The sequence below is a fragment of the Streptosporangium canum genome (assembly GCF_900113865.1).
GTDB classification, from domain to species: Bacteria; Actinomycetota; Actinomycetes; order Streptosporangiales; family Streptosporangiaceae; genus Streptosporangium; species Streptosporangium canum.
In genome coordinates this window covers 1-56,964 of sequence record NZ_FOQY01000043.1, presented here as the reverse complement: position 1 = coordinate 56,964, position 56,964 = coordinate 1, and the positions used below count along the sequence as shown (strand labels likewise).

52 protein-coding genes (1 of these 52 only partly in view) are annotated in these 56,964 nt (G+C 70.0%); 18 read left to right on the top strand and 34 right to left on the bottom strand.

The window, feature by feature from the left end:
* The 5 genes from BM085_RS37955 to BM085_RS37940 all read right to left on the bottom strand — a co-directional run.
* A protein-coding gene (locus BM085_RS37955; RefSeq protein ID WP_093891619.1) for an alpha/beta fold hydrolase crosses the window boundary here: on the bottom strand, positions 1-268 show its beginning. 476 nt of this gene lie to the left of the window's left edge; the window shows 268 of its 744 coding nt (coding positions 1-268); its start codon is at positions 266-268; the stop codon falls past the left edge of the window.
* A gap of 184 nt (positions 269-452) precedes the next feature.
* On the bottom strand, positions 453-1,385 hold the full coding sequence (locus BM085_RS37950) for an SMP-30/gluconolactonase/LRE family protein (protein WP_093891605.1): 933 nt from the start codon (positions 1,383-1,385) through the stop codon (positions 453-455).
* A gap of 101 nt (positions 1,386-1,486) precedes the next feature.
* On the bottom strand, positions 1,487-2,371 hold the full coding sequence (locus BM085_RS37945; protein ID WP_093891604.1) for an SDR family oxidoreductase: 885 nt from the start codon (positions 2,369-2,371) through the stop codon (positions 1,487-1,489).
* Positions 2,372-2,373: 2 nt separating this feature from the next.
* The gene (locus tag BM085_RS44970) at positions 2,374-2,544 is read right to left on the bottom strand and encodes a hypothetical protein (RefSeq protein WP_177245476.1); all 171 of its coding nucleotides are present in this window, start codon (positions 2,542-2,544) and stop codon (positions 2,374-2,376) included.
* 17 nt (positions 2,545-2,561) lie between these two features.
* Positions 2,562-3,824 (bottom strand): MFS transporter, encoded by a 1,263-nt coding sequence (locus BM085_RS37940; protein WP_093891603.1) that lies wholly within the window; start codon positions 3,822-3,824, stop codon positions 2,562-2,564.
* Positions 3,825-3,903: 79 nt separating this feature from the next.
* Between BM085_RS37940 and BM085_RS37935 the strand changes: the two genes are divergently transcribed.
* The gene (locus tag BM085_RS37935; protein ID WP_093891602.1) at positions 3,904-4,803 is read left to right on the top strand and encodes a LysR family transcriptional regulator; all 900 of its coding nucleotides are present in this window, start codon (positions 3,904-3,906) and stop codon (positions 4,801-4,803) included.
* A 211-nt stretch (positions 4,804-5,014) separates the two neighbouring features.
* Here the strand turns inward: BM085_RS37935 and BM085_RS37930 are convergent, their stop codons facing one another.
* From BM085_RS37930 to BM085_RS37915, 4 genes are all read right to left on the bottom strand, one after another.
* Complete coding sequence (locus tag BM085_RS37930) at positions 5,015-5,293, bottom strand: hypothetical protein (RefSeq protein ID WP_093891618.1); 279 nt, start codon at positions 5,291-5,293, stop codon at positions 5,015-5,017.
* Positions 5,294-5,344: 51 nt separating this feature from the next.
* Complete coding sequence (locus BM085_RS37925; protein ID WP_093891617.1) at positions 5,345-5,905, bottom strand: RNA polymerase sigma factor; 561 nt, start codon at positions 5,903-5,905, stop codon at positions 5,345-5,347.
* Between the two features lie 351 nt (positions 5,906-6,256).
* Positions 6,257-6,955: a winged helix DNA-binding domain-containing protein gene (locus BM085_RS37920; RefSeq protein WP_245789930.1), complete on the bottom strand. Its 699-nt coding sequence runs from the start codon at positions 6,953-6,955 to the stop codon at positions 6,257-6,259.
* Entirely contained in the window at positions 6,952-7,935 is a 984-nt protein-coding gene (locus BM085_RS37915) for an MDR family NADP-dependent oxidoreductase (RefSeq protein ID WP_093891601.1), read from the bottom strand. The genes BM085_RS37920 and BM085_RS37915 overlap by 4 nt, the downstream gene beginning before the upstream one ends.
* A gap of 94 nt (positions 7,936-8,029) precedes the next feature.
* On the opposite strand from BM085_RS37915, the gene BM085_RS37910 reads away from it, so the two are divergent.
* A complete protein-coding gene (locus BM085_RS37910; protein WP_245789929.1) occupies positions 8,030-9,043 on the top strand; it encodes a helix-turn-helix transcriptional regulator in 1,014 nt (337 codons plus the stop codon).
* A gap of 12 nt (positions 9,044-9,055) precedes the next feature.
* Here BM085_RS37910 and BM085_RS37905 read toward each other — a convergent pair whose 3' ends face one another.
* The 4 genes from BM085_RS37905 to BM085_RS37890 form a co-directional block, all read right to left on the bottom strand.
* Positions 9,056-12,127: a S8 family serine peptidase gene (locus BM085_RS37905; protein WP_177245475.1), complete on the bottom strand. Its 3,072-nt coding sequence runs from the start codon at positions 12,125-12,127 to the stop codon at positions 9,056-9,058.
* Positions 12,128-12,497: 370 nt separating this feature from the next.
* Positions 12,498-13,346 carry a CU044_5270 family protein gene (locus BM085_RS37900; RefSeq protein ID WP_093891599.1) on the bottom strand — a complete coding sequence of 283 codons (849 nt, stop codon included), beginning with the start codon at positions 13,344-13,346 and terminating at the stop codon, positions 12,498-12,500.
* Positions 13,339-13,911, bottom strand: a complete 573-nt coding sequence (locus tag BM085_RS37895; protein WP_093891598.1) for an RNA polymerase sigma factor — start codon at positions 13,909-13,911, stop codon at positions 13,339-13,341. The genes BM085_RS37900 and BM085_RS37895 overlap by 8 nt, the downstream gene beginning before the upstream one ends.
* Before the next feature lie 454 nt (positions 13,912-14,365).
* Positions 14,366-14,644, bottom strand: a complete 279-nt coding sequence (locus BM085_RS37890) for a MerR family transcriptional regulator (protein WP_093891597.1) — start codon at positions 14,642-14,644, stop codon at positions 14,366-14,368.
* A gap of 93 nt (positions 14,645-14,737) precedes the next feature.
* Between BM085_RS37890 and BM085_RS37885 the strand changes: the two genes are divergently transcribed.
* Positions 14,738-15,787 (top strand): aldo/keto reductase, encoded by a 1,050-nt coding sequence (locus BM085_RS37885; protein ID WP_093891616.1) that lies wholly within the window; start codon positions 14,738-14,740, stop codon positions 15,785-15,787.
* Positions 15,788-15,927: 140 nt separating this feature from the next.
* Positions 15,928-16,794, top strand: a complete 867-nt coding sequence (locus BM085_RS37880) for a GNAT family N-acetyltransferase (RefSeq protein WP_093891596.1) — start codon at positions 15,928-15,930, stop codon at positions 16,792-16,794.
* Between the two features lie 299 nt (positions 16,795-17,093).
* Here the strand turns inward: BM085_RS37880 and BM085_RS37870 are convergent, their stop codons facing one another.
* Both BM085_RS37870 and BM085_RS37860 read right to left on the bottom strand, forming a co-directional pair.
* Positions 17,094-18,074 (bottom strand): zinc-binding dehydrogenase, encoded by a 981-nt coding sequence (locus BM085_RS37870; protein ID WP_093891595.1) that lies wholly within the window; start codon positions 18,072-18,074, stop codon positions 17,094-17,096.
* Between the two features lie 225 nt (positions 18,075-18,299).
* Complete coding sequence (locus tag BM085_RS37860; RefSeq protein ID WP_245789928.1) at positions 18,300-19,340, bottom strand: hypothetical protein; 1,041 nt, start codon at positions 19,338-19,340, stop codon at positions 18,300-18,302.
* 282 nt (positions 19,341-19,622) lie between these two features.
* Here BM085_RS37860 and BM085_RS37855 point away from each other — a divergent pair, with 282 nt between their 5' ends.
* Complete coding sequence (locus BM085_RS37855) at positions 19,623-21,206, top strand: carboxylesterase/lipase family protein (RefSeq protein ID WP_093891594.1); 1,584 nt, start codon at positions 19,623-19,625, stop codon at positions 21,204-21,206.
* Positions 21,207-21,301: 95 nt separating this feature from the next.
* On the opposite strand, the gene BM085_RS37850 is transcribed toward BM085_RS37855, so the two are convergent.
* Together BM085_RS37850 and BM085_RS37845 are read right to left on the bottom strand one after the other, a co-directional pair.
* Entirely contained in the window at positions 21,302-21,688 is a 387-nt protein-coding gene (locus tag BM085_RS37850) for a VOC family protein (protein WP_093891593.1), read from the bottom strand.
* Positions 21,689-21,693: 5 nt separating this feature from the next.
* A complete protein-coding gene (locus tag BM085_RS37845) occupies positions 21,694-22,056 on the bottom strand; it encodes a DUF1801 domain-containing protein (RefSeq protein ID WP_093891592.1) in 363 nt (120 codons plus the stop codon).
* A 178-nt stretch (positions 22,057-22,234) separates the two neighbouring features.
* Here BM085_RS37845 and BM085_RS37840 point away from each other — a divergent pair, with 178 nt between their 5' ends.
* Positions 22,235-23,140 carry a LysR family transcriptional regulator gene (locus BM085_RS37840; protein WP_093891591.1) on the top strand — a complete coding sequence of 302 codons (906 nt, stop codon included), beginning with the start codon at positions 22,235-22,237 and terminating at the stop codon, positions 23,138-23,140.
* Between the two features lie 154 nt (positions 23,141-23,294).
* Here the strand turns inward: BM085_RS37840 and mltG are convergent, their stop codons facing one another.
* The 3 genes from mltG to BM085_RS37820 all read right to left on the bottom strand — a co-directional run bounded on the left by mltG (position 23,295) and on the right by BM085_RS37820 (position 25,675).
* A complete protein-coding gene (gene mltG, locus BM085_RS37835; protein WP_093891590.1) occupies positions 23,295-24,257 on the bottom strand; it encodes an endolytic transglycosylase MltG in 963 nt (320 codons plus the stop codon).
* Positions 24,254-24,766: a SigE family RNA polymerase sigma factor gene (locus BM085_RS37830; RefSeq protein ID WP_093891589.1), complete on the bottom strand. Its 513-nt coding sequence runs from the start codon at positions 24,764-24,766 to the stop codon at positions 24,254-24,256. Before BM085_RS37830 ends, mltG begins: the two co-directional genes overlap by 4 nt.
* 339 nt (positions 24,767-25,105) lie before the next feature.
* Complete coding sequence (locus BM085_RS37820) at positions 25,106-25,675, bottom strand: dihydrofolate reductase family protein (RefSeq protein ID WP_093891587.1); 570 nt, start codon at positions 25,673-25,675, stop codon at positions 25,106-25,108.
* Positions 25,676-26,429: 754 nt separating this feature from the next.
* Here BM085_RS37820 and BM085_RS37815 point away from each other — a divergent pair.
* Together BM085_RS37815 and BM085_RS37810 are read left to right on the top strand one after the other, a co-directional pair.
* Positions 26,430-26,708, top strand: a complete 279-nt coding sequence (locus BM085_RS37815; protein WP_093891586.1) for a hypothetical protein — start codon at positions 26,430-26,432, stop codon at positions 26,706-26,708.
* Positions 26,709-26,899: 191 nt separating this feature from the next.
* A complete protein-coding gene (locus BM085_RS37810; protein WP_093891585.1) occupies positions 26,900-29,953 on the top strand; it encodes an AfsR/SARP family transcriptional regulator in 3,054 nt (1,017 codons plus the stop codon).
* Here BM085_RS37810 and BM085_RS44965 read toward each other — a convergent pair.
* Positions 29,911-30,084 (bottom strand): SRPBCC family protein, encoded by a 174-nt coding sequence (locus BM085_RS44965; RefSeq protein ID WP_177245474.1) that lies wholly within the window; start codon positions 30,082-30,084, stop codon positions 29,911-29,913. The genes BM085_RS37810 and BM085_RS44965 overlap by 43 nt on opposite strands.
* An 84-nt stretch (positions 30,085-30,168) precedes the next feature.
* Between BM085_RS44965 and BM085_RS37800 the strand changes: the two genes are divergently transcribed.
* Together BM085_RS37800 and BM085_RS37795 are read left to right on the top strand one after the other, a co-directional pair.
* On the top strand, positions 30,169-32,160 hold the full coding sequence (locus BM085_RS37800) for a PQQ-binding-like beta-propeller repeat protein (protein ID WP_093891583.1): 1,992 nt from the start codon (positions 30,169-30,171) through the stop codon (positions 32,158-32,160).
* 220 nt (positions 32,161-32,380) lie between these two features.
* On the top strand, positions 32,381-33,610 hold the full coding sequence (locus BM085_RS37795) for a lipase family protein (protein WP_093891582.1): 1,230 nt from the start codon (positions 32,381-32,383) through the stop codon (positions 33,608-33,610).
* Positions 33,611-33,688: 78 nt separating this feature from the next.
* On the opposite strand, the gene BM085_RS37790 is transcribed toward BM085_RS37795, so the two are convergent.
* Positions 33,689-34,189: a DinB family protein gene (locus BM085_RS37790; protein ID WP_093891581.1), complete on the bottom strand. Its 501-nt coding sequence runs from the start codon at positions 34,187-34,189 to the stop codon at positions 33,689-33,691.
* A gap of 98 nt (positions 34,190-34,287) precedes the next feature.
* Entirely contained in the window at positions 34,288-34,587 is a 300-nt protein-coding gene (locus tag BM085_RS45545) for a thioredoxin domain-containing protein (RefSeq protein ID WP_218158938.1), read from the bottom strand.
* A gap of 122 nt (positions 34,588-34,709) precedes the next feature.
* On the opposite strand from BM085_RS45545, the gene BM085_RS37780 reads away from it, so the two are divergent.
* The gene (locus tag BM085_RS37780) at positions 34,710-36,173 is read left to right on the top strand and encodes a multicopper oxidase family protein (protein WP_093891580.1); all 1,464 of its coding nucleotides are present in this window, start codon (positions 34,710-34,712) and stop codon (positions 36,171-36,173) included.
* Between the two features lie 311 nt (positions 36,174-36,484).
* Here the strand turns inward: BM085_RS37780 and BM085_RS37775 are convergent, their stop codons facing one another.
* Positions 36,485-38,683 (bottom strand): molybdopterin-dependent oxidoreductase, encoded by a 2,199-nt coding sequence (locus tag BM085_RS37775; RefSeq protein ID WP_093891579.1) that lies wholly within the window; start codon positions 38,681-38,683, stop codon positions 36,485-36,487.
* A 184-nt stretch (positions 38,684-38,867) separates the two neighbouring features.
* On the opposite strand from BM085_RS37775, the gene BM085_RS37770 reads away from it, so the two are divergent.
* A complete protein-coding gene (locus tag BM085_RS37770; protein ID WP_093891614.1) occupies positions 38,868-39,251 on the top strand; it encodes a VOC family protein in 384 nt (127 codons plus the stop codon).
* Between the two features lie 219 nt (positions 39,252-39,470).
* Here the strand turns inward: BM085_RS37770 and BM085_RS43825 are convergent, their stop codons facing one another.
* Positions 39,471-40,031: a hypothetical protein gene (locus BM085_RS43825; protein WP_143121255.1), complete on the bottom strand. Its 561-nt coding sequence runs from the start codon at positions 40,029-40,031 to the stop codon at positions 39,471-39,473.
* A 786-nt stretch (positions 40,032-40,817) separates the two neighbouring features.
* Between BM085_RS43825 and BM085_RS37760 the strand changes: the two genes are divergently transcribed.
* Both BM085_RS37760 and BM085_RS37755 read left to right on the top strand, forming a co-directional pair.
* Positions 40,818-44,423, top strand: a complete 3,606-nt coding sequence (locus tag BM085_RS37760; RefSeq protein WP_093891577.1) for a galactose-binding domain-containing protein — start codon at positions 40,818-40,820, stop codon at positions 44,421-44,423.
* 244 nt (positions 44,424-44,667) lie between these two features.
* Positions 44,668-45,033 (top strand): STAS domain-containing protein, encoded by a 366-nt coding sequence (locus tag BM085_RS37755; protein ID WP_093891576.1) that lies wholly within the window; start codon positions 44,668-44,670, stop codon positions 45,031-45,033.
* A 15-nt stretch (positions 45,034-45,048) separates the two neighbouring features.
* Here the strand turns inward: BM085_RS37755 and BM085_RS37750 are convergent, their stop codons facing one another.
* The 5 genes from BM085_RS37750 to BM085_RS37735 all read right to left on the bottom strand — a co-directional run bounded on the left by BM085_RS37750 (position 45,049) and on the right by BM085_RS37735 (position 51,301).
* Positions 45,049-46,002 (bottom strand): sensor histidine kinase, encoded by a 954-nt coding sequence (locus BM085_RS37750; protein WP_093891575.1) that lies wholly within the window; start codon positions 46,000-46,002, stop codon positions 45,049-45,051.
* Positions 45,999-46,850: an MEDS domain-containing protein gene (locus tag BM085_RS37745; protein WP_218158937.1), complete on the bottom strand. Its 852-nt coding sequence runs from the start codon at positions 46,848-46,850 to the stop codon at positions 45,999-46,001. Before BM085_RS37745 ends, BM085_RS37750 begins: the two co-directional genes overlap by 4 nt.
* 277 nt (positions 46,851-47,127) lie before the next feature.
* On the bottom strand, positions 47,128-47,481 hold the full coding sequence (locus BM085_RS37740) for a hypothetical protein (RefSeq protein ID WP_093891574.1): 354 nt from the start codon (positions 47,479-47,481) through the stop codon (positions 47,128-47,130).
* Between the two features lie 36 nt (positions 47,482-47,517).
* A complete protein-coding gene (locus tag BM085_RS44960) occupies positions 47,518-47,685 on the bottom strand; it encodes a hypothetical protein (RefSeq protein WP_177245473.1) in 168 nt (55 codons plus the stop codon).
* Positions 47,686-47,737: 52 nt separating this feature from the next.
* Entirely contained in the window at positions 47,738-51,301 is a 3,564-nt protein-coding gene (locus tag BM085_RS37735; protein ID WP_093891573.1) for a protein kinase domain-containing protein, read from the bottom strand.
* A gap of 154 nt (positions 51,302-51,455) precedes the next feature.
* Here BM085_RS37735 and BM085_RS37730 point away from each other — a divergent pair, with 154 nt between their 5' ends.
* The 4 genes from BM085_RS37730 to BM085_RS37715 are packed head-to-tail and all read left to right on the top strand — an operon-like array spanning position 51,456 to position 54,531.
* Positions 51,456-52,160 (top strand): hypothetical protein, encoded by a 705-nt coding sequence (locus BM085_RS37730; RefSeq protein WP_031169729.1) that lies wholly within the window; start codon positions 51,456-51,458, stop codon positions 52,158-52,160.
* A gap of 51 nt (positions 52,161-52,211) precedes the next feature.
* Positions 52,212-52,880 carry a thymidylate synthase gene (locus tag BM085_RS37725; protein WP_177245472.1) on the top strand — a complete coding sequence of 223 codons (669 nt, stop codon included), beginning with the start codon at positions 52,212-52,214 and terminating at the stop codon, positions 52,878-52,880.
* Positions 52,840-53,445 (top strand): HAD-IA family hydrolase, encoded by a 606-nt coding sequence (locus tag BM085_RS37720; RefSeq protein ID WP_177245471.1) that lies wholly within the window; start codon positions 52,840-52,842, stop codon positions 53,443-53,445. Before BM085_RS37725 ends, BM085_RS37720 begins: the two co-directional genes overlap by 41 nt.
* Positions 53,446-53,499: 54 nt before the next feature.
* The gene (locus BM085_RS37715) at positions 53,500-54,531 is read left to right on the top strand and encodes a PLP-dependent cysteine synthase family protein (protein WP_093891569.1); all 1,032 of its coding nucleotides are present in this window, start codon (positions 53,500-53,502) and stop codon (positions 54,529-54,531) included.
* Positions 54,532-54,561: 30 nt separating this feature from the next.
* On the opposite strand, the gene BM085_RS37710 is transcribed toward BM085_RS37715, so the two are convergent.
* The 4 genes from BM085_RS37710 to BM085_RS37695 all read right to left on the bottom strand — a co-directional run.
* Positions 54,562-55,659, bottom strand: a complete 1,098-nt coding sequence (locus BM085_RS37710; RefSeq protein ID WP_245789927.1) for an IS630 family transposase — start codon at positions 55,657-55,659, stop codon at positions 54,562-54,564.
* 289 nt (positions 55,660-55,948) lie between these two features.
* The gene (locus BM085_RS46520) at positions 55,949-56,143 is read right to left on the bottom strand and encodes a hypothetical protein (RefSeq protein WP_245789926.1); all 195 of its coding nucleotides are present in this window, start codon (positions 56,141-56,143) and stop codon (positions 55,949-55,951) included.
* Positions 56,140-56,346: a hypothetical protein gene (locus tag BM085_RS37700; RefSeq protein ID WP_218158936.1), complete on the bottom strand. Its 207-nt coding sequence runs from the start codon at positions 56,344-56,346 to the stop codon at positions 56,140-56,142. The genes BM085_RS46520 and BM085_RS37700 overlap by 4 nt, the downstream gene beginning before the upstream one ends.
* Before the next feature lie 93 nt (positions 56,347-56,439).
* Positions 56,440-56,964 (bottom strand): RNA-guided endonuclease InsQ/TnpB family protein (locus BM085_RS37695; RefSeq protein ID WP_143121254.1); only part of this gene is annotated, 525 nt, incomplete at its 5' end.

The window sequence follows — 56,964 nt, the reverse complement described above, 5'->3', positions numbered from 1 at the left end:
GGGCAAGCTGTGCGCCGAGCGAAAAACCCGCCACGGTGACGTCCGTGCCGGCGGGGAGCTGCCCGAGGTAGGCGGCGAGCTCGGCGACGACCGCCGCGCTCGTCGTGAAGGCCATGTCATGGCTATGGCCGTGACCGGGTAGATCAGGCACAAGAACGCGATAGCGCGGTCCGAAGTGGTCGATCTGCGCATCCCACATCCAGCCGGCGACGCCGCCGCCGTGGATGAGCAGCAGGACAGGACCGGCGGCATTACCGGTTTCCCTCATGTACAAGGCAGGTGCCCTCCTCTGGGATCGAGGTTGTCGGAGACAACAACGTTGTACACCGGCACGATCGATTCCCTTGAATGACTGGAATTGCCATTCCAGTCATTCAGGAGGGTGGAGAGTGCGTCTCTCGCCGGCCACACCGGTCAGCCGGGCGAGGGTTTCGGCGTAGCCGACGCGGGAGTCAGGGGCGGGGGATGGCGACTGCAGTGTACGGGGTGGTGGGGGTCGGGCTGGTGTCGAAGCGGGCGTTGGGGAGGTACAGCCGGGAGCCGAAGGCCGCCACGGTCGCCGGTACGTCGAACCGGGGGTCACTCACCCGCCGCACGACGCGGCCGTCGGTCCCGGCCTCGTTCAGCCGCAGGACGGCCACGGCGTTGAACCGGTTCTGCACCGCGTACAACGTCCGGCCGCGCAGCAACAGGCCGTCGCCTTCCCGCAGCGACTCGCCGTGCAGGTTCACCCGGCGGGTCGCACCGGACCAGTCGACGCGGAACAGCCCGCCGGTGTTCGACTGCACGACGATCAGGCCCCGGCCGTCCGGAGTCGGCGTGATCCCGTTGGCGTTGAAGCCGTCGCCGTACACCAGGTCCCCGGTGAGCGGGATCCGCTGCGCGGCGGTGGGCAGCCGTCCGTCACGTAGCGGCAGCTTGTAGAGCACCGGGTTGGTGGAGTCGGTGAACCACGCGGCACCCTGGGTGAGGATGACGTCGTTGACGAACGCCGGGCCGGTGGCCAGCCGGTAGGTGGCCAGCACCCGGCCGGTTCGGGAGTCGACGACACGCGCGTCGCCGCCCGTGCCGCCCGCCACGAACAGCCGTCCGCGCTCGTCGATCTTCATTCCGAGGGACGGCGTGCCGGGCCCGCGGCTGATGATCGCGCCGCGTCCGGTGCGCAGGTCGGCGCGGTAGATGGAGCCGTCGGCCATGGAGCCGATGAAGGCGAACGGGCCGGGGCCGATGGCGATGCCCTCGGGCTGGAAGCCGTCAGGCAATGAGATGGCTGTCGGAGATATCCCGGCCCGCCGGTCCGATGCCGCTCCGGCGGAACCGCCTATGGTGATGGCCAGTGTGAGGGCGGCGAGAAGCGCCCCAAGGCCCCTGATCGATCGCATCATCTGATGCCCTCCTAGCTTGTGCGGGCTCTATCGAGTGCCCCGGCTTCTTGGTGGGGTTGCGGCCGACAACGGCATGCGGAAGTTCGTTGAAGCGGGGCGCTTCAGTCGTCCTCGGCCGGGGTGAACGCCGCGGCGTGGTCGCGGACGAAGCCGGCGAGGTCGCGCGGGGGGCGGCCGAGAAGGTCGGCGACCGTACCGGTGGTGAAATCTCCCCAGCCGGAGACGTACGCCCGCGCGTACTCCTCGAGCATGTCGACGATCCATGCCGGAACACCGTAGCCGAGCAGTGTCTCGCGCTTGGCGTCGTCGCTGACCGGCAGGTATGTGATGGGCCTGCCGAGCGCGAGCCCCATTTCGGCGGCGACCTCGTCAACTGTCAGCGAGCGCGGGCCGGTGAGGGTGTAGGTCCGGCCGTGGTGGCGATCCGGGTCGTCGAGGAGCACGCGGGCGGCGCAGTCGGCGATGTCGCGCACGTCGATCATGCCGATCCGCGCCGAGGCCATGTTCAGCGAGAACGTGCCGGTGGCGGCGATGTCGCCCGCCTCGTTCAGCAGGTTCTGCATGAACCAGTGGGGACGCAGGATCGTCCAGCGCATGCCGCACTGTTCGGTCTCCCGGTCCGACAGCGCGTGCAACCTGCCGCTGCGGTTCGGCGCGTCGTGTGCCGCGCCGACGACGGACAGGCGCACGACGCGCTCCACGCCGGCCTGACGTGCGGCCCACACGGCGTTCATGTTGTGCTCCGGAGCGCGCGGGCCGTTCGGGGTGAGCAGCCACACGTCCTGCACGCCCTCGAAGGCGGGCGGCAGCGACCGGGCGTCATCGAGGTCGCCGACGAAGACCTCGGCGCCCTGCCCGCGCGGGCCGTCCGCTCTGGACTCGTCGCGGACGAGAGCACGGAGGTCCACCTCGGCCCCTTCCAGCGCGGTCATCAGTGCGCTGGACACGGTCCCGGTGGCTCCGGTGATCAGCACGGTGCGCGGCACGTTCATTCTCCTTTGGCGGTGGCCATGGCCGTGGCCGCGGCGGGGGCGGGGGCGGGGGCGGGGGTACGGACCAGGTCGCGGACGACGTCGGCCGTCGGCTGCGCACGGGCGAGCGCCTCGGGTACCACGCGGCTCCCCATGTTTCCGGCCGCTCCGAACACGGTGACGTGCATGGTTTCAGCTCCTTGGATCAGTTGGCCGAGGTGGCCGGTGTCGCGTCATGGCCTTGTTGAACTGAGGTCTTCGCCGGCTTTCCTGCCGTCCGGCCGACAGTGACGCGCTCCAGGACCCAGAGCACGACGGTCCCGGCCGAGAAGGTGGCGCCCAAGACGCACACGCCGGTCCAGCCGCTGTGCACCCAGACCACCGCAGCCAGCGCGGACCCCACCGCGCCGCCGACGAAAAGGCAGGTCATGAAGGCGGAGTTGATCCGGTTGCGGGCCTCGGGCCGCAGCGCGTAGAGGACGTTCTGGCTGCTGTTGAGCACCGCCTGATGCGCCAGGTCCAGCACGATCACGCCGACGAGCAGCCAGACCAGCGTGCTCGCCCCCGCCGTGATCGCCGTCCAGGACGCCACCAGCAGGACCGTCCCGGCGCCGGTCACGGCCTGCACATACCCGCGGTCGGCCAGCCGCCCCGCCACCGTGGCGGTCAGCGCACCCACGGCGCCGACCAGCCCGAAGAGTCCGATGGCCGACTCCGACCAGCCGTAGGGCGAGCCCGCCAGCAGCAAGGTCAGCGCCGTCCACAGCACGCTGAACGAGGCGAGGCTCAACGCGGCGATGCCCGCCCGCCACCGCAACAACGGCTCGTACCGGAACATCGCCACCGTCGAACGCAGCAGACCCAGATAGGACCGGCCTCCGCCGTCCCCGCCGAGCCGGGGCAGGAAGATACGCAGCAGCACGGCCATCAGCGCCATCAAGACCGCGGCCACCCAGTAGACCGTCCGCCACCCGCCCAGCTCCGACAACGCCCCGGACGCGGTGCGCGCCAGCAACAGGCCGAGCATCAGCCCGGTCATCACCGTGCCGACCACCCGGCCACGCTCGGCCGGGGCCGCCAGCGTCGCCGCGAACGGCACCACGACCTGGGCTCCCACCGAGGTCAGCGCGGTCAGGGCCGTACTGACCAGGAGCACCGTGCCGTTGGAGGCGGTCGCCGACACCAGCAGAAACACGGCGGTCACCGCGTAGAGCGACACGGCAAGCCGCCGCCGCTCCAGCAGGTCGCCGAGCGGCACCAGCAGGATCAGCCCCAATGCGTACCCGGCCTGTGCGGCGGTCACCAACAGTGCCGCCGACGACGGCCCGATCCCCATCTCCCGGCCGATCAGGTCAAGCAACGGCTGCGCGAAGTAGTTGCCCGCGACCGCCAACCCGGTCGCCACCGACATGAGCAGAAGCAGCCCGCGCGACAGGCCACCGTCCGAATGGGAAACCGTTGTCGTCATGCGCCCAGCCTCGGAGATAGGGCATCAATGAGTCCAACACATGTTTGTCATCGGATCGATCGTGCATCACGATTAATCCATGGAACTGCAGCAGATGCGCTATGTCGTCGCTGTCGCGGAGACGAGCAACTTCACCCGGGCCGCCGAGCAGTGCCTGGTCGTCCAGTCCGCCCTGAGCCACCAGATCGCCAAGCTGGAACGTGAGCTGGGCGCCAAGTTGTTCAGCCGCACCAGCCGCCGCGTCCGTCTGACCCCCGCCGGTGAGGCGTTCCTGCCCGCGGCCCGCCAGGCTCTCGACGCCGCCGAACGGGCCCGCGCCGAGGTGGCGGCCGCCGCCGGTGAGATCCGCGGCCGGCTGGCCATCGGCGCCATCCCCACCGTCACGGCGGTCGACCTGCCGGCCACGCTGAAACGGTTCCACCTGCGGCATCGGCAGGTGCGGATCAGTCTCCGCTCCGGCGCGAGCGAGGAGCTGATCGAACGGGTGCGGCAGGGCACCCTGGACGCCGCCTTCCTGGGGCTTCCCCCGACCGCGCGTCCTCAGGGCGTCCGCGGTCGCGAACTGGCGCGCGGTGACCTGGTCGCCGTAGTGGCGCCCGACCATCCGCTGGCGGACGAGGAACGCGTGGATCTGCACCAGCTGTCGGACGAACCGTTCGTCGACTTCCCTCCGGGCACCGCCGCCCGGGCCCAGTCGGACGAGGCGTTCGCAGCGGCCGGAGTCCGGCGCGAGGTCGCCTTCGAAGTGACGACCGTGGACTTCATAACTCGCCTGATCCGACAGGGCCTGGGCATTGGGATGCTGCCCGCCGCCTTCGTGGCCGAACTTCCCGATCTGCCCGTTCTCCAGCTCCGCGACGCTCCTGCGCGCATGGAGTACCTCATCTGGAGTCGCTTCCCTCCATCCCCTGTCGCCGCGGCGTTCCTGTCCGCCCTCGGCGTCTCGGCGGCGGAGTCCTCAGAATCGCCGGGTCCGTGACTTCAGGTGTCCGGCGGGACAACCACCGGTCGACCTCGGTCTCGTGCCGCAGGTCGCGATCACGCGGCCAGACACCATGAAGATCGTTCTCTGGACGCAGCCGACCACCGGCATCGCCGAGCAGGCGGGGCGGGTGGTCTCGCGCTGGGACCGGCGCAGCAGGGCCTCGGTGGAGGCGCCGCCCTGCCGGCCCGCCAGGCTGCGCCGGCCTTCAGACGCCGCTTCGGGGGCGGTCGGCGACCTTCAGCTCGCAAACGCCATCCGAGCACGAACGCCGTAGCCGCCCCCTTGAGATCGTCTGCACCAGCCCGATCGCCCAGCAGGTCGGACATCCGCGGAAAGCGAACACCCCGACGGCGGCGAGCAGCAAGCTGACCGGCCCGACCACCGGGATGAGCGCGACCGAGCAGATCAGCGCCCCGAAACCGACCGCGCCGCGCACCAGGTGCCGGGGCAGCGACGAACTCGCGAAGCCCTGTTCATCAGTCATCGACATCTCCAGGAGCCCGAATCCGACAACAACGAGATCTCACCTGACCGGTCAGACAGCGGCATCGAGATCCCCCGGCGCTGGATCGGACAACGTGCGTTGTACCGCCGTCCGGGCGCGATGCAACCGCGACTTCATCGCCGCGGTGCTGAGCCCCAGCCGGTCGGCGACCGTCCGCCCGCTGAGTCCTTGTACGTCCCGCATGATCAGCACCTGCCGCTGATCGGCAGGCAGCGCGGCGATCGCATCCGCCACGCGCGCGGCCTCCAGACGCTCGAACACCTCGTCCTCGGCCGACGGCACCACGGTGGTCTCGGTGAACGGCGGCAGAGAGCGCTTCATGAAACGCGCCCGCCGGATGCACTCATTGCGAATGATCCGGAACATCCACGAAACGAGCGCACCCGTGGCACGCAAGGTTCCGATCTTGCGATAGAGGACGATGAGCGCTTCCTGCGCAGCGTCCTCAGCGTCCTCAGGTGTGGCGCACAACGACCGCGCGAACCGCTGCACGTGCGGGTGGGCATCCGACACCAGCGCCGCGATCGACTGGACGTCGCCGCCGCGTGCGGCGGCGACCAGGTGCTCGTCCGACCATGTCGTCTCAGCCACGTCCACGCCTCCTTCGGCGGAGCACGACGACACTACACGTGCAGATGAGCACGGCACCGACGGCGACAGCGATACCTACGACCACGACAACCTCCACGTCCGCGTCACCGGCGGGATCGCCGGGACACGTATATGAGGCACTGACGTCGTCAAAGGATTCGCCTCACCGACGAGAAAGCCGGACAGGTCGGAGTGACGTCGATCACCAGCACGGATCGATGTCGTCGCATGCCGCATCCGAGACGGACACGGCAGAACTTCAGCGAGATCACGGACGCGGGACGAGTAGCTCCGCGCTTCCCGGCGATCAGCTCACGTTCCTCATCCAGGATCGTCCCGTGCTCGACCAGCTCATCGATGCGAACCGGGGCGTGTCAGCCCGGACCATGCCTGTACGTCCATGGTCCCGGCCGGGCCGAACGCTGCCAGATAGCGGCGGATCAGGTCCTTGGCGGTCACCGGGGCCATGGGCCGGCCGAGCCAGGTCTCGGCGGGCGTGACGGAGACGGCCGACCGGGTGCCCCAGGAGCCCCATGTGCCGGTGGCCGGGCTGTGGACGAGGGGGGCTCTGAGCTCAACCTCTCCGGCGAGGATGCGCCCGTCGCGGCCCGGGTGGCGTTCGGCCAGCCGTCGGGCCAGCTCCTTCCGCGGTGTCATCGCGCCCGCCAGCAGCTCAAGCCCGGTGGCGACCAGCGAGGCGGTGTCCAGGCCCGCGCTGTTGCGGGCGAAGTACGCCGAGCGGGCGGTGCGGTCGAGCACGGGCTGCAGCAGCGGCCGCAGCCGGCGGAAGTCGTCGGCCGCGGCGAGGTGCTGGGTGCTGCGGAGCAAGCCGGAGCGGACCACCTTCCGATCCTGCAGCAGTGTGGTGAGCTGGGAGTGGGTGAAGCCGTGGATCCTGCTCCACAGCCCGACGTAGGGCCAGTTGGGCTCTTGCGCCTGCAGCGCGACCAGGCGCCCGATCGCCTCCAGCGGGGTGTGATCGGTGCGGGCCAGCAGGAACTGGCGGCCCAGCAGGGCCCGGTTCAGGGCCCTGTTCGAGAGGGCTGTCACGACAGCCGCACCGAGACATTGCCCCGGTAGGCCCCCTGGAGCAGGGACAGGAACGCCTGCGGCACGTCCTCGATCCCGCCCTTGACGACCGTCTGCGGGTAGACGAAGCGGCCCTCGCCCAGCCAGGTGCTGAAGTGCTCCCGCCAGGCGGCGATCTGGTCGGGGGTGTGGTAGCAGGAGAACGGCAGCAGCTCGACGCCCCGGGCCTGGGCCGCGGCGTGATCGGGCTTGGGGAAGCGCTCCGCCGCACCGCCGAGCTGGCTGGACAGCGAACCGCACAGCGCGAAGCGGGCTCCGGGCCTGGCCGTCTGCAGCGCGGCCTGATACTGCTCGCCGCCCACGACGTCGAAGAACACCGAAATGCCCTCGGGCGCGAGCTCTCGGAGCCGGTCGGCCGCCGAGCCGTCGTGATAGTCGAACGCGGCATCGTAGCCGAGCTCATTGACCAGATAGTCGACCTTGGCCGGGCTGCCGGCGCTGCCGATCACCCGCGCCGCGCCCAGGCATTTGGCGATCTGCCCGGCCAGCGAGCCGACCCCGCCCGCCGCGCCGGAGACGAACACCACGTCGCCCTCGCCGACGCCCGCCACGTCGGCCATCCCGTAGTAGGCGGTCGGCCCCTGACCGAGGTAGTAGCCGGGGTCCGCGATGGGATCAAGCTTGATGTACTGGGCGGCTGGGCCCGCCGAGTACTCGCTCCAGCCGGTCATCGACTGGACCAGGTCGCCAACCGCGAGCTCGGGGCTGTCGGACCGGATGACGGTGCCGATGGCGGCCACGCCCACCCGCCGGCCCGGCTGCCAGGCCGGTACCGGGATGGTGCAGTCCGCGCGCATCAACTCCAGGTAGGTCGCGGCGAGCCCTACCTGGTCGGTTCGGACCAGAACCTCGCCGTCCACCTCGGTCGTGGCGACGGTGAAGTCGTCGAGTGCCGGTGCGCCGGCGATCTGCGCGGCCAGCTGGATCTCACGGGTGATCATTTTTTGGTCCTCAGGTGGTCGGTACGGCCTGCGACATCGACTCTAAAGAGGCTTCCGGTCACTTTTTGACCGGAAGTCGGGCGAGGATGGCGATATGGCGAACACCAGCTCACGGACCCTCAGACTGCTCTCGCTGCTGCAGACCCACCGCCACTGGCCCGGCCTGGAACTGGCCGAGCGGCTCGGAGTCTCCGAGCGGACGCTGCGCCGCGACGTCGACCGGCTGCGCGAGCTCGGCTACCCGGTCGGCGCCGCCCGGGGCACCGACGGCGGCTACCAGCTCGCGCCCGGTGCCGTCCTGCCGCCGCTGCTGCTGGACGACGAGGAGGCGGTGGCCCTCGCGGTGGGCATCGGCGACGCGGCACAGAGCGGGATCGCCGGGATGCAGGAGGCGTCGCTGCGCGCGCTCACCAAGGTGGTACGGATCCTGCCGCCCCGGCTGCGGGCCAGGGTGGACGCCCTGCGGGCGATGACCCTCTCCGTCGCCGCGTCCGGGCCGGTCGTCGCGGCGGGGGTGCTCACCACGGTCGCCCAGGCCTGCCGGGACCAGGAGCGGCTGCGGTTCGGCTACACGGCCAGAGGCTCCGCACCCACCGACCGCGAGGTCGAGCCGCACCGCGTCGTCGCACTCGGCGGCCGATGGTACCTGGTCGCCTACGACCTGTCCCGGCACGACTGGCGCAGTTTCCGCCTCGACAGGTTGATCGAGCCGGCCGCGACCGGCGCGCGCTTCCGGCCGCGTCCGCTCCCGGCCGAGGACGCCGCGGCCTTCGTCCAGGCAGCGAGCGACGCCCCGGCCCCGTACCGGGTCGAGGCGCTCGTCCACGCCCCCGCGCCCCGGGTACGGCAGGCGGTCGGTCAGTGGGGCACCATCGAACCGCTCGACCACGACACCTGCCGGCTCACCATGACTTCGACCTCCCTCGATTGGCCGACCCAGGCGCTGGGCAACGTGGGCGCCGAGTTCGAGGTGCTGGGGCCGCCGGAGTTCGCCACGCATGTCCAGGAGTGGGGCGCCCGCTTCCTCCGGGCCTGCCGAGCCGCTCCGTCTCGGACGGTAATGCCCCCGGGTTCGGTCCGGAAGGAAACCGAACCCGGGGGCGCGTAACGTGGTCGCCGGTCAGCCGACGGCGTAGGCGCGAATGATCGTCTGGGTCAGGCCGGTGCCCGCCGTGTCGGTCGCCACCGCGCGGAGGGAGACGAATCCGGGCGTGCGCGGGTTCGGCAGCGCGGCGGTCCAGCCCGAGCCGGTGCGGACGATCGGGATACGGCGCCACTTCGCCCCGTCGTCGATGGACATCTCCACCTGGACCGACTCGGTCACCGCCCCGGTGGAACCGGGGTTGCGCTCGATCCACAGAGGCAGGCGGGTCACGCTGCCCGGCTTGGCGCGATTCGACTCATCCAGGCCGGCGGGGCTGTAACGGACCGCCGTCAGCGGCAGTGGCCGCTCCTTCGCCGTGGTCGCGGACCGGAACCTCCATACGGACTCCACGCCGGTGGAGAGTGTCGAGTGCGGAACCTGCCTGCGCATCGACGCGGTCAGCGTGTAGGCGCCGGGCTCGGCGGGAAGGTCGGCGTGGAGCTCGCACCCTTCCCTCTGGTAGACCTCGCAGTCGGCGATGTCGGCCTTGGCCAGCACCTGCCCGTCTCTGGCGAGGGTGGCGGTGCCGGTGGCGGCGGTGTCCGAGCCCGTTCTGCCCGGGCCTCCGCCGGCGAACAGCCCCACCCCGGAGAAGGTCAGCTTGTCGCCGGTACGGCTGCCGCCCGGCAGCAGGAACGACGGACCGGTGACCGCGGTGTTCCAGACTTCACCGGTCTGCCCGCGCTTCATGAGCTTGCCGCCGTCGAAGGTCAGGGAGGTGCCGACCTGAAGTCCGCTTTCGTAGGTCAGCCCGGGGGTCCGGTAGTGGATGAGCGTGCCGGGCAGAGAAATGTCGCCGACCGGCGAGCTCAGGGACGACCCCGGGAAGCCCGCGACCTGTAGTCCGGCCAGCGGCGTCCCCACGGCCGCCGCTCCCGAGGCCCGGTAGGTCGCGGAGACCTTCGCCAGGTCCTTCCGCCTGGCCTCGTAGACGGGATTTTCAGGAATGCCGTCGGTGCGACGGTCGACGAGGTCGTAGACGTAGGGACTGGGAGACACGTCCTTGCTCAGCCACGCGGTTCTCAACGTGTAGGTCAGGCCCGGCCGGTGAACCGGCACGACGAAGAGCTCGGTGTTGACGTTCATGTTCGTCGACGACCACGAATTCCATGCGCCGTGGGCCAGCCCGAGGTCGAAACCACGCCGAGGCGTGGCGGTCGGATCGTCGAGTGTGACCTTGGTCGCCTTGCCCTGGCGTGTGTCCACCGTCAGCCGGCGGCTGCCTGCATCGACCTTCAGCGGGGAGTCGGCGACGGTGACGTTGAACTTCCCGTCGATCCTCTCTCCGGTCCAGGTGTAGAGGTCCCAGTCGCCCTTGGGGAGCCGTACCGTGGCCATGCCGTTCCGGAACGCCGGCTCGATGATGGTCCCCGTCTTCGCGTCATAGATCTCAGCCGACCAGGGGTCGACCGGTTGGCCCTGCTTGCCGATGGCGGCGATGGTGACGTCGTAGGACTCGGGCTCGACGTACGCACCCGCCAGGGTGCGGATCACGCTGTCGCCCGAGGTGGCGGTGATCGTCCCGGCATAGTCGCCGGGGGGCTTGCCGCTCGCGTCGATGCTGAGCGTGACCGACGCCTGTCCTCCGGCGGGCACGTCGAGCCGCCGGGTGCCGAGTTCGAGCACTTCTCCCTCGACGGTCAGGTCGAGGCTGACCGGGGCGTCGCCGGAGTTGGTGTAGGTGACGGTCCCGGTCTTCTTGCGTCCGTCCGGACCGTCCCAAGGGAAGGCGGCCCAGGTGCCCGCCGTCTGGGCCACGACCTGCTGCTTCAGGGCACGGACCAGATCCACCCGCCCGGTGCCCTGCTGGAACGGCGTGGCGCCGGACGAAGGGACCGCGCTGCCGACCAGAGCGGCCTTGAGCTGCTGCCCGGTCCAGTCGGGGTGCCGCTGGGCGAGGACGGCCGCGGCCCCGGCCACGTGCGGTGCGGCCATGGAGGTGCCGCTCATCGCGACGTGAGCGCCGTCGGCGGTGCCCTCGGCCGCCGCCGCGACGATGTCGACCCCCGGTGCGGTGAGGTCCGGTTTGACGGCGTAGTCGCCTACGCGGGGGCCGGTGCTGGAGAACCAGGCCACCCGATCCTGCCTGTCGACGGCGCCGACCGCGAGGGCGGCGTCGGCGCTGGCGGGGCTGCTCACCGGCCGCTTCCCGCCGTCGTTCCCCGCGGCGACGACGAACAGCGTGCCCGTCTCCGCCGACAGCGTGTTCACCGCCTGTTCCAGAGGGTCGATCTCCGGCCGGTCGGCGTCGCCCAGGCTCAGGTTGACGACCTTGGCCTTGACCTCGACGGCGGCCCACTCCATGCCCGCCAGGATGGCGGACTCGGAGGCGCCGAACCTGTCGCCCACCTTTCCGATGGCCAGCCGTGCGCCGGGAGCCACTCCCCGGTACTTCTCGCCGTTACCCGCGACGGTCGAGGCGACATGGGTGCCGTGACCGAGATTGTCGCGAATGTCGGGCTCCTCGCTGAAGTTGCGCTCCTGGGTGACGACGCCCTTCAGGTCCGGATGGCCGGGGTCGTAGCCGGAGTCGAGGACGGCGACCGTGACGCCCTCGCCGGTCATCCCCTGCTTCCACGCCTCGGTGGCGCCGATCTGTTTGGTGCTCCGGTCGAGGCTGAAGGACCGGCGGCCGTCCAGCCAGATCTTCGTCGTTCCCGCGGCCAGAGTACGGCCGCCCGTCATCTCCTTCCATGCCTGACCCGCGTCGCTCTTGGGCAGGCGGAGCGTGGCCATGCCAAGGCCGGCGAGCTGCCGGGTACCCTGCGCGCCCCTGAGCGCAGGGGCCGGGCCCGCGTCCGACCGCGTGATCAGCGGGATGTCGCGGATCTCGGCGTCTCCGTACCGCCACTGCAGCAGTTGGGTGACGTCGAACAGCCGCCGGTCGAGCACCCCCTGGGCGACCAGGGGGTGGGCGTCGGACGGAATCACGTACAGGTGCTTGTCACGTACCTGGCTCGTGAAGCCGACCTCCTGCCGGCCGGGTCCGGGCTCCACCCGGTGCCCGTGGCCGGTGACAACGACCCGGTCACCGGTGATCAGGGTCACCCCGTTCGCCGGTCGGGAGGGAGGCCGCGGTGTCTGCGCCGGCGCTGGTGCCGGTGTGACGCCCACGATCGTTCCTGCCACGGCAGCGGCAAGGAGCAACTTACCTAAACTCATGATCTGCCTTTGTGCGAGGGGAAATGGTCTCTTCCTGCGTTCGGCCATGGGCACGCGCCCGCCAAACCGTTCAGCCGTGGGCACGCGCCCGCCGGACCGTTCAGCCGTGGGCACGCGCCCGCGAGACGTGAAACCTCCCGGGCCGCCCCGGTTGAACGCCGCTCATGGACGTGGGGGCAGCCCTCAGGACACGGCCGAGCCGCCCCGCCGTATCCGTGCGGGTGGCGGGAGCCTTCAGCCGTCGTCATCCAGCCCCCTACCGGGGAGGCTGGTCCGTCCAGTTGGTGGTCACCGAGATGAATTCATCAGTCCCCGCCACGTTTCCGTCGCCGGAGAGGAGGTAGTTGGTGCGGGTCACCCGAGCGGTCTCGGGATCGACGACCAGTTTGATCTCCTGCCCGCCTTCGGGGTTGGGGATCAGCAGTTCCTGCCCGCCTTCGACCGCGCCTCCGCTCTCGACTCCCGGCGTCGTGGCCAGCGCCCGGAACGCCGCGGAACGGACCTCCGAAGGCGTCGGCAGCTCCGAGATCAGCGAGAGCAGGGGAAAGAGCGGATCGCCTCGCTGCTCGGACCGGCTCATGTCGTCGGCACGCCCCTTCCGCTCGGTGATCCACGCTTTCAACGCCTCTGGATCCGTCGGCAGCCCTTCGAGGTCCTCGAAGCTCACCTTGGCCCCTTTGAGGCTGAGCGGGAGCGTGGTCGGTACGGCGACGCCGGGAGGGTCGCCCGGCTCGCCCTTGGTCCAGCGCCGGCCGTCACGCCTGGTCCAGCTCTCCATCGCCGGGATCTCCGGGTCCGACCACTCGGATCTGACGTACCAATAGGTCCCGGAACCTTGCGGCGTACGTTCCGCACCGGCGGCGGCCATGAGCAGGACCTCCCTGCCCGAGACCGGTGCGCCGGCGGGCGTGGTCACACCCGTGGCGATCACGGCGACGACCGCCGCGGCGGCGGTGGCCAGACCGACTCCCGGCATGAGCCACCCGATCCGCCGTCGCGCGCGGCCCCGCGTCCTGTCCTGGAGCCGGTTCCTGCTGCGAGTGATCGCCTCGGTGGACGGCTCGGGCTTGGTCAGCAGGGTGGCGAGCGTGTCGAGGTCATCCATGGACTGTCTCCTTGTCGATGAGGGCGAGGATCTTCGCGCGCGCTCGGCTGAGCCTGGAGCCCACCGTGCCGATGGCGATGCCGAGTGCCTGGGCCACCTCGTCGTAGCCGAGCTGGCCCAGGGCCACGAGAAGCAGGACGTCGCGCTCGCCACCGGACAGGGCGGCAAGCGCCTTGGCCAGGTGCGGCTGCATGCGCTCAGCGGCGACGGAGGCGACGACCCGGCTCTCGTGGCCTTCCAGGACGGGTTCCGGCCCCAGCCGGGCCAGCGCCCTGTAGTGGCGTGTCTCCTTGCGCCGGTGCCTGGCGATCAGGTTGGTGGCGATGCCGAACAGCCAGGGCCGCAGACTCCCGCGTTCCGGGTCGAACCGGTCGCGCCGGTCGAAGGCCAGCAGGAACGTCTCGGCGGTGATGTCCTCGGCGATCTGCGTGTCCAGGCGGCCGGCCACGTACAGGTAAACGTCGCGGTAGTAGCGGTCGTGCACGATGACGAACAGGTCAGGGTCCCGCCGGCACTGGGCGGCGAGTTCGGCATCGGTCACCTGTTCGCCTACTTCGGCGATCAAGTTCTTGTCTCCGACATAAGCCCGCCTTACGGGTGATGGTTACGATCACCCGTTCTTCGCCGCAAGCCAGGATCGTCTTCCCTCACGTGCGTTATCCCGACGCGAGGCCGTGGAGGTACGCGCTGCACGGGCCTGGGCAAGGCGATCGCACCGCCTGCCCCGGCTGCGTGGCTGGGCGACGTTTGAAAGCCGGCTTGTCGAGCGAGACGCGACCCGGCCGGAAAGGAACAGCTCCGGTTCCGCCGTCGAGGTCTCCCCGAGGAGACGACCGTAGCGGGCGACCTCCGCATCGAGAGAAATTCGAAAGCACGGCCCGGGAACGCGGGCCATCGACCAGCCCGAACAGGAGCCGTCGTCGAACCGGCACAAAGATCAACCCAGTGGGATTCGAGCAAGATTCCCAGCATGACTGGACAGAAGGGGCGAAGGGGTGACAGGCGCGAGGCGGAAGCTTTCAGGCATGCGAGCACCATAGGGGACGGTTACCCAGGGCCTCGCGCAGACAGCGCCCCCGGCGCGAGCGACGCCTCTCCATACCGGAGGCGCGGAGGATGATGCAGAGCCGCAGCCACTCCACGTCGCTCTCGCTGTAGCAGCGACGCCCGCCGGGTCCACGGCTTACAGGATTGGCCAGGATGCCTTCACGCTCATAGAAGCGCAGCGTGTGCACGCTCAAACCGGTGCGCTCGGCGACCTGTCCGATGCTCAGCAGATCCTGTTCGACTTCAGGCATGCCCTCCAGAGTAGGAGTTGCCTTGGAGCCGACTCTAGAACCTAGAGTGCGCTGCATGATTCACCTGTCCATGACCATCAAGGGAGCATGACCATGCATTACCGCATCCTCGGCGGTACCGGCATCGAAGTAAGTGCCCACTGCCTCGGAACCATGATGTTCGGCGCCGCGGGCAACTCCGACCATGACGAGTGTGTCCGCATCATCCACGCCGCCCTCGATCAGGGGATCAACTTCGTCGACACCGCGGACATGTATTCAGCGGGCGAGTCGGAGGAGATCGTGGGAAAGGCGCTGCGCGGCCGCCGTGACGACATCGTGCTCGCCACCAAGGTGCATTTCCGGATGGGCGAGGGCCCGAACCGCAGTGGCAACTCCCGGCGCTGGATCGTCAAGGAGGTCGAGGAGAGCCTCAAGCGCCTGCAGACCGACTGGATCGACCTTTATCAGGTTCATCGCCCCGACCACACAACCGATATCGAGGAGACGCTCTCCACGCTGACCGACCTCGTGCACCAGGGTAAGATCCGCGCCTTCGGCTGCTCCACATTCCCGGCCGAGGAGATCGTCGAGGCACATCACGTGGCCGAGCGCCGCGGCCTGATGCGCTTCAGGACCGAGCAGCCGCCGTATTCGCTGCTGGCCCGGGGCATCGAGACCTCCGTGTTGCCGGTCTGCCGGCGGCTGGGAATGGGTGTGCTGACCTGGAGCCCGCTGGCCTCGGGTTTTCTGACCGGCAGGTACCGCAAAGGGCAGCCCATCGACCTCACAACCGGTCGCGCGGCGCTGACGCCGGCACGCTTCGATCCCGCGCTTCCCGTGAACGTCACCAAGCTGAACATCGTTGAACAGCTCATGGAGGTCGCAGACGGCATCGGCTGCTCTCTGCCCGATCTGGCCGTGGCCTTCACCGTGGCGCATCCCGGCGTCACCTCGGTGATCATAGGGCCGCGGACGATGAACCAGCTGGAGGCGCTGCTGAAGGGCGCCTCACTCACCCTCGATGACGCGACCCTTGACCGGATCGACGAAATCGTGCCCCCCGGGACCAACGCCTACCAACCGGACGGCGCCTGGCGCCCGCCGGCGCTGACCGACACCGCCCGACGCCGCCGCCCGCTCGCGGACCGTTCTGCGGCCTAGCTGTACTGACCACTGCCAAAGCCCTACCGAGCCGTGTCTCTTCGATCATCGGCTGTCTTCCCGAGTCCCCAGACCCGCACCACGCCGGCCGGTCGGAAACCAGGTGCGGGCTGTCGGCGCGATGGTGTGTGATCGAGGGTATGGCGATTGTGTTGGGCAAGCCGGGAGTCGACGGGCTGAGCGAGGCTGTGGGCGTGCTGCGGGAGTGGCAGCACGACGGGGCACCGATGCAACTGCATCCGGGGGACCTGGGCTGGTTCTGGCGGTTCGGTGCGGAAGCGACCGCCGCAGCGGTCAGGACGTGGAGCCGGGACGGACGGATTCTCGCCGTCGGGCTGCTGGACGGTCCCGGGCTGTTGCGGCTGACGATCGCGCCAGACGCTCAGCGTGAGGAGGAGCTGGCGCAGCGGTTGGTTGGAGACGTGACCGAGCCGGAGCGCGGCGTGCTGCCCGAGGGGAAGGCGAACATCGAGGCGCCGATGGATGCACTGGTCCAAGATCTGCTGTTCGAGGACGGCTGGAACGCCGACGAGCCGTGGACGCCGCTGCGCCGCGACCTCACGGAGCCGGTGAATGACCCGGGCGTGCGGATCGAGGTGATCGGGCCGGAGCAGGCGCACGTGCGAACCGCCGTACATCGGGCATCGTTCGACGGGTCACCGTTCACGGACGAGCGCTGGCACGCGATGGCGGCCGGATTTCCGTACGCCGACGCCCGGTGTCTGATCGCGTACGACGACCGGGACAACGCGGTGGCGGCGGTGACGGTGTGGTCGGCCGGTCCGGGTAGGCCCGGGTTGCTCGAACCGATGGGCGTGCACCGGGAACATCGCCGTCACGGCTACGGCGAGGCGATCACCGTCGCCGCGGCGGCCGCACTCCGGGAGCTGGGCTCGTCGAGCGCGATCGTCTGCACCCCGAGCTCCAATGTCGGCGCCGTCGCCACCTACAAGTCAGCCGGCTTCCAGCAACGCCCCGAGGTCCGGGACCGATACCGGGACGCCTAGTGCCTTGTCTCCTCGATCACGAGCGGAGCCAGACGAGGAGTGCGGCAGCGGTGACGGTGCCGAGGAAGACGTATCCGCGCTTGTCGTGGCGGGTGGCGACGGCTCCGGACTGCTTGAGCTTGTTGATCGCCCGCTCGACGGTGTTCCTGGCTCCGTGTCGGCTCTTGTCGAAGCCGGGTGGCCGGCCGCTCCCACCGGCCGGGTGTGACGACCGGTGAGAGCGGTCGGCACTTGCCGTCCGCGCTCAGATCGACCTTCGTGGTCAGCCGCCGCGGGAGCTGGACTACGCCGGCCGTACCTCACCGGTGGGTGTCGGGGACGAGGACGACCTTGCCTGTCGTCGCCCGCGACTCCAGGGCGGCGTGCGCCGCGGCCGCCTGCGACAGAGGGAAGGTCTGGAAGGCGGGCAGCAGAAGCCCGTCGGCGGCCGCCGCGAGTGCGCGAGCCTCGTCGGTGGCCGCGTCCTGCCCTTCCAGCAGCAGCATCAGTGCGTCGGTGAAGCGCACGCCGCGCTCCTTCAGCTCCGCCTCATCGGGACGGAACGCCTCCCGCGAGGCCGCGCCGATGGTGATGTAGCGTCCTCCCTCGGCCAGCAGCCCGAAGGCGGCGCGCCCCCTGTCGCCCTCGACACCGTCCAGAACGACCGTGACGCCACGCCCGCCCAAGGCGTCGCGGACGGTGGCCGCCCAGTCCGGCAGGTTGTAGTCGACGGCGATGTCGGCTCCGAGCTCTCGTACGGCCGCCGCCTTCGCCGGTCCACCCGCCGCGCCGACGACCGTGGCGCCGAGGCGGCGAGCGAACTGGACGACCAGACGGCCGATACCACCGGCCGCGGAGGTGATCAGGACCACGTCGTCGGAGGTGAGATCGGCGATGTCGAGCAGGCCGACGGTGGTGGTGCCGGTGACGACCATGGTGACGGCGGCCTCGTACCCCAATCCGGCCGGAATCCGGTGCAGGGACGAGACGCCGGCGACGGCGAGCTCGGCGTAGCCCCCCGGCCTGCCCTGCGCGGTCACCACCTCGGCACCGATCCAGGCCTCGTCCACGCCCGGCCCGACCGACTCGACGACGCCGGCCACCTCTCCCCCGAAGATCGCCGGGAGTTCGGGAAGCGGCGGACCGATCTCCAGCCCTTCCCGCATCGCTGTCTCGATCTGGTGGACTCCCGCGGCCCGCACCGAGACCCGCACCTCGCCCGGCCCCGGTACGGGATCGGGCACGGTCTCGTAGCGGAGGTTCTCAGCGGGCCCGAACACGTGCAGCATGACGGCGCGCATGACCGTTCCTTCCGTAGATCTGCTGAAGAACATCCACTCTGCGACCTCTACTTAACTTGAGGTCAAGAGGCGCTCATCGCCGACATGAGTCCCCGGCAACAGGTGGCCGCCCGGTGCCGGCGTCCGATGGAACTCGGCGAACACCGCCGGCAACTGCTCCGCCGGGATGTGATGGGTCGAATACCAGGCGACGATGCCGCCCAGTCCGCCGTCCTTGCTGCGTGATCAGACGGGCAGGGTCGCGGCCAGCGGTACGCCGATCTGGATGTCGAAGTACGCCACAAGATCGTCCGCGTCGACAGCGCCCCGGTCCGCGTCGATGATCACGACCGTCCCGGCCACGATGCCGGCGAAGCCGGTGCCGGACCGCCGGGCCTGTTCGATGCGCTCGGTGACCGGGCCGCGAACCGCCTCGGTCAGAAAGGTGAGTCCGTGCGGGAACTCCTCACTGAGCAGATGCCGTTGCCGCCCCGACTCGATCAGGCTGCCGATGCCGAACCGGGCCGAGACGATCTGATCATCACGGAGCGTGACCCGGAAATAGCCGTTCGACTGGGAACGGTTGCAGTTCTCCTGGGGCGGATAGGCGCAGTCGTAACCGCCGGCTCGAAGATCGTCCACAGCGGCGCTCATCGTGGTGGCGTAGTGCTCGGCGCCGAACGGCCAGCGCCGCACAGAGGCGTCCCGAGCTGTGACGACCAGCCCGTTGATCGCGGAATAGCTGTAGTCCGCGTGCTCGTCCCGCCACGCGGTCCGGGGGATCTCGTCGCTCCGCCGCACCGGCCCGTTCCGGAGGTCACGATCGAAATCGTTGATCTCCTGCCGCACGCGATCACCGGCATCGGACCAGATCGCGGCAAGCGCCGGCGCCGCGGCGTCGGCGATCTGATCTCCTCTCCGCTGGTCCACCGGCTGCTCGGCGAGCGGGAACCACGCCCAGGCGAGCCGGTCGTCGTGGTCGAGCAGGAACTGCGCGACCTGCGGATAGACCGTGTTCGCCTGGTCACGGTGACCGATCCGGCACCACAGGGCACGGCCGTCCGCATTGGTGCGAACCTGCGCACAGAACCAGCCGGCCTCCGTCAACGGCCGAGTGACGGCCCCGGCCGTACCGCCGGTCGGGACGGGTTCGGCCCGTGAGTTCTCACCCGCAGCGTCGTGGTCGTACACGCTGCCGGGCGGCAGCGACGGCGGCTCGGTCGATGGGGTGCAGCCGGCCAACGCGAACGGGCCAAGGATCATGACCGCCAAGGCGGTCACGATCATGCGAATGGCCGGCCGACGTCGGCGCGGGGTCGCGGGGAACGGATGGGACACGGAGTTCATCGAAGCCGCTGGACCACGGGTTCGGCAACTTCGGTCATCGGACGCGGGTTCACGGTGACACCGGGGCGGTCGGCGGGCGAGCACGGCGACGGCGATCCGGGCGCCGTCCAACTGCATGTGCAAACGCACTAGGCGATCGCCTTAGGCAAGCGCATTGCGCGAATGCGCAAAACTGGGTTACGTTCTCCCCGTCCGCAGATCCCCTCGACGTGGAGAACCCGAATGTTCACGAAAGCCGGCAAGCGCCACCTCGCCATCACCACAGCGATCCTCGCCACGGCGGCCGGGTGCGCCTCCGCCGTCCAGGCCGAGGCATCGCCGAAGCACACCGCCTCCGCTCTCGTCCGAACCGACAACGGTCCCGTGCGGGGCACGACGACCGGTACGGTCCGCACCTTTCAGGGAATCCCGTACGCGGCGCCGCCCACGAAAGGCCTGCGCTGGAAGGCCCCGCAACCCGCCAAGCCCTGGAGTGCCCCGCTCGACACCCGCAAGCCGCGCAGTGCCTGCCCCCAGCCGTCCGATCAGCCCATCGCGATCCCCGACAACAACGAGGACTGCCTGTACCTCAACGTGACCACCCCCGCCGGCACGGCCAAGGGCCTGCCTGTCATCGTGTGGATCCACGGAGGCAGCTTCGTGTACGGCGACGGCGCCGGTTACCGGGCCGAAAGACTCGCCGTCCGTGGCGGAGCAGTGGTTGTGACGATCAACTACCGGCTGGGCGTCTTCGGCCTCCTGGCCCACCCCGACCTCGACGCCCCCGCGAACCTGGGTCTGCAGGACCAGCAGGCCGCCCTGAGGTGGGTGCGGCGCAACGCCCCCGCGTTCGGCGGAGACGCCGGCAATGTAACCGTCATGGGCCAATCGGCCGGCGGATACAGCGTGTGCGCCCATATGGCGGCACCGGGTTCGGCGGGCCTGTTCGACAAGGCGATCGTCCAGAGCGCAGGCTGTGTCGGCAGCCCCGATTCGACGCACACCCTCAAGCAGGCGCGGACGGCCGGTATCGCCATGGCCAAGGCGGCCGGCTGCCCCGACGGAAAGACCGCCGACCGCTGCCTGCGGGGGAAATCGACGGCCGAAGTGCTGGCGGCCTCCGAAGCCGGGCACGAGGGGTACAGGCTGACCGTCGACGGCAAGGTCCTGCCGACGTCCCCAGCCGACGCCTTCGCCGGCGGCACGTTCAACAAGGTGCCGGTCCTGTACGGCTCCACCCACGACGAGGAGGCCGGCCGGATCGGTGGCATGGAGATGGCAACCGGTAAGGCGCTCACCGCTGACGACTATGTCAGGCAGGCCACCGGTGCCTTCGGCAAGAACGCCGGAGCGGTGCTGGCCGAATACCCGCTCAACGCCTTCGGCTCGCCGAGCGAGGCGTTGACGGCCGTCATGACCGACGCCAACTGGTCAACGCCCATCTTCACGACCCAGCGCACACTGGCTCGGCACGTCCCGGTCTACGCCTATGACCTGACCGAGGCCACATCCCCGTACTTCAAGGGCATTCCCCGGCCGAGCTTCCCGCTGGGCACCGGACACATGATCGACCTGGCCTACCTGTTCGACAACGCCCTGTTCGAGCCGCTCACCCCGCCGCAGGCCCGGCTCGCCAACGCGATGATCGACTACTGGAGCCGGTTCGCACGCGTCGGCTACCCCAGCCACTCCGGCAGCCCGACGTGGGAGAGGTTCACGGCGGACAAGCCCTACACCCAGGCACTCAGTGCCGGCAGGAACGGCATAGGCCGTACCGACTTCGCCGCCGACCACCACTACACATTCTGGAACTCGCTCGGCCGGTGACCATGTCGGCGACGTCGTGCCCTCGCCCGATCCGACCGGGCGGGGGCGACGAGCGTGATTCACACTGGTCAGGCCGCGCCGCACGTCTCCGGCGGCTATCCTTCGGCGTCCTGCGGGTACCAGCGCAGTTCGACGGTGTTGCCGTCAGGGTCCCGCACGTAGATCGAGGTCGCGTCGCCACGGGCGCCGAACCGGCCCACGGGTCCTTCGACGAGGGTGAAGACGCCCGACTCGATCACCTCATGCCAGTCCAGCGGTTCCACGACCAGGCAGATGTGGTCGACGTTCGACTCGTTCCGAGGGCGGCGGACCAGGTCGATGATGGTTTCCGGAGTGATCCGCACGGAGGGGAACGGCACCTTGCCGGCCCGCCACTCGGCGACGCGTACCGGCTCCAGGCCGAGGGGTCCGCAGTAGAAGTCCAGGGCGCGCTCGACGTCCTCGACATTGAGCACCAGGTGATCGAAGGCTTTCACCCGCATCGTCGTTACCTCGCTTCCAGGTTGCAGGCCTGCCGCAGCCAGTCGGCGAACAGGGCCGGGTCGATTTCGTCGACGGCACGGAGCTTCACCGAGGCCATCTGACGGGCACCCGCGGTGAGGCGCCCGGACGGGTCGACGAGTTCCTGGCCGCGCCACAGCCCGAAAGTGATGTACGACCCGTGCGCCTTGAGCAGGCAGACAGGGTTCTTCCCCGGTCTGTCGCCGAGGCTCCAGGTCGGATGGCCGTGCCACATCGCACCGTCGGTGCCGGGCAGGGCCGCGTCGATGACGGGACGCAGCTTCTCGCCGATCTCCCGCAGCGTGTCGTCGAGATCGGTCAGGTAGTCGGTGACGTTCGTTGTGCTCATGGCGTTCCTGTTCCGGTGGTGCTGAGCGTGCGGTGGCTCCGTGTGCCGGGGTCGGGGCCCGTCTCGGGCGCCTTCCCCCGTGACCGGATGACGCTCTATACGATGCGCCAGGCGCCGACGGCCATCAAGCGACGATGGAGCTAGGATCGTTGACCCAGATTCAACGATGGAGCGTCACATGCTGGAGCGGCACGAGATCGAGACCTTCTTGACGCTCGCCGAGGAGCTGCACTTCGGCCGCACCGCCGAGCGCCTGCGGGTCACGACCGGGCGGATCAGCCATGTGGTCAAGAAGCTGGAACGCCGCATCGGCGCTCCGCTGTTCGACCGCACCAGCCGCGTCGTCCGTCTCACCCCGATCGGACGGCGACTGGCCGATGACCTGGCACCGCTGGCAGCCCAGATGGACGAGGCGGTACGGAGGGCCGTCGACGCCGGCCGCGGGGTCACCGGGCAACTGCGGGTGGCATTCCTCGGCGAGTGGACCGCGCCGATCCTGCTCAAGGCCGTCAGCCTGTTCGCCGAACGCCACCCGGACTGTGAGGTCGACGTTCACGAAGTGCAACTGTCCAACTCGCGGTCGAGCCTGCTTGACGGCTCCATCGACCTCCTCATCGCCTCCTACCCTTTCGACGGCATGGCCTGCGGGCCGACCTTGCTGACGGAGGGGCGCTTGCTGGCCGTGGCCGCCGAGCACCCGCTGGCCCGTGAGGAGTCGGTGTCCCTCGACGTCCTCGCCGAGCACCCCGTGGTGCAGTACCCGCCGGTCACTTCAGCGGCATTCAAGCGCGACCGCACACCCGAGCACACCCCGTCGGGCAGGCCCGTTCCGAAAGGCCCCACAGGCAACACGTTCTCCGAGATGCTCTCCCTCGTCGCGATGGGCAGGGGCGTCCTCCCGGTGGGCGAGCACAGCCGGCGGTACTACCCCCGCCCGGACGTCGCGTACGTGCCGATCCGCGACGCGCCACCGATCGAACGGGGGCTGGTCTGGCTGGAGACCAACACGACCGCGCGGGTGCGCGAGTTCGTGCGGGCCGCGACGGACGCCAACCACCGGACCGCGACGCCACCCGCATCGTGACCGCGACGGACGCCAACCACCGGACCGCGACGCCGCCCGCATCGTGACCGGTTGCCACCTACGGATCACCAAGGACGGATCACCGGCGCCCGTACCGTTCCCGTAGCAGGAGTGGTCCCCGGGAACGCCCAGGAGATCGGCCGGTGGTCCTCGCCTATCCCCCGGTCCCGCGGTTCCTGCGGCTCTCCTTGATCAGCTTGAGGAACCCGGATTCGGAGTCGGTGAATTTCATGACGCCCTTCTCCGGGTCGGTGATCACGTAGAACAGCCAGGGGCCGGTGGCGGGCTTCAGCGCGGCCTCGATGGCGTCGGCGCCCGGGTTGCCGATGGGACCGGGCGGCAGGCCGAGGCGCACGTAGGTGTTGTACCGCGACCGGCTCTTGAGATCCTCGCTCGAGGCGCTGATGCTGAACTTGTTCAGGCCGTACAGGACCGTGCTGTCCATCTGCAGCTTCATCTCGGGCGTGTGGTTCAGCCGGTTGTAGATAACCCGCGCGATCTTGGGCATGTCGCGTTTGTCGTACGACTCGGTCTGGACGATGCTGGCGACGGTCAGGATCTCCAGTGGCGTACGGCCGGCACGCCTGGCGCCGTCCACCAGGCCGCTGTCCTCGGCGGCGCGGTTGAATCGTGTCACCATCGCGGCGAGGATCTCGCCGGGGCTCGCCCCGGACGAGACCTCGTAGGTCCCGGGGAAGGCGAACCCTTCCAGCGCGCCCTTGGCGTAGGCCGGAAGCCCGAGCGCCCTGCCGTCCTTGGCGGCCCGCTCGAACTCCGCCACCGGCCTGCCGGTGGAGGCCGACAACTTCTGCATGACCTGTGCGAGCCGCAGCCCTTCTTTCACGGTCAGGGTGGTCTGGTCCCGACCGGTCTCCACAAGCGCCTCATCGGAGCCCTGCTCCGTGACGGCCCTGGGGACCGCCACCGGAGAGGACAGCCCTTCGACCGCGAACGTGGATCCGACCGCCATCACGGCGACGGCCACCGCCGCCGCCAGGGCGAGGCCACGGCGGCGGGATCGGCCCCCGTGGACCTGGAGGAACCGGCCCGGTGGGGGTGGCTGCTCCTCGTGGGCCATGTCGGAAAGGGTCTCGCGCAGCAGATCCTCGATGCTCATCGGAACTCCCTCACAGTGCTCAGCTCGGGCGCGGCCTTCTTCAGGCGCTCCAGGGACCGGTAGATCTGGCTGCGGACCGACCCCACCCTGACACCGAGCAGCCGCGCGATCTCGGTCTCGGACAGATCCTCGAAGTAACGCAGCACGAGCACGGTCCGCTGCCGGGGCGTCAGCCGGGCAAGAGCCCCGCGCATCACCAGGCGAAGGTCCGCGACCTCCGCGTGTCCGTCGTCGACCCGGTCGGGCAGCCACCCGGTGGACACTTCCGCGATGCGGGAACGGCGCCGCCACCAGCTCACCTGTTCGTGGTACATGGCGCGGCGGACGTACCCCTCGATGGCCGCGGGGTCGCGGAGGCCGCGCCACTTGGCGGCCGTCTTCGTCAGCGCCGACTGCACCAGGTCCTCAGCGGCGTGCCGGTCACCGGTCAGCAGGTACGCGGTGCGGAACAGCGCCCCTGACCGATCGACGACGAACTCCCGGAAGTCCGCCTCAAATCCTGGATCCACCCGTCCTCCTCGCGATGTCACCCAGCAAGGACGCGGGCAGGACGCCGATCTATGCCGACACGGCCGAACCGATCCGCATCAGGACCCGTATGCCCCGCACCACCGGACAGGTCACGTGGCTGAGAACAGTCGTTGCGGAAGGCCACCACGGAGCGGCCGCCCTCACGACCGAGCTGACCAGGCACACCGCGGCACACCGCTGAACGACCGCATGACACTCACCACCCGAGACGAGCGTGCGACACGAGACGAGTCCGCGACGGGAGACAGTCGTAGGCGAGGGACAGGCCCGTGCACCGGTCGAGGATCGCCCCCGTACGGCGGCGCGCCGGTTGAGGATCATCCCTGCGCGGCGGCGCGCCGGTGCCGGAGCAGCACGACCTGGGAGTCGAACGTCCGCGACTCGACGAGTTCGAGGCCGGCCCGGTGGCTCTGCTCCTGGAAGACCGGCTTGCCGCCGCCCAGGATCACCGGGTGGACGAAGATCTGGTACTCGTCGATCACACCGTGCTCGGTGAGGTGGGCGGCCAGCGCGGACCCGCCGAACAGCAGCAGCGTGGCGCCGGACTCCTTGAGCGCGGTCAGCTCCTCGACGACGTTCTCGCCGATCACCCGGGTGTTCCACTCGGCCTTCTCCAGCGTGCGGGAGACCACGATCTTGGACGCCTCGCGCCAGATCGGGGCGAACGCCAGGTCGTGCTCGTGCGTCGAGTGCTGCTCGGCCCGCGGCCAGTAGCCCGACATCATGTCCCACACCACGCGCCCGTAGAGGAACACCTTGTCGCCGCCGCTCAGCTCCTGCGAGTAGGCGGAGAGTTCCGGCCCCATCCGCGGCCAGTCGAACTCGCCGGCTGGGCCCTCGATGAAACCGTCGAGGGACTGGTGCACGAAGTGGATGAGCCTGCCCATGATGGCGTCCCGTCTCTGTGGATCTCCCGCGCCCTCGGGGCGCGCCTTCACCCGGTAGTCGGAGCCGTCACCGGGTCCTCGACATCCGGCGACGGCTTTCCTCGAATTATTTTGAATCCCTCCGAAGCCGAAGCCGAAGCCGAAGCCGAAGCCGAAGCCGAAGCCGGAACCGGAACCGGAACCGGCGCCGCCGTACGGCCGGGTGCCCGGCTGCCGGCACGGTGAAACCCCGCGACGACGGGTGGGACCTATCCGACCCGCCGGCGTTCATCGGGGACACCGTGAACCAGGGCCTCCTCGACGTCTTCGCCTCCGACAATCTACGGCTCACGCTCAAGCGCCCCACCACGGGACGGACCCGCACCGTCGAGCTCGGGGAGGGGCCCATCACGCGGCAGCCTCCGGCGGTGACGTCGAAGACGCTCCCCGGCGGCGTCACGTACGTCCAATCGACACGATCGGCGTGCCGGTCGACCACTACGCCCCCATGACCGCCCTCGACCTGGCCACCGGACGCGACCCGGGCGTGGCCAAAGCGCTCGCGGTTCTCTGACCTGGGGGCGGACGGCCGCGGACCTGAGGGACGGACGGCCGCGGACCTCGCGGGCGGTCGCGCCGACCGGCCAGGCCCGGCGGAACAATCGTGATCAATCCCTCCTCCTCAGCCGCCGGCGTGATTATGATCATGCTGCCGGCGAGGGCGGTCCGCCGCCCCGCCGGAAGGGCCCATTTCCCACCCCGAAGGGATACTCATATGTCCACCAAGCTCGCCAGACTGGCCGCGACGTCGTTCGCGACGGTCGTCCTGGCAACGGCGGGAGCCGCACTGGCGACGCCCGCCGGAGCCGCGACCACCGGCGCCGGCGCGTCGAGCGCCCCGGTCACCGTCGCGTCCTCATGGATCAAGTACGGCGACTACTCAACGCTGAAGAAGTGCAAGGCGAAGGGCGCGGAACTGCGCAATAAGGGGACATACCTGTCCTACTACTGCGAGTACACCGGCTTTTTCACGCTGATGGTCCTGACCAGGTAATCGGCTGAACGCGCGCGGCCCGGAGGGGTTGCCTCCGGGCCGCGCCGGCGTCCGCGAGCCGGAAGGGCCTCCGCGTCCACGGCGAGAGGTCTTGCCGTGACGGAGGTGACCGGGGCGGCGACGCCGGGGGCGCCGGAGGGGCGCCGCGGCGAGCACGGCGAGGGCGAGCCCATGCCCTTAAAGTCGGTCGTATGCGTTTTGGAGTGCTGGGACCGGTGACGGCCTGGACCGACACGGGACAGGTCGTGACGATCCCCGGCCTGAAGGTGCGCGCGCTGCTCGCCGCCCTGCTCGCCCATGAGGGACAGGTGGTGTCCGCCGACCGGCTGATCGACGACCTGTGGGGTGACGAACCGCCCGCCAACCCGGCGGCGGCCCTGCAGGTGCGGGTCTCCCAGCTACGCCGCGCACTGGAGGAGGCCGAGCCGGGCGGGAAGAACCTGGTGGTCTCGCGCGCCCCCGGATACGCGCTGCGGGCCGCCCCGGACGCGGTGGACGCCGCCCGCTTCGCGCGGCTGGTGCGCGAGACGGAACCGGCCGAGGCGCTGGCGTTGTGGCGGGGGACCCCGTACGCGGATTTCGCCGACTTCGCGTTCCTGCGGCCGGTGATCGCGCGCCTGGAAGAGGCACGGCTGGCCGCCGTAGAGGAGCACGCGGAGGTACGGCTGGCGGCCGGGGAGCCGGTCGAGGTGGCCGCACTCGTGGCCGCGCACCCGCTGAGGGAACGGTTGCGGGCCGTACACATGCGGGCGCTGTACCGGGTCGGGCGGCAGAGTGAGGCCCTGGCCTGTTACGGCGAGCTGCGGGAGCGGCTCGCCGACGAGCTGGGGGTCGATCCGTCGCCGGAACTGGCCGAGCTGCACACGCGGATCCTGCGGCAGGATCCCGCGCTGAGCGGCAGGGCCGAGCGGCCGGCGACGAACGTGCCCGCCGCGGTCGGCGAGCTGATCGGGCGCGGTGAGGCGGTGGCCGAGGTGCGCGCCCTGCTGGAGACGGGCCGACTGGTCACCCTCACCGGTTCGGGAGGCGTCGGTAAGACGAGCCTGGCGCTGGAGGTGGCGCGGCAGGTGGCGGGCGCGCATCCCGACGGCGCGTGGCTGGTCGAGCTCGCCCCCTACGACCGGCACACGCCGTCGCTGGCCGAGGCCGTGCTCGTCGCGCTCGACATACGCGAGGACTCCGCGGGCGTCCTGCCGCGGCTGGTCGGCGCGCTGCGCGACCGGCGGATGCTGCTGGTGCTCGACAACTGCGAGCACGTGGTGGACCAGGCCGCCGAGCTGACCGAGGCGCTGCTGCGTTCGGCGCCGGGGCTGCGGATCCTGGCGACCAGCCGCGAGCCGCTGAACGTGGCCGGTGAGTCACTGTGGAGCGTGCCCGCGCTGGAGCTGCCCGAGGGGTCCGAGCTGATCACTGTGGCGAAGGCCGACGCCGTACGGCTGTTCATGGCGCGGGCGACCGCCTCGGCCCGCGGGTTCACGCTCGACGCCCGGAACGCCGAGGCGGTCGCACAGCTCTGCCGCAGGCTGGACGGCATCCCGCTGGCGCTGGAACTGGCCGCGACCAAGGTCAGGGCACTCGGTGTCCAGGAGCTCGTGACCAGGCTGGACGACAGGTTCCAGCTGCTGGCGGGCTTCCAGCGCGGGGCTCCGGCGCGCCAGCAGACGCTGATGGCGATGATCGACTGGAGCTGGACGCTGCTCACCGACTCCGAGCGGGTCGTGCTGCGCCGCCTGGCCGTGCACGCCGACGGCTGCACGCTGGAGGCGGCCGAGACGGTGTGCGCCGAGGCCGGCGTCGACGTGCTCGACGTGCTGGCGCGGCTGGTCGACCGGTCGCTGGTGGCGGTCGTGGACGGGCCGTCGGGGGTGCGGTACCGGCTCCTGGAGTCGGTGGCGGCCTACTGCCTGAACCGGCTGGACGACGCGGGAGAGAACGCGCGGGTACGGCAGGCGCACGTCGACTACTACACGGCGCTGGCCGTACGGGCGGAGTCGTTCCTCCGGGGGCCCGAGCAGGTGCGCTGGATGCGGCGGCTGGACGCCGAGGCCGCGAACCTGCGGGCCGCTCTCGACGCCGCCCCGGCGGCCGACGCCCTGCGGCTGGTGAACGCGCTGGCGTGGTACTGGTTCCTCCGCGGACGGCTCGGCGAGGGGCTGCGCTCGCTGGAGTCCGCGCTGGCCGTCGAGCCCGGCGCGTTCACCGCCGACCGGGCGCGGGCGCGGGCCTGGCACGCGGGGTTCGCCCTGCTGCTCGGACAGGACGTCGACTGGAAGCCGGTCCTGGACCTCGCCGGGCCGGGCGACCGGGCCAGGGCGGAGCTGTTCGTCGGGCTGTGCACGAACGACCTGGCGTCCTCACAGGCGCTGGTCGACAGCGCGCTCGCGGCCTTCTCCGAGACCGGCGACCGCTGGGGCGTGGCGGTGGCCCTGAGCAGGCGCGCCCGCGACGCCTTCACCCGGCGCGACCTGGAGGCTCTGGAACGTGACGGCGGCGAGAGCGCCAAGGTGTTCCGGGAGCTGGGGGACCAGTGGGGCCGGTTACAGGCCACCGAGTGGCTCGCCGGGCTGGCCGAGATCCGCGGCGACTACGGGCGGGCCACCGCGTTGTTCGCCGAAGGCCTGCGGATGGCCGAGGAGCTCGGACTGTGGCCGGAGGCCATGCGGCGGCTGTCGTGGCTGGGCTGGATCGCCATGAACACCGGCGACTACGAGCGGGCCATGGAACAGTGCGGGCAGGCGCTGCGCCTGGCCACCGGGCAGGGCTACCGGGAGGGGCAGATCTTCGCCGAGATGGGGTACTGCTACGCCGCCCGCCGGGCCGGCCTGCTGGAGCTGGCCGAGACGCACCTCGGCCACCTGCTCGACGGCGTCCCACGCGACGGCGAGCCCCCGCTGTTCCTGCCCAGCGCCCTGGCCGAGCTGGGCTTCGTCCACAGCTCGCGTGGCGACGCCGAGGGGGCGCGCGAGCTGTTCCTGGAGGCGTTCGCCGCCGCGCGGAAGGTCGGCGACCCCCGCACGACGGCGTTCACCGTCGAGGGCCTGGCCGCTGTCTCGCCGCCCGGGGAGTCCGCCCGGCTGCTCGGTCTGGCCGCCGAGGCCAGGCGGGCACACCACACCCCGGCCTCCCGTTGGGAGGAGGACGAGGTGCGGCGGATCACCACCGGGGCCGTGGACGCGCTCGGCGAGGAGGCGTTCGCCGTCGCCTACGCCCACGGCCGCGCGCTGACCTTCGACGACGTGGCCTGAACCGCCAGGTGCTCGGCCAGGCGGGCGAAGCGCTCCGGCCGGGTCCAGGCGGCGTACACCTGCTCGCGCCGCGCGGCGAAGTCACGGACTATCTCGTACTCGGCGGTCTTCAAAGGCCGCCTGTGGCGCATCCCCATGAGTATTGACGTGCCGCGCTCAAATGATTACGGTCTGGACCAATATTAAGCAGTATTGAACATCCTGGAGGTGCGGCCGTGCCGCGTACCTGTCTGGCGCTGCTCATGGTCCTGTCCGCCTTATCGATACCGGCCCTGTCGACACCGGCCGCCGCGCAGGCGACGTCCGCGCCGAACTGCGCCACCCCGGCCGTCACCACGTACGGCCCGGCCTCCGTCACCGGCGCGATCGTCGGCGCCACCGTCCACGAGGGCCACGCCTACGTGGTCTCCCGCGGGCCGAAGCCACCGGTCGTGGCCGAGATCGACCTGGCCACCCGCAAGGTGACACGCACCGCGACCCTGCCGGACGGCCCCGCGGCCGGCGAGCCGGAAGGCGGCTGGGCCACCGCGGTCGCCGGCGGCAAGCTGTACATCGGCACCTATCCCGTACCCGACCTCTACAGCTACGACCTGGCCACGGGCCAGGTAGCGCACCTGCACTCCTTCGGCGCGAACGGCGGCTTCGTCTGGAGCATGGCCGCCGCACCGGACGGCACCCTCTACCTCGGCACCTCCTCCGACGGCAGGCTCTGGGAGTACGTCCCCTCGACCGGCGCGATCCGCAAGTACGGCGTGCTGGTCCAGGGCGAGCACTACGTCAGAGCGGTCGCCGCCGACGAGACCACGGCCTACGTCGGCCTGCTGGAGAAGGCCAAGCTGCTGGCCGTCGACCGGGTCAGCGGCGCGGTCAGGGAACTGGCCCAGGGGCCCGCGGCCGTGGGCACGGTCTCGCTCTACGGCGATCGGGTGCTGGCGGCGAGCGGGAGCACGCTGATCGACGTGCGCAAGGACGGCACGGACCGGCGGCAGTTCGATGCCGGAGTGGGCATCATCGACGCGTTCGAGGTGGCCCCCGACGGAACGGTCTACCTCACCTCGCGCCCCGACGGCGCCGTCTACAGCTACCGCACCGGGCAGGACGCGGTGACCAAGGTCGCCGACCCGCCCTCGCCGGGCGAGGAGACCCGGGCGCTGAAGCTGGCCGGGCAGCAGCTCATCGGCTTCGCCGGCAGCGGCGGCATGTGGTGGCTGGACCTGCCGAGCCGGACCTCCGAGTTCGTCGACCTCATCGAAGCCGGCTTCCCGGCCGGCGCCGAGCGCACCCAGAGCATGCTGCTGGTGCCGAACCGGGCCCTCTACATCGGCGGCCACTTCGCCGTGGAAGTGCGCGACCTGCGGACCGGAAAGCAGCGCAGGATCCGCGTGGTGGGCGAGCCGAAGACCATGGTGCGGCGGGGCGACAAGATCTACGCCGCGCTGTATCCGAGCGGTCAGATCATCTCCATCGACGTGCACACCGACGAAGTGCGCAGCTTCGGCTACATCGGGCACGACCAGTCGCGGCCGTGGGACATCGAGCACGACCCCGTCACCGACACCATCCTGGTGGCCTCCGCACCGACCGGCGCGAAGCTGAAGGGCGCCCTGACGGTGCTCGACCCCGACACGGGGAAGATGGACGTCTACCCGGACGTCATCCCCGACCAGAGCCTGATGAGCCTGAGCGTCGACTCCGAGCGCGGCGTCGTCTACCTCGGTGGCGACGTGCTCGGCGGAGGCGGCACGCCGCCGACCAAGACGACGGCCTCGATCGCCGCGTTCGACCTCAAGCAGCGCAAGGTGGTGTGGCAGATCGACCCGCTGCCGAACCACCGCACCTTCCAGGACCTCAAGGTGCACAACGGGCTGCTGTACGCGGTCTACAAGCGCGTGCTGGGCGCCTGGATCGCCCTGGACCCCGCCACCGGCACCATCAAGCACCAGGGCCTGCTGTCGGGACACGGTGAGCTGCAGGTCCACAAGGGCCGGGTGTTCACCTCCACCTACTTCGGCGGCGGCAACGCCTACGAGCTCGGATCGCAGACCAAGCTGCTGGCGACCGGGCTGGGCGACGAGTGGCACACCAATCCGCAGTTGCAGTTCGAACCCGGCTCGTTCGACGCGTGGACGATCGTCGGCCGGGATCTGGCGAAGGTACGGCTCGACCCGCGCTGCCCGCCGGTGCAGATCCCGGCGCCGCAGAGCTAGTTCGGGGCGCGGACCACGCACGACAGGAAGGGGCGGTGACGACTCAGGTCGTCACCGCCCCTTCCCGATTCCCGGTCCGGACGGCCTGAGTGGTTCGTCTGGTCGCGGGCGTCCGTCCTCGACGCGCCCCTGAACGCGCCTGCGCCGTCACGGCCAGGTCGTTGATTACTGTATGTAATCAAACTGATGCATTCAGTTGTCATCGCCAAAGAGGACGAACATGAGCGAACAGAACGAACAGCAGATCGCGGCTGCCTTCCGGACCGCGCCGCCCATCATTCTGGCTCCCGGCCCCCAGGAGCCCCCCACCCAGCTCCCACCGCCGCCCAACGACGTGTGGGACCTGCCCGGCGGCACCGCCTGGGTCTACCACGGGGAGGGCAACAGCGGCCTGACCCGGCCCGTCATCATGGCGGACGGCTTCAACACGGGGCCCAGCACCCCCGACTTCTCCTGGAACGCCCTGGAGTTCGGCACGTACCCGCTCCTCAGCGAGCTGCGCCGGCGCGGCAGGGACGTCGTCCTCCTCGGTTTCACCGAACGCAGCGCGTCGATCATGGACAACTCGGAGACCGCCGCCGCGGCGATCCATGAGGCGATCGCGCGGCGGCAGGGCGACCATCCGCTCGCGGTCGGCGGCTTCAGCATGGGCGGCCTGGTCACCCGGCACGCCCTCGCCAAGCTGGAGACCATGAGGATGGACCACCAGACGGCGCTGTACTGGTCCTACGACAGCCCGCACCGCGGGGCCTGGATCCCCATCGCCCTCCAGGCGTTCGCGCACTACATCCGCGTGCTCGACAGCCGGTTCTCGGACCAGATGAACAGCCCGGCCTCCCGCCAGCTGCTGTCGCAGCACATCGCGGAGTGGCGGGACTCGCCCTCCGTCGACAAGGAGCGGACCGAGTTCCTCACCGAGTTGGACCGCGTCGGCGGCTGGCCGCGCGTACCCCGGCTGATCGGCGTCGCCAACGGCGTCGGTTCGGGCACCGGCAACGGCGTGCGGCCCGGGCGGTCCGCCCTGCGGGGCAAGGGACTGGCCGTCACCGGCACCGACCTGCGCACCCAGCCGACGGGCAGCGACTCGCTGGTCGCCAAGCTGCGGGTCGTGACCCTGCAGCGGCCGGAGATCCACGCTCCCGGCCTCCCCGACATCGACGGCGCCCCCGGCGGCACGCTGGAGGGCTTCGGAATCCTCGCCGACGCGCTCAACAAGCTCGCCCACCTCGGCTTCGGCGTCGAGGTCCCGATCCGCTCGCACTGCTTCGTCCCGGCGGTCAGCGCCGTCGCCATCAGGGACATCGACTCCCGCGACGATCTGTACGTCGACATCGACAGCCTCTCGCCCGACGACAGCGAGCTGGACGAGTTCAAGCTCGCGTCCGAGAACGAGGGACACACCAAGATCACCGAAGAACTCTGTTCCTGGATTCTCGACCGGCTCCCATAGCCCGGCGGCTCGCAGGGCGGCTCCCCGGAAGCGGGGGACCGCCCTGCCGACCTCGTCCGGCGCCCCGAGCCTCCCGTTTCACTCCCGGAGATAGTCGCCGGTCGCCCCGTCGAGGAGCTCTCGCACGATGTCCATGTGGCCGGCGTGCCGGGCGGTCTCCTCGATCATGTGAATGAGCACCCAGCGCATCGTCACCGTGTCGCCGAACCAGGCCGTGCCTGTGTCCTCGACATCGAGCTCGTTGATCACCCGGTCGGCCGCGGCCCGGGCACGGCCGTAGAACTCCACGATGTCGGCGGTGGTCTCGTGCGGCTCCACGCGCAGATCGGCGTTCTCGTCCTCGTCGTCGAACGGGAGCGGCTCGATCTCGCGTCCGAAAGTTTCGCAGAACCAGCCGTATTCGACGCTCGCCAGGTGTTTCACCAGGCCCAGCAGGCTCGTCCCCGACGGGGTCATCGGCCGCCGCAGCTGCTCGTCGTCGAGGCCGTGGAGCTTCCACAGCACCACGTCGCGGTGCCGGTCAAGGCTGACGTGCAGACTCTGCTTCTCTTCACCGGTGAAGGGCACGCGTCGATTCATGCGCGGACTGTAGCAGCCGGATCCGACACCCGGACTCCGCGGAATCCCCGGCGGACACCACCTGATCACCGGCGCCGCGGGACGTCGCACCGGCTCTGTCAGTCACGCTCTCCGGTCACTCGTCCGGCGCCGGGCGCCAGGTGGGGGGCGTGCGTCCTGACCGCTTCGAGCAGCCGGCCCTTCGAGGGGTTCACCATCGCCTTTCCGGCCACGGTCACGGTCGGCACGGTCTCGTTCCCGTCCGCGACCGAGCGGACGAACGCCGCCGCCTCGGGATCTCCCCCCGGCTTCCAGCCCCGAAATGGCCCGCAAACCAGTGGCGCACGATGGGAAACGTAAACAGCAATACAGAAGAAGACGCCAGAAAACGCCAATGCGAAGATCGGCTTGGCGGTCAACCAGTTAACGGGGTAAATCGGGTCAGATCGCGACGAAAGGCCATATGGCCTTAAAACGGATACGGATTACCGGTCCGGACGTCACAGGGTTCAGTCGATGCGACGCAGCGATAGGGGAACTGATGCTGACCAGACGGAACATGCTGGCCGTGGGCGCTCTGACGCTCGGCGGTGCGGTGGGCGTTAAAGGACTGCTCCTCGACGACCGCAGCGCTTTCTCGGCCGTGCCCGGCCTCCGCCCGCACGAGCACGGCGTCCAGCCGGCACGGGTCGGAGCGGCGCTGACCGCCACGCCGTTCGCCGTGCGGATGCCCATACCCCCGGTGCTGAGGCCGACGCTGTCGACCAACGACGTCGACATCTACCGGATCGACATCCGGCACACGAACCTCGAGATCCTCCCCGGCGTCAGCACCCCGACCTTCACCTACGGCAACCAGCTGGTGGGCCCCACCATCCGGGCCAAGACCGGGCGCCGAGTGATGATCAGGTACAACAACCTTCTCAACCGGCCGACGAACGTGCACCTGCACGGCGGCCACGTCGAGGCGGACAACGACGGCCATCCGATGGAGCTCATCCAGCCCGGGCAGGCGCGGTGGTACAACTACCCGAACCGGCAGCAGGGCGCGACGCTCTGGTACCACGACCACAGCCATCACACCGAGGCGGAGAACGTCTACCGCGGCCTGCACGGCTTCTATCTGATCGACGACGACAGCGAAAGGGACCTCCGGCTGCCGCGGGGGGACTACGACGTACCGATCATGATCCGTGACGCCCTTTTCGACGCGGACGGCGCCATGCTTTTCGGCGGAAATCCGGCCGAGCGCAACGTCATCCTCGCCAACGGCAAACCCCAGCCGTATTTCCCGGTCGCCGCGCGCAAATACCGTTTCCGGCTGCTCAACGGCGCCACCGAGCGGACCTTCAACCTGAGCCTCGGCGGTGAGGAGATGACGCAGATCGCCTCCGACGGCGGCCTGCTGCCCGCGCCGGTCTCCCGGACCGCGATCCGGCTCAGCTCGGCCGAGCGGGTGGAGATCGTGGTGGACTTCTCGCGCTACCCGGTCGGCACGCAGCTGGTCCTTTCCGACGGGGCCACACCGGTGCTCCGGTTCGACGTCGTCCGGCAGGCGGCGGACTCCAGCCACGTGCCCGACCTGCTCCGCGCGCTCCCCGTTCTCCCGGCCGCGACGGTCAACCGCAACGTGACGCTGAGCTTCGACATCGCGGCCTTCCCCCCCGTGGGCCTGGTCGACGGCAAGACGTACGACCCGAACCGGGCCGACTTCCAGGTCAAACGGGGCAGCACGGAGATCTGGACGATCACCAACGGCGACGGCCAGTTCGGGTTCCCCCACAACTTCCACATGCACCTCGTGCAGTTCCAGGTGCTGGACCGCGACGGCCAGACGCCCTCGCTGGACGACGCGGGGCGCAAGGACACCGTGCTCATCCCGGCGGGCACCTCCGTACGGGTGAAGGCGACCTTCACCGACTACGTCGGACGGTACGTCTACCACTGCCACTTCCTGGAGCACTCCTCCCTCGGGATGATGGCGCAGATGGAGATCGTCCCCTGACGTTCGACGACGCGTTCCCCCGCCGTCTCTCCGGTGAGCACCGCTTTCCGGAGAGCGCCGCCGGTCTCCGCGGTGGCAGGGGCTGTTGAGGTGGGCGGCGGAAACCCCTGCGGGCAGCGATCCCGCAGGGGCTAAGGTCCAGGTCAACCGGTAGGACCGGGACCTGGACCTCGGTCTTGCCCTGGATCGCCGGCCGCGTCACACGACCGGCGACACGGCCGGGCCGGGAGATCGTCACGGCCCACCAGGCGCCATCGTGGCCGTCCCGGTGGATCATCACGGCCCAGGCGCCGGCGTGGCCCTCCGGGCGGTCAGGCGGACGCCGGGGACAGCTCTCCCGCCTCACAAGGGCTGAGCGTGACCGGGACCCCGTTGAACACGGCGTTTCCGGAGAGGGCGTCGACCACCGACTCGTCGGTCAGCGTGTTGGCGTTGACCCCGGCGTGCTCCGCCGCGACCCGCTGCGCGCTCCCGGAGTGGCCCCAGCCGTGGGGCAGGCTCACCACCCCCGGCATGATCGTGTCGGTCGGCTCCAGCGGGACGGTCAGCTCGCCCGCGGCCGAGCGGATCACGGCCTGCCCGCCGAGCCCGAGCCTGGTCACGTCGTCGGGGTGGATCTGCAGCGTGCACCGGTTGCTCCCGCCGACCAGCGTCCCCACGTTGTGCAGCCAGCTGTTGTTGGAGCGCAGCTGGCGCCGCCCGATCAGCACCATCTCCGCCGGCCGTACGGCCAGCCGCCCGCGCAGCCGTCCGACGTCCTCGGCCAGCGGCCGCGGGGCCAGCTCCACCCGGCCCGAAGGCGTGCACAGCAACTCCTCAAGCCGCGGCTCCAGCGCGCCCAGGTCGACGCCGTGCGGGTTGGCCCGCAGGTCTGCCAGCGACAGGCCGTAGGGGCCGAGCCGCAGCATGGCGTCCAGCATCAGCTCGGGCCCGCTGTCACCGTCCAGCCCGGCGCGCAGTTCCGCCACTTCCTTGCCCTCGAACGGTGAGCCCGGAATCTCGGTGGCCCCGCGGAGCACCTGGTCGAGGATCATCTCGTCGAGCATGGCCGGGTCGGCGTCCGCCCCCTGACCGGAGACGATCATCGTCAGCCGTGCCAGGATCTCGGCCTCCGACTGCTGCCCCGGCTCCAGCGGCAGGATCGGCGGGGAGAACCGGGCGTAGTTGCGCACCGTGACGGTCAGCAGCAGGAAATCGTAGTGCGGCATCTGCAGCATGCGCGGCGGCGGCAGGATGACGTCGGCGTGGCTGGTCGTCTCGTTCAGGTAGGGGTCCACGCAGACCATGAAGTCCAGGTCGCGGAAGGCCCGGTCCAGCCGGGGCCCGTTCGGCGCCGACAGCACCGGGTTGCCCGCCACCGTGATCAACGCCCTGACCTGCCCCTCACCGGGGGTCTCGATCTCGTCGGCGAGGGTGGCCACCGGCAGCTCGCCGAGCGCCTCCGGCAGCGCGCGGACGCGGCTGTGCCAGTTTCCCGCCGTATACGGCTGCCCCGTGCGGAAAAGCTCGACGGCGGCGGTCCTGGTGAACATGACCCCGCCGGGGCGGTCGAAGTTGCCGGTCAGGATGTTGAGCACGTCGACCAGCCACTGCGCGACGGTGCCGAACTCGGCGGTGCAGGTGCCGATGCGGGAGTAGACGGCGGCCGTGGGGGCGGCGGCCAGCTCGCGGGCCAGCCGTACGATCTCCCCGGCCGGCACCCCGCACACCCGCGCCGCGGCCTGCGGGGTGAACTCCTCCGCCAGCCGCCGGAGCTCCGCCAGGCCGTTCACCTCGACATCTATCTTCGTGAGATCCTCGGCGAGGAGGGTGTGCACGATGCCGAGCAGCAGGTAGGCGTCGGTGCCGGGCCGTACGAACAGGTGCTCGTCGGCGGCGGCCGCGGTCCTGGTGCGGCGCGGGTCGACGACCACCAGCTTGCCGCCCCGCGCGCGCAGCGCCTTCAGTCGCCCGGGGAAGTCCGGGGCGGCGCAGAGCGAGCCGTTGGACTCCACCGGGTTGGCCCCGAGGATCAGCAGGTAATCGGTGCGGTCCAGGTCGGGCACCGCGATGGCCATCGGGTCGCCGAGCATGAGGCCGCCGGCCACCTGCTTCGGTATCTGGTCGATGGTGCTGGCGGAGAAGACGTTGCGGGTGCCGAGTGACTGGGTGAGCGGTACCCGGTACATGAAGCCGGCCATGGTGTGAAAGGTCGGATTGCCGAAGTAGACGGCCAGGGCCTGGCGGCCATGGGTGTCGATGACGTTCTTGAGGCCCTGGTCGACGGCCTGGAACGCCTCCTCCCAGGTGGCCTCGCGCCACTCGCCGCCCTTGCGGATCATCGGGACGCGCAGCCGGTCGGGGTCCTCGTCGATACGGCCCAGGCTCGCGCCCTTGGGGCAGACGAACCCCTTGGAGAACGGGTCGTCCGGGTCGCCCTTGACCGACGTGACACGTCCGGCACCGTCGAGCGTGAGCCGCAGGCCGCAGACGGCATCGCAGATAGGACAGGTCCGGTGTGCGGTTCGCATCGGCACTCCTGAGTTCGTCGAGAACTCATCATGGCCCGCACCGGGGACGGTGGGATCTTCCAGATTGCTGTTTCGCGTACCGGGGTCCCGGCCGGACCGTCGAACCGGGCCGTTACAGTGACGTAGCCGGTTCTGTGACGCATGATCCGGCCTGCGCAGACCCGCCAGCCGGAAGGTGACGTACGTGCCGCACCACAGCAGGATCGACAAGATCGTGATCGATGTGCCGGAGGCGGAGCATGACGAGGAGGTGGGGTTCTGGCAGGCCGCGACCGGCCAGACGATGACCTCGTCCGCCCACTACCCGGACTATCACGGCGCCCTGCTCCCCGGTCAGGAGATCGGGCTGCTCACCCAGCGTATCGGTGAGGGGGAGAGCCGGGTGCACCTGGACATCCATACCGACGACCTGGAGGCGGAGGTCGCGCGACTGGAAGGGCTGGGAGCCAGGCGCGTACGGCAGACGAACGGCTGGTGGGTCATGCGGGACCCGGCGGGCCTGCTGTTCTGCGTCATACCGGATACCAGTGGCGCACTGAACGCGGACAACGCGCGGCGCTGGGACTGACTCCGCTCCACCAGGCGGCTCCGAGGGTGCCCGCGGACGCGCGGGAGCACCGGCGGCGTCTCCAGGACGCGGCCCCGGGAGCACCGGTGGCGTCTGCAGGACGTGGCCCCCGGACGGGAGAGATCCTCCTCCCCGACCCGGGGGCCGGCTGTTCTCCGGCCGTCCGTCATCGGCGCGGCGGGAGAACAGCGCTCTCGTCTCTCGCGTTCCGCTCCCGCGCTAGCACACCTGATTGGCCAGCGCGGTCTGCCAGGGCAGGTCGACCGGCCCTCTCGTGCCCACGTTGAAGAGTCGCAGGGGAGAGTAGACGATCGTGTCTCCATCATCCGATCGCACATGGATCGGCACCGACCATTCTCCTTCCTGAACATCGCTGCATTTGGTGATCTCGTAACCGAGTTTGAAAGTCACAATCTTTCCGGGCTGGAGCACATAGGGGCCGCGAGCCACGGGCGTGAGCAGCTTCAGTCCCGCTCCGCTCCGGCCGATCCCGATAATGGTCGTCGCTTCGGTGCCCTCGCCCCGCACCTGCACCTTGAGATCGAAGGTCCGCCTGATCCAGTTCCCGCGCAAATTGGAGTGACTCGCACTGCTCCTCGCCTCCAGCGTGAAAAGGACGGGCGCGGCCGGGTTGGGCGGCGAGCCCGGCGTCGAGGTTCCGGCTGAGACCGGGGCAGTCGAGCACATTCCGCATATCAGCGTGAATGCCAGGCCATAGGCAGTCCTGCGCACTCCGGGGCGCCGGCCACCGTTCATTTCACAAGTCATGTCACGGATCATTCGCACCCCGAGCCAAAAACAAACTCATGCCGCGGTCACGCTACCCCTAGACCTCCAGTCGGAATCCGCGGACCGGGTCGCGCCAGCGCCATGGTGAATGGTTATTGCCAACAGTTTTGAAATGAATTCGGCGTGTCGGCTCGTCACGCCCCTTCCAGTCGGAGCGCCTTCCCTCCTCCGGCCGCACCGCTTCCCCTCTCCGGCCGGAGCGCATCGGCTCCACGATCCTCCGAGACCCCGTACGGCACGGCATCCGCCGGCACTTCCCCTCCGGCTCCGGCCGGCACGGAACGATCCACCCGGCCCGCCACCGGCCGGGATTGGCCACAGGGCGATATGTCGCAACAGACCGTTTTTTTCGAACCGTTGACGCGGCTGTAGCACGTAGTTAACATTTGGCCAACGCAATGCAAGATTCTTGCAAAGCATCGTTACTTTCTAGCTGTTCTTCGCAACTTCTCGCAGGGATACGCAGTGTCCGTGCACCCGCTCCGCACCCCCCACGGAGAGGCCCCAGGTGATGTCGGCTTCGGCATTGCGTGTCCGGTCGCCGCCCGGCGACCGCGGTCGGCCGCGACACCTGGATCCGCCACCGGAGGCGGACCGGAGAGCACGGCCGTGTACAACGACCGGTCACCCCGGCCCGCCCGCCCGCCGGCCCCAGGGACCCGGCATCCATCCCTCGCCGGCGAGGCCCGTACCCGCCCGTGGTCGAGTGCGTCGCGCGGCGGACGCCACGGTCTCCTCTCCGCACCTGCCGTTCCAGACGAGAGACAGAGGAACGCCATGAGAAACAAGCACGTCCCGTTGTTACGGTTGACCGCGGCGGCGCTCGCGACCAGCCTGCTCGCCCTGTTCGGACCGATCTCCCCCGCCTCGGCGGCGGCCGACCCCAACCTGGCCGCGGGGAAGCCGGCCTCGGCCGGCAGTGCCAACAACCCCTACACAGCCGGCAACGTCAACGACGGCAACGCGGCCACCTACTGGGAGAGCGTCAACAACACCTTCCCGCAGTGGGTCCAGGTCGACCTCGGAGCCTCCACCAGCGTGAACAAGGTCGTCCTGAAACTGCCGCCGGCGACGGACTGGGCCACCAGGACCCAGACCCTGACCGTTCAGGGCGGCACGAGCGGCCCGCCCTCCGCCACCATCGTCCCGTCGGCGGGCTACACCTTCAACCCGGCGACCGGCAACACGGTGACGATCAACTTCACCGCGACCAGCACCCGGTACGTGCGGTTGACCATCACGGGCAACACGGGCTGGCCGGCCGGCCAGCTGTCCGAGTTGGAGGTGTACGGCCCCGCCGGCCCCGGTGACGACACGCAGGCGCCGACCGCGCCGGCGAACCTGGCCTACACCGAACCCGCCTCGGGCCAGATCAGGCTGACCTGGAACGCCTCCACCGACAACGTGGGCGTAACCGGCTACGACGTCTACGCCAACAACGCCCTGCGCGGCAGCGTCGCGGGCGATGTCCTGACCTACACCGACGGTCAGCCCGCCGGCGCGACGGTGTCGTACCAGGTCAAGGCCAAGGACGCGGCGGGCAATCAGTCCGCCGCCAGCAACACCGTCACGCGCAACGGCAGCGGCGGCGGCGGTTCCAACCTGGCCGTCGGCAAGCCGATCACCGCGTCGTCCTCGGTCTTCACCTTCGTGGCCACGAACGCCAACGACAACAACGTGGCGACCTACTGGGAAGGCAACGGAGGCAGCTATCCCAGCACGCTCACCGTGCAGCTGGGCTCGAACGCGGCCGTCAACTCGGTCGTGCTGAAGCTGAACCCCGACAGCGCGTGGGGGACGCGCACGCAGACCATCCAGGTCCTCGGACGCGAGCAGAGCTCCTCCTCCTTCACCAACCTGTCCTCGGCGGCGGTCTACACCTTCAACCCCGCCTCCGGCAACACCGTGACGATCCCGGTCACCGCCACGGCCGCCGACGTCCAGCTCAAGATCACCACGAACTCCGGCGCGCCCGCCGGGCAGGTCGCCGAGTTCCAGGTCATCGGCACGCCGGCCGCCAACCCGGACCTGACGATCACGGGCATGTCGTCGGCTCCCTCGGCCCCGGTCGAGACCGACTCCGTCACGCTGACCGCCACGGTCAAGAACATCGGGACGGCGGCCTCCGGCGCGACGAACGTCAACTTCTACCTGGGCACCGCCAAGGTCGGCACCGCCGCCGTCGGCGCGCTGGCGGCCGGAGCGTCCACCAGCGTGTCCGCCGGCGTCGGTCCCCGTGACGCGGGCACCTACCCGCTGAGCTCCAAGGTCGACGAGGCCAACAGCGTCATCGAGCAGAACGAGACCAACAACGGCCACACGGCCCCGTCCCCGCTCGTCGTCAGGCCCGTCGACAGCTCGGACCTCGTCGCGACGACCAGCTGGACGCCGAGCAACCCGGCGAACGGCGACGTCGTCACCTTCTCCGTGGCGATCAGGAACCAGGGCACCGTGGCCTCCGCGGGCGGCGCCCACGCCATCACGCTGACGGTCTCCAACGAGGCGGGCACCGTCGTCCGCACGCTGACCGGCTCCCACAGCGGCGTGATCGCCGCCGGCGCCACGACCAGCCCGGTCAACCTGGGCACATGGACGGCGGCCAACGGCAAGTACAGCGTCAAGACGGTACTGGCCGACGACGCCAACGAGCTGCCGGTGAAGCGGCAGAACAACACCGGCACGCAGCCGTTCTTCGTCGGGCGCGGCGCCAACATGCCCTACGACATGTACGAGGCCGAGGACGCCGTCGTCGGCGGCGGGGCGGCCGTCCTCAGCCCGAACAGGGACATCGGCAACCTGGCGGGCGAGGCCTCCGGCCGCAGGGCGGTGACACTGAACTCCAACGGCAGCTACGTCGAGTTCACGACCAAGGCCAGCACGAACACCCTCGTCACCCGCTTCTCCATCCCCGACGCGGCGGGCGGCGGCGGGATCGACTCGACGCTCAACGTCTACGTCAACGGCACCTTCCTCAAGCCCATCAACCTGACCTCCAAGTACGCGTGGCTGTACGGGAACGAGGCGAGCCCGGGCAACTCGCCGGGAGCGGGCGGACCGCGCCACATCTACGACGAGGCCAACGTCATGCTCGGGACGACCGTCCCGGCCGGCAGCAAGATCAGGCTGCAGAAGGACCCGGCCAACACCACGACGTACGCGATCGACTTCATCAACCTTGAGCAGGTGTCGCCCATCGCGAACCCCGACCCCGCCAAGTACACGGTGCCCGCGGGCTTCACGCACCAGGACGTGCAGAACGCGCTCGACAAGGTCCGGATGGACAACACCGGCGCCCTCGTCGGCGTCTACCTGCCGCCGGGCACCTACCAGACGGCGAGCAAGTTCCAGGTGTACGGCAAGGCGGTCAAGGTGGTCGGCGCCGGCCCCTGGTACACCCAGTTCCGCGCCCCGTCGACCCAGGACAACACCGACGTCGGATTCCGCGCGGAGGGAACGGCCAACGGCTCCTCGTTCGCGAACTTCGCCTACTTCGGGAACTACACCTCACGCATCGACGGCCCGGGCAAGGTGTTCGACTTCTCCAACGTCGCCGACGTGGTGATCGACAACATCTGGAACGAGCACATGGTCTGCCTGTACTGGGGCGCGAACACCGACCGTGTGACGATCAAGAACTCCCGGATCCGCAACATGTTCGCCGACGGCATCAACATGACCAACGGCAGCACGGACAACCACGTCGTCAACAACGAGGCCCGCGCGACGGGTGACGACAGCTTCGCGCTGTTCTCGGCCATCGACGCCGGCGGGGCCGACATGAAGGGCAACGTCTACGAGAACCTGACCTCCATCCTGACCTGGCGCGCCGCCGGCGTCGCGGTCTACGGCGGCTACGACAACGTCTTCAGGAACATCTACATCGCGGACACGCTGGTCTACTCCGGTATCACGATCAGCTCGCTCGACTTCGGCTACCCGATGAACGGCTTCGGCGCCGACCCGCCGACGAAGTTCGAGAACATCTCCATCGTCCGTGCCGGCGGCCACTTCTGGGGCGCGCAGACCTTCCCGGCGATCTGGGTCTTCTCCGCCTCGAAGGTCTTCCAGGGCATCCGCGTCAGCGACGTGGACATCGTGGACCCGACCTACAGCGGCATCATGTTCCAGACGAACTACGTGGGCGGCCAGCCGCAGTTCCCGGTCAAGGACACGGTCTTCACGAACATCTCGATCTCGGGCGCCCAGAAGAGCGGGGACGCCTTCGACGCCAAGTCCGGGTTCGGAATCTGGGCCAACGAGATGCCCGAGCCCGGCCAGGGCCCGGCGGTCGGTTCGGTGACCTTCAACAACCTGAGGCTGAGCAACAACGCGACGAACGTGAGGAACACGACGTCGACCTTCACCATCACCACCAACCCGTAGGGAGAGCGGAGCCGGTGGAGGCGCCGCGGGGAGGTCCGATCTCCCGGCGGCGCCTCCGTCCGCGCAGCGGGCGCCGCACCGAAGACGTCCATCGGGCGGGCAGACCTCCGCGCCGCCGTACCCTGGACACGTTCAGGGCATTTCGTCCCCTCCGATTCTTGGCCATCATGAGTCGCCGGATCCGCATACCTGGTAGGACAGAGGGAACGCCCGCCCTGTGAACTGCGGGTCTAAGGAGTTCCCGATGTCAACCGAAGATGTGGCCACGCTCCTCATCTTGTCCGGATCGCACGGCGGCGCCATCGTCGTCCGTGCGATCGGCGAGCTCGACTACGACTACGCGCCGACGTTCCGGCGAGAGCTCAGCCAGGCATGGACCAGCGACACCGGCGACTCACCGACGCTCGTCCTCGACCTCGCCGGACTCACCTTCTGCGACTCCACCGGGCTCGCCGAACTGCTGTGGATGCTGCGCCGGAGCCAGGAGAGCGGGACCCGCCTGATCCTGGCCGGGGTGAGCCGCACCCTGCGTCACATGCTGACCACCACCGGGGTCCTGCCCTATTTCACGCTCTCCACCTCCGTGGAGGAGGCCCTCCAGGGCGGGTGACCGGGTGGCCGGCGGTCAGACCGGAGCGATCACGATGTGCAGGCGGACGGTCGTGCCGGTCCCCTGAGCGGAGCGGATCTGCACCAGGTCGCACAGCTGGTGGACGAGCCACATGCCCCGGCCGCTCAACGGGCGGGGGCTCGGGAGCCTACGGCCGATCATGGGATCGGTCATCACCCCGTCGTCGTGGAACTCGCAGACGAGCGTGCCCCCCTGCACCCAGGTGCGGAGGGTTCCGTGGCCGCCGCCGTGGGCGATGCTGTTGCCGGCCACCTCGGTGACCGCGATCATGGTCTCCCTCAGCCGCTCCCCCTGCAGGCCATGCGGAACGGCACAGGCCGACACCTTTTCCCGGACGGCCGCGAGATCCCCCCTGCGGTAGGGGAACTCCTCGAACGGGTCGCACGCCGGCTCCAGGTCGTCCCAGACGAAGGGCTCCTGGACGTAGTCCGGATACTCCCGGTGAACGCCCTGCTCCAGGACGAACGGATGGCACTGGCTGATCGCCCGCATGGTCGTGGGGTCGACCGTGTCGGTGTCGTAGGGGCACAGCAGCCACCATGCCGGCGAGCCGGTGAAGGCGAGATTCAGCAGCCACTCGTGATAGCGCAGCTCCGCGATCTCCGCCGCGCCACGCCCCCTCCAGTCGGTCTCGCCGATGCCGCGCACCGGACGCCCCTCCTCCGCCCGCTCGCTGATCCACCGCTGCCAGGCCGGGATGAGCCGGGCGGGATTGCGGCCCAGCGTGGAGACGTCCATGAACACCACGCGAGGGTCGGAGCCGGCCGGCTCCGCGCGGATGATCTGTTCCCTGCTCTTGGGGACGGACACCAGGACGACCTCGTCGGCCGCCAGCGCGTCTTCGATGAAGGACAGGGTCCCGTCGAGGAACTGCCTCTCCCCCGAGTAGGAGTAAAGCTCGTGGCGGAGTCCTGCGGTCCTCTCCGCTCCGGTGACTTGAGTGGTCATGGCGTCAGCTCCACGGGTGCCTCGTAGGTGCTGTAGCCGAGCATCTCCCAGCAGGAGCGCACTGTCGGGTTCGCGCCCTCGACCGTGATGCTGCGGACCGGGGCCCGGGTGGCGGCTTCCACGAGCGCGCGCATTCCGGATGCGTCCATCAACTCCAGTTCGTCGAAACGGAGCCGTAGCGCCGGCGAGAGCGCCGCGGCGGCGGTCAGTGCGGCGCTGAACGCCGCGGCGCCGTCGGAGTCGACCACTCCGCACAGGCTCCAGCTGTCCGGCCCCGAGTTGAACATCCGAAACGACGGCCCCGCCCATTCACTGCCCAGTTCACGAGGGTGAACACATGCCACGTGGTCCAACGTGGCGGCGCCGAAACGGTCACGGCCGTAGGCGCACACCATGATGGCCGCGCTGTCCGCCACGAGCTCGTCAAGGCGCAGCTCGTGGTCGATCAGCGTGTCCACGCCCGCCCCCGGCGGCACGAGCTGGTCCATCACGGCGAGCACGCGAAGGGCGCGGTAGCCCTGGCGCCCCGCCCGGTCCGCCTCGCGCCGCACCAGGCCCAGTATCGAACTCATGTCGGGGGTGGGGCCCGCGCCACGGATCAGCCGCGGATCGACGACCACCGCCCCGCGGGGAGTGCCGGCGGCCGGAGAGGGCTCCAACGCCGAACCGAAGATGACCACCTTGTCGCCGAAGAGCTCGCCGTCTGCCAGGAACGTCGAGGTGGCGGCCGTGTATCCCTGGTCCGGATCAACGACCCAGCACACGTGCTCGCCGACATCCACCAGATCAAGCGTCTGCATGATCCCTGACTTGCGCACCGCGAACTCACCTCGCCCTCGCTGCGACACCGGTGCCAGCTTATTGCGTCCGTACGGCACCGCAGATCATGCGCCGGACAGCCGGGAGCAGAGGAACAGAGGGGAACAGAGGGATAGAGGGAACACGGGCCTCAAGGGACACGGGCCTCAAAGAGCACAGGTCGCAGAGGACACGGAGTCCGGAGGTCGGGGAGGCGGAGTCCGAAGGTCAGGGCGTCGGAAGTCGGGGAGGAAGGGGGTCAGGGGCATGGAGGTCAGAAGGGCGGATGGGCGGAGGGGCGGGAGTCCTGAGGTCAGGGGCTGGAGGTCAGGGGGATTCCAGCGGGATGACGTCCTCGTCGTAGGCGGCCAGAAGCGCGGCCGCGACCTCCGTCACATCCAGTTCCACGACGATCTCGTCACCCGAGGCGGTGCCGCGATCCGCCACGGCGAGGCCGATCAGCGCCAGGGACGCCGCACGGTCCCGGACACGGGCCTGTTCGACGGTCTCCTCTCCGACCTCTCCCTCCTCGTCGCGGTCCCACGCGGCGACCGCGGCCCGTGCCAGGTCCCCGGAGAGCCGGACGGTGAGACGTGCGACCTGGGGGTCGAGAAAGCGTCCGATCTCGGCGAGCACCGCCGAGTCCTGGCGATACCTGGTGTACTCCTGGCTTTCATCCACAGCAGGAGCCTACGCAGGGCACCGCCGTCCACAGCCTCAAACCCCATATGTGCGGTGGACCGTCCGGGTGGGAACCGCCTGCCTCTCCCCATCGCCACCGATCTCACCGCCACAGAACTCACCACCGCAGAACTCACCACCGCAGAACTCACCACCGCAGAACTCACCACCGCAGAACTCACCACCGCAGAACTCACCGATCATGGGTCTCATCCACCGCAGGTCTCACCGCCACGGATCTCACCGATCATGGGCCTCATCCACCGCAGGTCTCGCGATAGGTGATACCGGGGATGAGGCGCTCCCACTCGGCTGCCGACAGCCCGGAGCCCACCCGGGCGCAGACCGACTCCGCGACCAGGGAGGGTTCCACCGGCAGATGGCTGACCGAGCCGTCGCGTGCCACCGCGTTGAGGATCCGGCCGTCCGGGCTGAAAGCCAGATCGAGGGCGGTCACCGCGATCGGGAGGGCGCCGATCTCACGCTGGGTGGTCATGTCCCACAGGTGGACACCGTCTCCCGCCGTGACGAGCACCCGGCCGTCGGGAGAGAACCGCAAGGGCGGCTGGAGCCCCTTGACGCTCAGGACACCCAGGCGCGCACCGCGCTCGACGTCCCACAGAAGGACGCGCTGGTCGGCCAGCCCCAGGGCCAGGACGCGGCCGTCGGGGGTGAAGGCGGCGGACCGGACGTCCGGGCCGCTGACCCCGGTGGGCGTGCGGACCGTCCTTCCGCCGGGGAGCGCGACCAGTTCCGCCCCGACCGCGATCACCTCTCCCCCTGAGCCGTCCCCACCACCCACCGAACCCCCACCCGAGCCGCCGACGCGTTCACTCTCCGGAGCGCCGCCCGAGCCGCCGTACGGATCTCCCGCCGGCTCCCCGGTCCGGCCGTCGCCCGGATCCCCGCCCGGACGGAAGGCCAGGCTCTCGATGAATCCCCGGTGCACCGTCCCGGTGATCCTGCCCGCGCGCACGTCCCAGATCTGGATCTCCTTGCCGCCCGCACCGCCCACACCGGCCGCGAGCCTCCGGCCGTCCCCGCTGAAGGCGAGGGCCATGACCGGCCCGGCCCCGGTCTCCAGGGTGGTGAGGCTCCGGCGGGTGGCGACATCCCACAGGGTCACCGCCGAACCGTCCCTGCGGGGGATGGCGAGTGTCCTGCCGTCCGGGCTGAACACCCCTGCCGAACCCGCGTCGGCGGTCAGCGGACCGCCGATCGGGGCCAGCCGGGTGGGGTCCCAGAGGCGGGCCACGCCCAGGTCGGCGTAGGCGAGCACCCGGCCCCCGGGGGCGAACGCCGCGCTCTCCCAGCCGCTGCGCTCCCTGGGCACGTCCAGTGTGTCGGTGTGGGTGACGGTGCTGATGTCGACCGACACCACCGAGCCGTACTCGGTCGGGTACCGCAGCGTGCGGCTGTCGGCGGTGAAGCGCGCTCTGCCGAAGGTCGCCAGGGGGAACTGCGCGGATATGGTCCGGTCGGCCACCTTCCAGAGGTAGAGGGTGTCGTCCGCCTGCTCGGCGAGGAAGCGGCCGTCCGGGCTGAACCTGAGCGAGCCGCCGCCGGTGCTCGCGAAGTGCTCGCCGCGCTGCTTCCCGCCGGCGGGGTCGAGCAGCACGATCGAGGTGTCGCCGCCGACCGCGAGGGTCGCGCCGTCCGGGCTGAACGCGATCTGCGGCGCTCCCCGCTCCCCGCGGAGGCTGACGGGGCCGTCGATCCTCCGGCTGAACGTCCGTCTCCCCGCGGTCAGGTCCCAGACCTCGACCGTGCCCTGACGGCCGGCCACGGCGGCCCACCGGCCGTCCGGCGAGACGGTCCCCTCCAGTTCGGTCCCGGCCACCGAGACCAGCGGATCGCCCCCGGCCGGCGGGCGTATCACCAGCCGGTCGGGGCCGATGATCGAGATCAGCCGCCGCTCCGGCTCCAGCTCCGCCCTCGCCCCCTCGGGAAGCGCCGGGCCGACGGCCTTGCCCGTGGCGCTGTCCCAGAGCCGCTCGCCGACCTGGAGGATCGAGCCGTCGGAGCTCGCCGCGGTCACGGCGGCGCGGTCTCCCACTCCCCGCAACGACCGGACCGGCCGGTGCGTGGCCACGTCGTACATGACGACCTCGCCGCCGTACGCCCGCACGAGCGTCCGCGCGTCGGGCGTCAGGACGTAGGAGGCCCTGGAGGTGGCGTCGGGGTCGGTGAACATGTCGATCTTCGTCTGGGCCAGCGCGGCCTGCAGCGCGGAGCGCGCCTCCGGCACCTGGGCGATCCGCCAGGCGGCCACGCTGAGCCGCATGGCGGTCCCGGGGTCGGAGTCGCGCAGGTCGTCGGCGCGTGCGGCGGCGGCCCGGGCGGCCGACTCGTCGCGCTGCCGTCCCAGATCCTCGGCCTGCCCGGCGAGAGTCTGCCGCTGTCGCAGGGCGATCGCGGTCACGCCCAGCGAGAAGGCGAGCAGCACGGCCATCCCCGCGGTGACCAGCCGCCGCCTGCGCTGGCGCCGCCGTTCCGCGGCCGAGGCCGTGTCGAGGAACTGCCGTTCCCGGCGGTTCATCCCGAGGTAGCGCCGCTCGGTCGCGGCCCAGTGCAGCGCCTCCCGGAGCGACGCCCCCTGGTAGAGATCTCCGGGGAGGCGCCCGCGCTCCTCCCAGACCCGGGCCGCCTCGGCCAGCCGGCGATGCACCGGCAGCCCGTCGCGCTCGGCCGCCAGCCACTCACGCAGCCGGGGCCAGGCCCGCGACAGGGCCGCTCCGGCCGGAACGACGGTGGCGCCGTCCCTGACCAGCAGCCCGGCGGCGGCGAAACGGGCGATCACCGGCTCGTCCTCGGGCCGGTAGTCGACGCTCTGGATCGAGTCGTCACCGATCATGCGGAGCAGCACCCCGGGGGCGTCGGCCTGCGCCTCGGGCGACAGCCCGGCGAAGGCCTCCTCGGCGACCACGCCGAGCGCGGGCGCGCCGGATCCGGCCGGCAGGACCCCCCGGGCAGCCCGCGCCCCCGCCACGAGGTCCTCGGCCACCCCGTCCTCCGCCACCCCGCCGAGCAGGCCCGTCAGCAGCTCGTGCGCGGTCGGCCGGGCCGTCGCCTCCTTGGCCAGCGCGGCGGCCATCAGCGAGCGCAGCGGTTCGGTGACGTCACCGAGGTCGGGGTCGACGGTGAGCACCCGGTGCATCACGCCGCCCAGGGTCTCGGCCTGGAACGGGTCCTTGCCCGTGGCGGCGAACAGCAGCACCCCGCCCCAGGCGAACACATCGGCCGGCGGACCCGCCCGCTGCCCGACGAACACCTCGGGCGCCATGAACGTCGGCGTCCCCGCGACGATCCCCGTCGTGGTCGGCGGCATCTCCCTGGTCCTGGCCACGCCGAAATCGATCACCCGGGGTCCGTCCGGGCCGAGCAGCACGTTCTCCGGCTTGACGTCGCGGTGGACCACCGCCGCGCGGTGGATCGCGGTCAGCGCCGTGGCCAGCGCGATGGCGAGCCGGTGCAGGGCGTCCCCGGCGTACGGCCCGCCCTCGCGGACCGCCCTTCGCAGGTCGGGCCCGGCGACGAACTCGCTGACGATGTACGGCCTCGGCGCGTCGAAATCCACCGCGAGGATCCGGGCGGTGCAGAACGACGCCACCCGCCGCGCCGCCTCCGCCTCCTTCATGAACCGCGTCCGCAGTCTCGGGTCCGCAGCCACGTCCCCGTGCAGCACCTTGATCGCGGCTCGGCCGCCCTCGGCGTCGTATGCCTCGTAGACGATCCCCTGACCACCTGCCCCCAGCCGTCCGGCCAGCCGGTACGCGCCCAGCCGTACGGGATCACCCGGTGCGAGCGCCGTCAGTCCCATGGTGAGAAACCCCCGTCCCCGGCAACGTCACCCCTTAGATGCCGGATGGCTCAGAGAAGTTGTGAGAGATGTGGCGAATCACGCGCGCGCGACTGACATGTGGGTCAAAATCTTCTTACCGCGCAAGTCCGCCAGCCCCCGAGAGTGGGTCCCGATGCGGAAGATGTTGCCGCGCATGACCGCGGAGTCGCTGCCCGAGAGGCTCGACGACCTGCCCGTGGAACCCAAGGACTTCCTCCAGCTCGTGGCCGTGGACTTCAGCGGGACCTACCACGTCTACCTCGCCGCCAAGGACGAACGGCTCAAGATGACCAGGCTCTCCATGAGCCTGCTCGCCGCCCCGTTCGCCGCCGCCATCGCGCTGGCGAGCGCGAAGGTGATCAACCCCGGGGCGCTGACCTCCTGGGACGGCGTGCCGTGGTATCTGTTCGCGACGATCGCCGCGTTCGGACTGCTGAACATGTTGCCATTCCTGCGGCTGATCGAGGCGGTGAACGCGCACATGCGGACCGCGCGTGCGCTCAACAACTTCCGCCTGCTCTACGTGGTCCAGCTCAAGGACCACTTCTCGGCCCTCGGCTGGACCCCCAACCTGCCGGTGGACCCCCGCTATCCCGAGACCTACGCGCCGCTCGCCTGGCCGGGGATCAACGTGATGATGCTGGCCCTCGTCAACAGCTCCTACATCGCGGTCGGCGCGCTCGGCATGGTGGGGGCCGACCCCAACACGGCCCTGCTGCTGGTGGTCATCGGGCTGCTCGCACTGCTGCACTACGCCGTCTACTACGTCCGCGCCAACGTCTCCCGACAGCGCAGACTCCCACACAACCCCTTCCATTTCCCCAACGTGGAGACCTGAATGCCCGACCTCCTCAGATTCGCGTCTTGTGGGGAGACGTGGATCTGGCTGATGCGACACGTAAGGACCAACGGCAGGGCCGCCGAGGACGACCGGGGCCCGATCATCGAGGCCCAGGCGGTGCTGTTCGAGATCGCCGGGCTCAGCTGGGACGATCCGATCCTGGAGTCCTACGGCGACTCGGGGAAGATCCCCCTGTACGCCGGCAAGTTCAGCGAGTGCGCGGTCATCCCGCCCTTCAAGTACAGCTACGGCGGCCGGCTCCGCCGGCTCCTCGGCGTCGACCAGCTCCGCTGGGTCGTCGACGTGCTGCGCGCCAAGCCGTACACCAAGAGTGGCTGGATCTCCCTGACCGTCCCGGGCGAGTCTCCCGACGCGGTGCCCTGCCTGACCAGCCTGGCCTTCCGGCTGCGCGACGGACGGCTGGCGATGACCGCCGCCTTCCGGTCGCAGAACGTGTTCACCTCCTATCTGAACTACGTGCCGCTGCGTAGTATCCAGAAGGAGGTCGCCGACGACCTCGGGGTGGGCTGCGGGTCAATGAGGGTCTTCGTCGACGTTCCTCACATCTACGTCGCGGACGCGGCGGCGGTCGGGGAGATCCTCCGGCTGTCGGAGCGCGATGGGCTCGGCGAGGGAGCATCGGTACCAGGTCCTGCTGATCGACTTGGACGGGACCGTGGTCGACTATGCCCGGACCGAGCGAGGCGCGCTTCATGAGGTCCACCACCGCTTCTTCCGGATGGGCCGCGCCGAGTTCCTGACGCGGTTCCACGCCGCCAACGAGCCGCTCTGGGCCGCCTACCGCGAGCACCGGATCACCCTGGCCGAGCTGCGGCTGGAACGCTGGGCCAGGATGGGCGCCCTTCCCTCGGTCGCGGTCGCGTTCGAGGACGCCCTCGGCCGGAACGTGACCCTGTTCCCCGAGGCCAGGGCCGCCCTGCGGCACCTGTCCCGGAGGTTCAGGCTGGCCCTGGTGACCGACGGCATCGCCCATGTCCAGCGGGCCAAGCTCCGCCGTACGCGGATCGGCGGGTTCTTCGAGCACGTGGTGATCGCGCCCGAGGTCGGCCTGCGCAAGCCCGACGGGGAGCTGCTCCACCACACCCTGGACCTGCTGGAGGCCGAGTCCGGCGACGCGCTCATGGTCGGCGACTCCCCGGCGAGCGACGGCGGCTGCGCGCAGGCCGCCGGAGTGGACTTCTGCTGGGTGAACCGCACGCAGGCGCCGCCCGCCCCCGGCATCCCCGTCCACCGGACCGTCGCCTGCCTCCGCACCGTCTAGAGCCGCCCGTACCACCCGGAGCCGCCTGCCTCCGTACCCTCTAGATTCGTCCCCATGTGGTCAACAGAGGCGATCAGGCGACTGGACGGCGAGACGGCCCCGACCCCCCTGCTGAGACTCCCTCTGCCGGGCCTCCGGCTCAAGGACGAGTCCGCGCACCCGACCGGCACCCTGAAACACCGGCTCGCCCGGGCCCTGTTCCGGTACGGCGTCGCCTGCGGGCGCATCCGCGAGGACACCGCGGTGGTGGAGGCCACCGGAGGCGGCTCGGCCGTCGCCCAGGCCTACTTCGCCCGGCTGCTCGGGCTCCGGTTCATCGCGGTCATGCCCGGAGAGCCGTCCCCGGCCCGCGCGGCGGCGGTGGAGGAGCTCGGCGGCGAATGCCGGTTCGTGAACCCGCCGCTGGCGATCTACGACGAGGCCCGGCGGCTGGCGGCGGAGCTGAACGGCCACTTCATGGACCAGTTCGCCTGGGCGGAACGGGCGGTCGACTGGCAGTCCGGCGGGCTCGCCGAGGAGCTTTTCGACCAGGTGAGGCAGGCCGGCGGGGAGCCGGGTTGGGTCGTCGTGGGCGCGGGGACGGGCGCCACCGCCGCCGCGCTCGGCCGTCACATCCGCCTGCGCGGCCACGCCACCCGGCTGGCCGTCGCCGACCCGGAGAACTCCGCCTACTTCCCCGGCTGGGCCTACGACGTCGCCGACTACAGCACCGGCATGCCTTCCAGGATCGAGGGCATCGGCCGCCCTCGCCTGGAGGCCGGCTTCATCCCCTCGCTCTACGACCTGGTGATACCGGTCCCCGACGCGGCCAGCGTGGCCGCCGCCCGGCTGGTCCGCGAGATCACCGGGATTCCGGTCGGCGGGTCCACTGGGACGAACCTGTGGGCCGCGTGCGAGCTGGTCTCGCGCGGCTCCGAGGTCGTCACGCTGATCGCCGACGCCGGGCCGCGCTACCTGGGGACCGTGCACGACGACGGTTGGGCGGCGGGCAGAGGTCTGGATCCCCGGCCCTACACGGTTGCGCTGGAGCGCTTCCTCGCCGGCGGCCCCTGGGCCCCTCCCGGTGCCGCGGGCATGGATCGATGACGGCGTCCGCCGTGAACATCTAGTGGCCCGTCACGCAACCTTGGCCGGGTAACTGGTCCAGCTTCGGATGGGTGAGCTGGCGGCGAAGCTGGTCTTCGGTTGCGCGCGGGTGTTGCGCCAGCGGACGTAGCCACCGATCGCCGCGTTCTGCTCGTCATGAGTGCGATGATCGGTGCCGTTGAGGGCGTAGTAGCGCAGCGCGGCGAACTCGGACTCGATCCAGTTCAGCCACGAGCCGTAGGTGGGCAGGAACACCAGCTCGACGTCGTTGTCGGCAGCCCAGGCGCGGACCTGGGCATGCTTGTGCGGCGAGTAGTTGTCCATGATCACGTAGAGCTTCTCGCCGGGCCAGCGTTCGCGCAGGGTCTTGAGAAAGGATAAGAACTCGCGCCACCGCTTACGTTTGCGGATGCGGTAGTACAGCTTGCCGGTGGCCAGGTCGAGCGCGGCGATCATGTGCATGACGCCGTGATAGCGGTTGTAGGTGGCCCGCAGCCGGGCCGGACTTCCGGCCGGCCGCCACCGTTTGCCCTTGCGGGGCATCAGGTTCAGCGGACCGAATTCATCGATGCAGATCACCCGCCCGTCGGCGGGTGGGTGATCGTATAACTCCAGCACCCGCTGCATCTTGGTGATGAAGTGTGGGTCGTTGGAGGCCTTCCACGTTGTGGTGGTCTGCCAGCTCACTCCGCCCTTGCGCAGGATGCGCCGCAGGTGCTCGCGGCTGATCGCCGCCACCACACCCCGGGCGAGGAGATGTTCGGTCAGGGTGTGCAGACTCCAGGTGGAATGGCCGATGATGCCCCACTCGGCGGGGACCGTCCTGGCGATCAGGCAGATGTGCTCGCGCACCTGTTCACTGATCGCCGGTGGCCGGCCCCCGCTCCATTTTGGGTCCAGCGCGTCGAACCCCCGCTCGTTGAAGGCGTGGATGACATCGCGCACGTAGTCGTCGCCGACCTGCATCAATGAGGTGATGTCCGGGACGCTTTGACCCTGACCGGACATCATCACCACGATCGCCCGGCGCAGTTTGACCGGGTCCTTCGCGGTCCGGGTGATGCGCTGGATTTTCCGGCCCTCTTCCATCGACAAGGGCCGGACGAACACATCCGGTGGGCGAGCCACGACTACCTCCCAGGTTCCAGAGGCAGTCAGCTTTACGGGTTCACCGGCTGAGATCAATTACCGGGTCAACGTTCCGTGACGGGCCACTAGACCTTCACGGCACGCAGGCGGTTCTGGCCGATGGCCGTGATGTCCTCGACATCGGAGGTCAGGACGGTCACCGGTCCGGGAAGGCGGAGGGCGGTGGCGCACACCATGGCGTCGACGGCGTGTCTGTGACCATGGAGCCCGGCCGCGGCGAGCAACCGGGCCGCGTCGTGGGCGATCTCCCGGCTGACGGGTTCGACGCTCAGCCGGGAGAGAGAGTCCAGTCGTAGCGAGCCCGGTTGAGCCGGGGGTGGGACACCTCGACGAGAGTGGCGGCGCTGACGACGACGCGGACGTCCTCCTCCTCGGCCGCCACCAGCCATTCGGTCAGCTCGGGAACCTGGAGGATCGCCTTCGACAGGCCTTCGCGGTCCAGAACGAGTGATCCGGGCATCACACGGCCGGCGTGCGGCTGTCGCTCCGACCCTCGGGTCCGGTTCGCAGGAGAGCGCGTTTGCCCTCCACCCCCGCGCGATCCACGGGACCGTGCTGGGACTCGGCGGCGGCGACGATCTCCCGGAGGTTGTCCCGCTCCACCTGCCGGGCCAGCGCCTTGGAGACGTACGCGGAGAAGCTGGCACTGCCGATCCGCGCCTGCACGGTCGCGGCCAGCTCCTCGGGAATCGTGACGGTCAGCTTCTCGGCCGTAAACGACCGAGCTTGCAGCTCCTCGCCGTCGATGGGTTCGACGGTTCAGGCCGCGTCGTCGGCAGCGTGACTCACTGCCCAGCCCGCCACACCGCGCAAGGCGATGTTGCGGGCCGCGTTGACGTCGGCGTGCTCAGCGAAGCCGCACGACGTACAGCGGAAGGTCTTCTGGTCCGGCCGGTTCTTCTTGTCCACGTGCCCGCAGGCCGAGCAGCCTTGCGAGGTGTAGGCCGGGTCGACGTACACCACGGCGACCCCGGCACGACGGGCCTTGTAGACGACGAACCGGCCGAGTTGGTGGAAGCTCCACGAATGCAGCGTGACCCGCTGGGGCTTACGGAGCCGTACCCGGTCGCGGATGCCCTGGAGATCTTCCAGGGCGATCCCTTGCCCGGTGCGTGTCGCCTCGGTCACGATGCGTTTGGCGATGGTGTGGTTGGTGTCGGCGGCGAAGCGCGCTTCTTTGCGGCGGCGTTTCCTCAGCAGCCGCTTGGCGGACTTGGTCTGCTTGGCCTGCAGGCGGCGGCGCAGCTCGCGATGCCGGTGACGGACCGCGTTCAGCCCCTTGCC

What these genes read in the sequence shown, in the direction of transcription:
- BM085_RS37900 (WP_093891599.1), bottom strand. Translation starts at nt 13,346, where the DNA reads ATGGATGACCTCGACACGCTCGCCACCCTGCTGACCAAGCCCGAGCCG.
- BM085_RS37885 (WP_093891616.1), top strand. Translation starts at nt 14,738, where the DNA reads ATGCATTACCGCATCCTCGGCGGTACCGGCATCGAAGTAAGTGCCCAC.
- BM085_RS44960 (WP_177245473.1), bottom strand. Translation starts at nt 47,685, where the DNA reads ATGATCGGTGAGTTCTGCGGTGGTGAGTTCTGCGGTGGTGAGTTCTGC.
- BM085_RS37735 (WP_093891573.1), bottom strand. Translation starts at nt 51,301, where the DNA reads ATGGGACTGACGGCGCTCGCACCGGGTGATCCCGTACGGCTGGGCGCG.
- BM085_RS37760 (WP_093891577.1), top strand. Translation starts at nt 40,818, where the DNA reads ATGAGAAACAAGCACGTCCCGTTGTTACGGTTGACCGCGGCGGCGCTC.
- BM085_RS37840 (WP_093891591.1), top strand. Translation starts at nt 22,235, where the DNA reads ATGCTGGAGCGGCACGAGATCGAGACCTTCTTGACGCTCGCCGAGGAG.
- BM085_RS37810 (WP_093891585.1), top strand. Translation starts at nt 26,900, where the DNA reads ATGCGTTTTGGAGTGCTGGGACCGGTGACGGCCTGGACCGACACGGGA.
- BM085_RS37730 (WP_031169729.1), top strand. Translation starts at nt 51,456, where the DNA reads ATGCGGAAGATGTTGCCGCGCATGACCGCGGAGTCGCTGCCCGAGAGG.
- BM085_RS37855 (WP_093891594.1), top strand. Translation starts at nt 19,623, where the DNA reads ATGTTCACGAAAGCCGGCAAGCGCCACCTCGCCATCACCACAGCGATC.
- BM085_RS37790 (WP_093891581.1), bottom strand. Translation starts at nt 34,189, where the DNA reads ATGAATCGACGCGTGCCCTTCACCGGTGAAGAGAAGCAGAGTCTGCAC.
- BM085_RS37755 (WP_093891576.1), top strand. Translation starts at nt 44,668, where the DNA reads ATGTCAACCGAAGATGTGGCCACGCTCCTCATCTTGTCCGGATCGCAC.
- BM085_RS37845 (WP_093891592.1), bottom strand. Translation starts at nt 22,056, where the DNA reads ATGAGCACAACGAACGTCACCGACTACCTGACCGATCTCGACGACACG.
- BM085_RS44970 (WP_177245476.1), bottom strand. Translation starts at nt 2,544, where the DNA reads ATGCACGTCACCGTGTTCGGAGCGGCCGGAAACATGGGGAGCCGCGTG.
- BM085_RS37780 (WP_093891580.1), top strand. Translation starts at nt 34,710, where the DNA reads ATGCTGACCAGACGGAACATGCTGGCCGTGGGCGCTCTGACGCTCGGC.
- BM085_RS37870 (WP_093891595.1), bottom strand. Translation starts at nt 18,074, where the DNA reads ATGCGCGCCGTCATGCTGCACGTGTTCGGGCCCGCTGAGAACCTCCGC.
- BM085_RS37750 (WP_093891575.1), bottom strand. Translation starts at nt 46,002, where the DNA reads ATGACCACTCAAGTCACCGGAGCGGAGAGGACCGCAGGACTCCGCCAC.
- BM085_RS37890 (WP_093891597.1), bottom strand. Translation starts at nt 14,644, where the DNA reads ATGCCTGAAGTCGAACAGGATCTGCTGAGCATCGGACAGGTCGCCGAG.
- BM085_RS37775 (WP_093891579.1), bottom strand. Translation starts at nt 38,683, where the DNA reads ATGCGAACCGCACACCGGACCTGTCCTATCTGCGATGCCGTCTGCGGC.
- BM085_RS37940 (WP_093891603.1), bottom strand. Translation starts at nt 3,824, where the DNA reads ATGACGACAACGGTTTCCCATTCGGACGGTGGCCTGTCGCGCGGGCTG.
- BM085_RS37815 (WP_093891586.1), top strand. Translation starts at nt 26,430, where the DNA reads ATGTCCACCAAGCTCGCCAGACTGGCCGCGACGTCGTTCGCGACGGTC.
- BM085_RS37715 (WP_093891569.1), top strand. Translation starts at nt 53,500, where the DNA reads ATGTGGTCAACAGAGGCGATCAGGCGACTGGACGGCGAGACGGCCCCG.
- BM085_RS37795 (WP_093891582.1), top strand. Translation starts at nt 32,381, where the DNA reads ATGAGCGAACAGAACGAACAGCAGATCGCGGCTGCCTTCCGGACCGCG.
- BM085_RS37930 (WP_093891618.1), bottom strand. Translation starts at nt 5,293, where the DNA reads ATGACTGATGAACAGGGCTTCGCGAGTTCGTCGCTGCCCCGGCACCTG.
- BM085_RS37850 (WP_093891593.1), bottom strand. Translation starts at nt 21,688, where the DNA reads ATGCGGGTGAAAGCCTTCGATCACCTGGTGCTCAATGTCGAGGACGTC.
- BM085_RS37935 (WP_093891602.1), top strand. Translation starts at nt 3,904, where the DNA reads ATGGAACTGCAGCAGATGCGCTATGTCGTCGCTGTCGCGGAGACGAGC.
- BM085_RS37950 (WP_093891605.1), bottom strand. Translation starts at nt 1,385, where the DNA reads ATGATGCGATCGATCAGGGGCCTTGGGGCGCTTCTCGCCGCCCTCACA.
- BM085_RS37860 (WP_245789928.1), bottom strand. Translation starts at nt 19,340, where the DNA reads ATGATCGTGACCGCCTTGGCGGTCATGATCCTTGGCCCGTTCGCGTTG.
- BM085_RS37915 (WP_093891601.1), bottom strand. Translation starts at nt 7,935, where the DNA reads ATGATCACCCGTGAGATCCAGCTGGCCGCGCAGATCGCCGGCGCACCG.
- mltG (WP_093891590.1), bottom strand. Translation starts at nt 24,257, where the DNA reads ATGAGCATCGAGGATCTGCTGCGCGAGACCCTTTCCGACATGGCCCAC.
- BM085_RS44965 (WP_177245474.1), bottom strand. Translation starts at nt 30,084, where the DNA reads ATGCGCCACAGGCGGCCTTTGAAGACCGCCGAGTACGAGATAGTCCGT.
- BM085_RS37725 (WP_177245472.1), top strand. Translation starts at nt 52,212, where the DNA reads ATGCGACACGTAAGGACCAACGGCAGGGCCGCCGAGGACGACCGGGGC.
- BM085_RS37880 (WP_093891596.1), top strand. Translation starts at nt 15,928, where the DNA reads ATGGCGATTGTGTTGGGCAAGCCGGGAGTCGACGGGCTGAGCGAGGCT.
- BM085_RS43825 (WP_143121255.1), bottom strand. Translation starts at nt 40,031, where the DNA reads ATGATCCGTGACATGACTTGTGAAATGAACGGTGGCCGGCGCCCCGGA.
- BM085_RS37820 (WP_093891587.1), bottom strand. Translation starts at nt 25,675, where the DNA reads ATGGGCAGGCTCATCCACTTCGTGCACCAGTCCCTCGACGGTTTCATC.
- BM085_RS37910 (WP_245789929.1), top strand. Translation starts at nt 8,030, where the DNA reads ATGGCGAACACCAGCTCACGGACCCTCAGACTGCTCTCGCTGCTGCAG.